The organism is Leclercia barmai (assembly GCF_049312895.1).
Classification (GTDB): Bacteria; Pseudomonadota; Gammaproteobacteria; order Enterobacterales; family Enterobacteriaceae; genus Enterobacter; species Enterobacter barmai.
The window spans coordinates 1-56606 of sequence record NZ_JBMNWZ010000007.1; the positions used below are offsets into that span (position 1 = coordinate 1).

General features: G+C 58.5%; 54 protein-coding genes and 2 pseudogenes (1 of these 56 running past the window's edge). 21 read left to right on the plus strand and 35 right to left on the minus strand.

What is annotated here, in order from left to right:
- Positions 1-134 precede the first annotated feature (134 nt).
- The 5 genes and pseudogenes from murB to ACOYA6_RS20340 all read left to right on the plus strand — a co-directional run.
- A complete protein-coding gene (gene murB, locus ACOYA6_RS20320; protein ID WP_039032450.1) occupies positions 135-1163 on the plus strand; it encodes a UDP-N-acetylmuramate dehydrogenase in 1029 nt (342 codons plus the stop codon).
- Positions 1160-2122 carry a bifunctional biotin--[acetyl-CoA-carboxylase] ligase/biotin operon repressor BirA gene (birA, locus tag ACOYA6_RS20325; RefSeq protein WP_039032451.1) on the plus strand — a complete coding sequence of 321 codons (963 nt, stop codon included), beginning with the start codon at positions 1160-1162 and terminating at the stop codon, positions 2120-2122. Before murB ends, birA begins: the two co-directional genes overlap by 4 nt.
- Positions 2123-2308: 186 nt before the next feature.
- On the plus strand, positions 2309-4315 hold the full coding sequence (gene hmsP, locus ACOYA6_RS20330) for a biofilm formation regulator HmsP (RefSeq protein ID WP_039032452.1): 2007 nt from the start codon (positions 2309-2311) through the stop codon (positions 4313-4315).
- A gap of 158 nt (positions 4316-4473) precedes the next feature.
- Positions 4474-5760, plus strand: coding sequence for a C4-dicarboxylate transporter DctC (dctA, locus tag ACOYA6_RS20335; protein WP_039032453.1), 1287 nt, complete (start codon positions 4474-4476; stop codon positions 5758-5760).
- A gap of 225 nt (positions 5761-5985) precedes the next feature.
- Positions 5986-7404, plus strand: a pseudogene (locus ACOYA6_RS20340) (M16 family metallopeptidase); the annotation flags it as partial.
- Between the two features lie 96 nt (positions 7405-7500).
- On the opposite strand, the gene kdgK reads toward ACOYA6_RS20340, so the two are convergent.
- Positions 7501-8430 carry a 2-dehydro-3-deoxygluconokinase gene (kdgK, locus tag ACOYA6_RS20345; RefSeq protein ID WP_039032454.1) on the minus strand — a complete coding sequence of 310 codons (930 nt, stop codon included), beginning with the start codon at positions 8428-8430 and terminating at the stop codon, positions 7501-7503.
- 232 nt (positions 8431-8662) lie between these two features.
- Here kdgK and pdeH point away from each other — a divergent pair, with 232 nt between their 5' ends.
- Positions 8663-9433 (plus strand): cyclic-guanylate-specific phosphodiesterase, encoded by a 771-nt coding sequence (gene pdeH / locus ACOYA6_RS20350; protein ID WP_039032455.1) that lies wholly within the window; start codon positions 8663-8665, stop codon positions 9431-9433.
- Between the two features lie 120 nt (positions 9434-9553).
- Positions 9554-11596, plus strand: coding sequence for an AsmA family protein (locus tag ACOYA6_RS20355; protein ID WP_039032456.1), 2043 nt, complete (start codon positions 9554-9556; stop codon positions 11594-11596).
- 90 nt (positions 11597-11686) lie between these two features.
- On the opposite strand, the gene ACOYA6_RS20360 is transcribed toward ACOYA6_RS20355, so the two are convergent.
- The 3 genes from ACOYA6_RS20360 to ACOYA6_RS20370 all read right to left on the minus strand — a co-directional run bounded on the left by ACOYA6_RS20360 (position 11687) and on the right by ACOYA6_RS20370 (position 15276).
- Entirely contained in the window at positions 11687-13009 is a 1323-nt protein-coding gene (locus ACOYA6_RS20360; protein WP_039032457.1) for an MFS transporter, read from the minus strand.
- 272 nt (positions 13010-13281) lie between these two features.
- The gene (gene yhjD, locus ACOYA6_RS20365) at positions 13282-14322 is read right to left on the minus strand and encodes an inner membrane protein YhjD (RefSeq protein ID WP_375540656.1); all 1041 of its coding nucleotides are present in this window, start codon (positions 14320-14322) and stop codon (positions 13282-13284) included.
- 54 nt (positions 14323-14376) lie between these two features.
- Complete coding sequence (locus ACOYA6_RS20370; RefSeq protein ID WP_039032459.1) at positions 14377-15276, minus strand: LysR family transcriptional regulator; 900 nt, start codon at positions 15274-15276, stop codon at positions 14377-14379.
- A gap of 119 nt (positions 15277-15395) precedes the next feature.
- On the opposite strand from ACOYA6_RS20370, the gene ACOYA6_RS20375 reads away from it, so the two are divergent.
- A complete protein-coding gene (locus ACOYA6_RS20375; protein WP_039032460.1) occupies positions 15396-16154 on the plus strand; it encodes an SDR family NAD(P)-dependent oxidoreductase in 759 nt (252 codons plus the stop codon).
- A 32-nt stretch (positions 16155-16186) separates the two neighbouring features.
- Here ACOYA6_RS20375 and ACOYA6_RS20380 read toward each other — a convergent pair whose 3' ends face one another.
- Positions 16187-16714: a GNAT family N-acetyltransferase gene (locus tag ACOYA6_RS20380; RefSeq protein ID WP_039032461.1), complete on the minus strand. Its 528-nt coding sequence runs from the start codon at positions 16712-16714 to the stop codon at positions 16187-16189.
- A 152-nt stretch (positions 16715-16866) separates the two neighbouring features.
- Between ACOYA6_RS20380 and ACOYA6_RS20385 the strand changes: the two genes are divergently transcribed.
- The gene (locus ACOYA6_RS20385) at positions 16867-18468 is read left to right on the plus strand and encodes an STY4199 family HEPN domain-containing protein (protein WP_039032462.1); all 1602 of its coding nucleotides are present in this window, start codon (positions 16867-16869) and stop codon (positions 18466-18468) included.
- A 12-nt stretch (positions 18469-18480) separates the two neighbouring features.
- Here ACOYA6_RS20385 and ACOYA6_RS20390 read toward each other — a convergent pair whose 3' ends face one another.
- Both ACOYA6_RS20390 and ACOYA6_RS20395 read right to left on the minus strand, forming a co-directional pair.
- Positions 18481-20130 carry an alpha,alpha-trehalase gene (locus ACOYA6_RS20390; protein ID WP_039032463.1) on the minus strand — a complete coding sequence of 550 codons (1650 nt, stop codon included), beginning with the start codon at positions 20128-20130 and terminating at the stop codon, positions 18481-18483.
- Between the two features lie 237 nt (positions 20131-20367).
- Positions 20368-21090: a hypothetical protein gene (locus ACOYA6_RS20395; protein WP_422655293.1), complete on the minus strand. Its 723-nt coding sequence runs from the start codon at positions 21088-21090 to the stop codon at positions 20368-20370.
- 191 nt (positions 21091-21281) lie between these two features.
- Here ACOYA6_RS20395 and ACOYA6_RS20400 point away from each other — a divergent pair, with 191 nt between their 5' ends.
- Complete coding sequence (locus tag ACOYA6_RS20400) at positions 21282-21686, plus strand: hypothetical protein (RefSeq protein ID WP_039032465.1); 405 nt, start codon at positions 21282-21284, stop codon at positions 21684-21686.
- A 19-nt stretch (positions 21687-21705) separates the two neighbouring features.
- Here ACOYA6_RS20400 and gorA read toward each other — a convergent pair whose 3' ends face one another.
- A complete protein-coding gene (gene gorA / locus ACOYA6_RS20405) occupies positions 21706-23058 on the minus strand; it encodes a glutathione-disulfide reductase (RefSeq protein ID WP_139563793.1) in 1353 nt (450 codons plus the stop codon).
- Positions 23059-23128: 70 nt separating this feature from the next.
- Positions 23129-23971: a 23S rRNA (adenine(2030)-N(6))-methyltransferase RlmJ gene (locus ACOYA6_RS20410; RefSeq protein ID WP_039032467.1), complete on the minus strand. Its 843-nt coding sequence runs from the start codon at positions 23969-23971 to the stop codon at positions 23129-23131.
- Positions 23972-24174: 203 nt separating this feature from the next.
- Between ACOYA6_RS20410 and prlC the strand changes: the two genes are divergently transcribed.
- Positions 24175-26217 carry an oligopeptidase A gene (prlC, locus tag ACOYA6_RS20415; protein ID WP_422655294.1) on the plus strand — a complete coding sequence of 681 codons (2043 nt, stop codon included), beginning with the start codon at positions 24175-24177 and terminating at the stop codon, positions 26215-26217.
- A 7-nt stretch (positions 26218-26224) separates the two neighbouring features.
- The gene (rsmJ, locus tag ACOYA6_RS20420; protein ID WP_422655295.1) at positions 26225-26989 is read left to right on the plus strand and encodes a 16S rRNA (guanine(1516)-N(2))-methyltransferase RsmJ; all 765 of its coding nucleotides are present in this window, start codon (positions 26225-26227) and stop codon (positions 26987-26989) included.
- A gap of 101 nt (positions 26990-27090) precedes the next feature.
- Here the strand turns inward: rsmJ and uspA are convergent, their stop codons facing one another.
- Positions 27091-27528 (minus strand): universal stress protein UspA, encoded by a 438-nt coding sequence (uspA, locus tag ACOYA6_RS20425; protein ID WP_032615029.1) that lies wholly within the window; start codon positions 27526-27528, stop codon positions 27091-27093.
- Between the two features lie 283 nt (positions 27529-27811).
- Here uspA and uspB point away from each other — a divergent pair, with 283 nt between their 5' ends.
- The gene (gene uspB, locus ACOYA6_RS20430; RefSeq protein WP_032615027.1) at positions 27812-28147 is read left to right on the plus strand and encodes a universal stress protein UspB; all 336 of its coding nucleotides are present in this window, start codon (positions 27812-27814) and stop codon (positions 28145-28147) included.
- 56 nt (positions 28148-28203) lie between these two features.
- Here the strand turns inward: uspB and pitA are convergent, their stop codons facing one another.
- A complete protein-coding gene (gene pitA / locus ACOYA6_RS20435) occupies positions 28204-29703 on the minus strand; it encodes an inorganic phosphate transporter PitA (RefSeq protein WP_039032469.1) in 1500 nt (499 codons plus the stop codon).
- 229 nt (positions 29704-29932) lie between these two features.
- Between pitA and ACOYA6_RS20440 the strand changes: the two genes are divergently transcribed.
- From ACOYA6_RS20440 to ACOYA6_RS20450, 3 genes are all read left to right on the plus strand, one after another.
- Positions 29933-31126, plus strand: a complete 1194-nt coding sequence (locus ACOYA6_RS20440) for a BaiN/RdsA family NAD(P)/FAD-dependent oxidoreductase (protein WP_139563791.1) — start codon at positions 29933-29935, stop codon at positions 31124-31126.
- 126 nt (positions 31127-31252) lie between these two features.
- Positions 31253-31651: an ion channel gene (locus ACOYA6_RS20445; RefSeq protein ID WP_422655296.1), complete on the plus strand. Its 399-nt coding sequence runs from the start codon at positions 31253-31255 to the stop codon at positions 31649-31651.
- Between the two features lie 156 nt (positions 31652-31807).
- Positions 31808-32833 carry a TerC/Alx family metal homeostasis membrane protein gene (locus ACOYA6_RS20450; protein WP_039032472.1) on the plus strand — a complete coding sequence of 342 codons (1026 nt, stop codon included), beginning with the start codon at positions 31808-31810 and terminating at the stop codon, positions 32831-32833.
- Positions 32834-32925: 92 nt separating this feature from the next.
- On the opposite strand, the gene ACOYA6_RS20455 is transcribed toward ACOYA6_RS20450, so the two are convergent.
- The 3 genes from ACOYA6_RS20455 to ACOYA6_RS20465 form a co-directional block, all read right to left on the minus strand.
- Positions 32926-33588 (minus strand): HAD family hydrolase, encoded by a 663-nt coding sequence (locus tag ACOYA6_RS20455; RefSeq protein WP_082019625.1) that lies wholly within the window; start codon positions 33586-33588, stop codon positions 32926-32928.
- Between the two features lie 93 nt (positions 33589-33681).
- A complete protein-coding gene (locus tag ACOYA6_RS20460; protein ID WP_223075708.1) occupies positions 33682-34476 on the minus strand; it encodes an SDR family NAD(P)-dependent oxidoreductase in 795 nt (264 codons plus the stop codon).
- A gap of 54 nt (positions 34477-34530) precedes the next feature.
- Positions 34531-35391: a LysR family transcriptional regulator gene (locus ACOYA6_RS20465; protein WP_422655297.1), complete on the minus strand. Its 861-nt coding sequence runs from the start codon at positions 35389-35391 to the stop codon at positions 34531-34533.
- Between the two features lie 99 nt (positions 35392-35490).
- On the opposite strand from ACOYA6_RS20465, the gene ACOYA6_RS20470 reads away from it, so the two are divergent.
- Positions 35491-35997: a phenolic acid decarboxylase gene (locus tag ACOYA6_RS20470; RefSeq protein ID WP_039032475.1), complete on the plus strand. Its 507-nt coding sequence runs from the start codon at positions 35491-35493 to the stop codon at positions 35995-35997.
- 5 nt (positions 35998-36002) lie between these two features.
- Here the strand turns inward: ACOYA6_RS20470 and acpT are convergent, their stop codons facing one another.
- From acpT to ACOYA6_RS20565, 19 genes are read right to left on the minus strand one after another with little or no spacing between them, the layout of a single operon-like run.
- Positions 36003-36584 carry a 4'-phosphopantetheinyl transferase AcpT gene (gene acpT, locus ACOYA6_RS20475; protein WP_422655298.1) on the minus strand — a complete coding sequence of 194 codons (582 nt, stop codon included), beginning with the start codon at positions 36582-36584 and terminating at the stop codon, positions 36003-36005.
- Positions 36585-36586: 2 nt separating this feature from the next.
- On the minus strand, positions 36587-37816 hold the full coding sequence (locus ACOYA6_RS20480; RefSeq protein WP_139563785.1) for a beta-ketoacyl-ACP synthase: 1230 nt from the start codon (positions 37814-37816) through the stop codon (positions 36587-36589).
- Complete coding sequence (locus tag ACOYA6_RS20485; protein ID WP_223075706.1) at positions 37813-38544, minus strand: 3-ketoacyl-ACP reductase FabG2; 732 nt, start codon at positions 38542-38544, stop codon at positions 37813-37815. The genes ACOYA6_RS20480 and ACOYA6_RS20485 overlap by 4 nt, the downstream gene beginning before the upstream one ends.
- Positions 38541-39014 carry a hotdog family protein gene (locus ACOYA6_RS20490; RefSeq protein WP_138370718.1) on the minus strand — a complete coding sequence of 158 codons (474 nt, stop codon included), beginning with the start codon at positions 39012-39014 and terminating at the stop codon, positions 38541-38543. Before ACOYA6_RS20490 ends, ACOYA6_RS20485 begins: the two co-directional genes overlap by 4 nt.
- Entirely contained in the window at positions 39011-40177 is a 1167-nt protein-coding gene (locus tag ACOYA6_RS20495) for a beta-ketoacyl-[acyl-carrier-protein] synthase family protein (protein WP_422655299.1), read from the minus strand. The genes ACOYA6_RS20490 and ACOYA6_RS20495 overlap by 4 nt, the downstream gene beginning before the upstream one ends.
- A 1-nt stretch (position 40178) precedes the next feature.
- Complete coding sequence (locus tag ACOYA6_RS20500) at positions 40179-40763, minus strand: DUF3261 domain-containing protein (protein WP_422655334.1); 585 nt, start codon at positions 40761-40763, stop codon at positions 40179-40181.
- Positions 40763-43078: an MMPL family transporter gene (locus ACOYA6_RS20505; protein ID WP_422655300.1), complete on the minus strand. Its 2316-nt coding sequence runs from the start codon at positions 43076-43078 to the stop codon at positions 40763-40765. The genes ACOYA6_RS20500 and ACOYA6_RS20505 overlap by 1 nt, the downstream gene beginning before the upstream one ends.
- Positions 43047-43652, minus strand: coding sequence for an outer membrane lipoprotein carrier protein LolA (locus ACOYA6_RS20510; RefSeq protein WP_422655301.1), 606 nt, complete (start codon positions 43650-43652; stop codon positions 43047-43049). The genes ACOYA6_RS20505 and ACOYA6_RS20510 overlap by 32 nt, the downstream gene beginning before the upstream one ends.
- Positions 43649-44071, minus strand: coding sequence for an acyl-CoA thioesterase (locus ACOYA6_RS20515; RefSeq protein ID WP_039032484.1), 423 nt, complete (start codon positions 44069-44071; stop codon positions 43649-43651). The genes ACOYA6_RS20510 and ACOYA6_RS20515 overlap by 4 nt, the downstream gene beginning before the upstream one ends.
- A gap of 3 nt (positions 44072-44074) precedes the next feature.
- Entirely contained in the window at positions 44075-45766 is a 1692-nt protein-coding gene (locus tag ACOYA6_RS20520) for a glycosyltransferase family 2 protein (protein WP_422655302.1), read from the minus strand.
- Complete coding sequence (locus tag ACOYA6_RS20525; RefSeq protein WP_422655303.1) at positions 45757-46110, minus strand: ApeI family dehydratase; 354 nt, start codon at positions 46108-46110, stop codon at positions 45757-45759. Before ACOYA6_RS20525 ends, ACOYA6_RS20520 begins: the two co-directional genes overlap by 10 nt.
- On the minus strand, positions 46097-47443 hold the full coding sequence (locus tag ACOYA6_RS20530; RefSeq protein ID WP_039032487.1) for a class I adenylate-forming enzyme family protein: 1347 nt from the start codon (positions 47441-47443) through the stop codon (positions 46097-46099). Before ACOYA6_RS20530 ends, ACOYA6_RS20525 begins: the two co-directional genes overlap by 14 nt.
- Entirely contained in the window at positions 47436-48011 is a 576-nt protein-coding gene (locus ACOYA6_RS20535; protein WP_039032488.1) for a COG4648 family protein, read from the minus strand. The genes ACOYA6_RS20530 and ACOYA6_RS20535 overlap by 8 nt, the downstream gene beginning before the upstream one ends.
- Before the next feature lie 6 nt (positions 48012-48017).
- Entirely contained in the window at positions 48018-48272 is a 255-nt protein-coding gene (locus ACOYA6_RS20540; protein WP_039032489.1) for an acyl carrier protein, read from the minus strand.
- Between the two features lie 13 nt (positions 48273-48285).
- A complete protein-coding gene (locus tag ACOYA6_RS20545) occupies positions 48286-48543 on the minus strand; it encodes a phosphopantetheine-binding protein (RefSeq protein WP_039032490.1) in 258 nt (85 codons plus the stop codon).
- The gene (locus ACOYA6_RS20550; protein ID WP_422655304.1) at positions 48518-49339 is read right to left on the minus strand and encodes a lysophospholipid acyltransferase family protein; all 822 of its coding nucleotides are present in this window, start codon (positions 49337-49339) and stop codon (positions 48518-48520) included. The genes ACOYA6_RS20545 and ACOYA6_RS20550 overlap by 26 nt, the downstream gene beginning before the upstream one ends.
- Positions 49336-50058 carry a beta-ketoacyl synthase chain length factor gene (locus ACOYA6_RS20555; protein WP_422655305.1) on the minus strand — a complete coding sequence of 241 codons (723 nt, stop codon included), beginning with the start codon at positions 50056-50058 and terminating at the stop codon, positions 49336-49338. The genes ACOYA6_RS20550 and ACOYA6_RS20555 overlap by 4 nt, the downstream gene beginning before the upstream one ends.
- A gap of 58 nt (positions 50059-50116) precedes the next feature.
- Complete coding sequence (locus ACOYA6_RS20560) at positions 50117-51178, minus strand: methyltransferase (RefSeq protein WP_138370727.1); 1062 nt, start codon at positions 51176-51178, stop codon at positions 50117-50119.
- 5 nt (positions 51179-51183) lie between these two features.
- Positions 51184-52257, minus strand: a complete 1074-nt coding sequence (locus ACOYA6_RS20565) for an AI-2E family transporter (RefSeq protein ID WP_139563775.1) — start codon at positions 52255-52257, stop codon at positions 51184-51186.
- A 108-nt stretch (positions 52258-52365) separates the two neighbouring features.
- Here ACOYA6_RS20565 and ACOYA6_RS20570 point away from each other — a divergent pair.
- A pseudogene (locus tag ACOYA6_RS20570) lies at positions 52366-53605 on the plus strand (MFS transporter).
- Positions 53606-53609: 4 nt separating this feature from the next.
- On the opposite strand, the gene ACOYA6_RS20575 reads toward ACOYA6_RS20570, so the two are convergent.
- Positions 53610-54167, minus strand: a complete 558-nt coding sequence (locus ACOYA6_RS20575) for a DcrB family lipoprotein (protein ID WP_039032494.1) — start codon at positions 54165-54167, stop codon at positions 53610-53612.
- A 72-nt stretch (positions 54168-54239) separates the two neighbouring features.
- Entirely contained in the window at positions 54240-54905 is a 666-nt protein-coding gene (locus ACOYA6_RS20580; protein WP_039032495.1) for a 7-cyano-7-deazaguanine/7-aminomethyl-7-deazaguanine transporter, read from the minus strand.
- A 170-nt stretch (positions 54906-55075) separates the two neighbouring features.
- Between ACOYA6_RS20580 and tusA the strand changes: the two genes are divergently transcribed.
- The 3 genes from tusA to ACOYA6_RS20595 form a co-directional block, all read left to right on the plus strand.
- Positions 55076-55318: a sulfurtransferase TusA gene (tusA, locus tag ACOYA6_RS20585; RefSeq protein ID WP_422655306.1), complete on the plus strand. Its 243-nt coding sequence runs from the start codon at positions 55076-55078 to the stop codon at positions 55316-55318.
- A gap of 238 nt (positions 55319-55556) precedes the next feature.
- Entirely contained in the window at positions 55557-56528 is a 972-nt protein-coding gene (locus tag ACOYA6_RS20590) for a TRAP transporter substrate-binding protein (protein WP_039032497.1), read from the plus strand.
- A 12-nt stretch (positions 56529-56540) separates the two neighbouring features.
- Positions 56541-56606 carry the 5' end (the start) of a TRAP transporter small permease gene (locus ACOYA6_RS20595; protein ID WP_039032498.1) on the plus strand. It continues 444 nt past the right edge of the window, so only the first 66 of its 510 coding nucleotides appear in the window; the start codon lies at positions 56541-56543; its stop codon lies off the right edge, out of view.

Below are 56606 nucleotides of genomic sequence, written 5' to 3' on the forward strand. Positions count from 1 at the left end.
ACGGGGTTTTTTGCCGTATGCGCCAAAAAGCCGGGTGGCGGCTCCGCCTTACCCGGCCTACATGTCCCGATTCCAGCCGACAAAGATCCCCCGATGGGGTAAACTATCCCGGTTTTTGCATCTGGATAGCCTCTATGAATCACTCCCTTAAGCCCTGGAATACCTTCGGTATTGACCGAAATGCCCGACAGATCGTGCGGGCCGACGATGCGCAGCAACTGCTGGCCGCATGGAATCACGCGACGCAACACCAACAGCCTGTTCTTATTCTGGGCGAAGGCAGCAACGTTCTTTTTCTGGAAGACTTTTCTGGCACAGTGATCGTTAACCGCATTAGCGGGATCGAGGTTGAAGAGACGCAGGATTGCTGGCGTCTGCACGTGGGCGCCGGAGAGAACTGGCATAACCTGGTGCAGTTTACCCTTGAAAACAACATGCCGGGGCTGGAAAACCTCGCCCTGATCCCCGGTTGCGCGGGTTCATCTCCTATTCAGAACATAGGTGCCTATGGCATCGAACTCAAACACGTCTGCGACTATGTCGATTGCATCGAGCTTGCAACGGGCAACGCGCTGCGTTTAAGCGCAGAACAGTGCCGTTTTGGCTATCGTGACAGCATTTTCAAACATGAGTATCAGGATAAATATGTCATCGTCGCGGTTGGCCTGCGCCTGACAAAAAACTGGCAGCCTGTTCTCACCTACGGCGATCTCACCCGGCTGGACCCTGCAACCGTCACTGCGAAAGACATTTTCGATTCGGTTTGCCACATGCGCATGAGTAAACTGCCCGACCCGAAAGTGAACGGCAATGCCGGGAGTTTCTTTAAAAACCCGGTGATCTCCGGCGAAAAAGCTGATGCCTTAATCGCACAGTGGCCGAATGCACCGCACTATCCCCAGGCCGACGGCAGCGTCAAGCTGGCTGCGGGCTGGCTGATCGATCAGTGTCAGCTTAAAGGCACAACCTGTGGCGGCGCGGCGGTACATCGCCAGCAGGCACTGGTACTGATCAATGAAAACAATGCGACCAGCGACGATGTCGTACAGCTGGCTCATCAGGTGCGTCAGCGCGTAGGTGATAAATTTGATGTCTGGCTGGAGCCAGAGGTGCGCTTTATCGGCCATCATGGCGAAGTGAATGCGGTGGAGGCCATTGCATGAAAGATCATACCGTCCCCCTGAAGCTGATCTCTATTCTGGCCGACGGCGATTTTCATTCCGGTGAACAGCTGGGTGAACAGCTCGGAATGAGCCGCGCTGCCATCAATAAACATATTCAGACCCTGCGTGACTGGGGAGTGGATGTCTTTACCGTGCCGGGCAAGGGCTACAGCCTGCCGGAGCCAATCCAGCTGCTGGATGAAGGCTTTATCCACAGTCAAATTACCGACAACAGCGTCGCCGTTCTGCCGGTAATTGACTCTACCAACCAGTATCTGCTCAACAGGCTCAACGAGCTAAAGTCCGGTGACTGCTGCGTAGCAGAGTACCAGCAGGCGGGTCGTGGCCGTCGGGGACGTAAATGGTTTTCGCCGTTTGGCGCTAACCTTTATCTCTCTATGTACTGGCGTCTTGAACAAGGGCCTGCCGCCGCTATCGGCCTGAGTCTGGTGATTGGCATTGTGCTGGCAGAAGTTCTGCAGTCGCTGGGCGCCGATAAAGTGCGCGTGAAGTGGCCAAACGATCTCTATCTGAACGATCGTAAACTGGCCGGTATCCTCGTAGAACTGACGGGGAAAACCGGTGATGCTGCGCAGATCGTCATGGGAGCCGGGATCAACCTGATGATGCGCAACGTGCAGGCCGAAGACATCAATCAGGGCTGGATCAACCTGCAGGAAGCGGGGATCGCTATCGATCGTAATGTCCTCGCCGTGCGTGTTATCAATGAGCTGCGCCACTCGCTGAAAATCTTCGAACAGGAGGGGTTAACGCCGTTCCTGCCTCGCTGGGAAAAGCTGGATAACTTTGCCCACCGTGCGGTAAAACTGATCATCGGCGACAAAGAGATTTACGGCACATCGCGCGGTATCAACGAGCAGGGCGCGTTGTTACTTGAGCAGGATGGGGTGATTAAACCCTGGGTCGGCGGCGAGATTTCGCTGCGCAGCGCCGAATAAATTACCGGGAGCCGCTGGCTCCCGCGTTCTGAAGCTATACCGCCGCCAGCCTCTGTGCGAAGCGGCAACCAGAATAATCCCTAAACACCTGGTTACACTCTCTTAATCAGTTCCCGATAAGGTATACTCTCAAAGCAGCAGGGCACTCGTAGATTAACCTGCCTTTCGCGTTTCTGGAGATACATTTTGCGTGTCAGCCGCTCTTTAACTATCAAACAAATGGCGATGGTCACTGCCGTCACCATGGTGTTTGTTTTCGTCTTTTGCGTCATTTTGCTGTTTCATGCCATTCAGCAGAATCGCTACAACACGGCTACACAACTCGAGAGCATCGCCCGCTCAATCCGTGAGCCCCTTTCTGCCGCCATTCTGAAGGGTGATATCCCCCAGGCGGAGTCCATTATTAAAAGCATCAAGCCGGCAGGCGTCGTCAGCCAGGCGGATGTCGTACTGCCGAACCAGTTTCAGGCGCTGCGCATGAACTTTATCCCGGAGCGTCCGGTACCGGTGATGATGAAACGCCTGTTTGAGATGCCGGTGCAAATCTCTTTGCCGGTCTATTCGCTGCAGCGGCCGGCCAACCCGCAGCCGCTGGCCTATCTGGTGCTGCAGTCTGACTCCTGGCGGATGTACAAATTCGTTATCAGTTGGGTCTCCACGTTGGTAACCACTTACTTATTATTGACGCTGATGCTGACCGTGGCGCTGACCTGGTGCATTAACCGGTTGATTGTCCACCCGTTACGTCGAATTGCCCGCGAGCTCGACTCCCTCTCGCCGCAGCAACAGATGGGGCACCAGCTACCCCTGCAGCGCCTGCACCATGATGACGAAATCGGCATGCTGGTACGCAGCTACAACCTCAATCAGCAGCGCATGATGCGCCAGAATGATGAGCTCAACCACAATGCCACCCGCTTCCCGGTGTCGGAGCTGCCCAACAAGGCGTTTCTGATGGTGTTGCTGGAGCAGGCGGTGAAGCGTCAGCACACCATGGCGCTGATGGTGGTGGCCTGCGAAACCCTGCAGGATACCGCTGGCGTGCTGAAAGAGAGCCAGCGGGAAATGGTGTTACTGACGCTGGTCGAAAAGCTGAAAACTGTGCTGGCGCCCCGCATGGTGCTGACCCAGGTAAGCGGCTATGACTTCGTCATTATCGCCAATGGCGTTAAGGAGCCGTGGCACGCCATCACATTAGGTCAGCAAGTGCTCACTGTTATTAATGAGCGGTTGCCGGTGCAGGGGATCCAGCTGCGTCCGAGCGCCAGTATTGGTATCGCGATGTTTTACGGCAATCTGACCGCAGAACAACTTTACCGCCGGGCGTTTTCCGCCGCGTTTACCGCTCGCCAGAAGGGTAAAAATCAGATTCAGTTCTTCGAGCCTGAGCAGATGGAGAAGGCTCAGCAGCGGCTGTCAGAAGAGAACGACATCCTCACCGCGCTGGACAGCAACCATTTCGCCATCTGGCTACAGCCGCAGGTCGATCTGCGTACCGGCAAGGTTCATAGCGCCGAAGCGCTGCTGCGGGTGCGGCAGGCCGATGGCAGCTGGGCGCTTCCGGAAGGGCTGATCGACCGTATTGAGAACTGTGGCCTGATTGTGACCGTGGGTCACTGGGTGCTGGAAGAATCCTGCCGATTGCTGTCAGCCTGGCAGTCGCGGGGGGTGATGATGCCGCTGTCGGTCAACCTGTCGGCACTGCAGCTGATGCATCCGAACATGGTCCCGGACCTGCTGGCGCTGATTCACCGCTACCAGATCAAGCCCGATACCCTGATTCTTGAGGTCACCGAGAGCCGCCGGATTGACGATCCTAACGAAGCCGTGGCCATTCTCCGCCCGCTGCGCAATGCCGGGGTGCGTATCGCACTGGATGACTTTGGCATGGGATACGCCGGGCTGCGTCAGCTGCAGCATATGAAAACCCTGCCGGTAGACGTGCTGAAGATTGATAAGGCCTTTGTGGAGGGGCTACCGGACGACAGCAGTATGGTCGAGGCGATTATCCAGCTGGCGCGTAGCCTGAAGCTGAGGATTATCGCGGAAGGTATCGAAACCGAAGCCCAGCGTCGCTGGCTGGCCGATGCCGGGGTTGAATGCGGACAAGGATACCTGTTCGACAAAGCCGTGCCGGGCGATATTTTTGAAAGTCGTTATCTGAAACAGGATGACAATAGCGCTGATGACTGAAATGTTGCTGGCTTGTGCGAGCCAGCTCAAAATTCTTAACATTTTCGTTTCAAATTCAGCCTGAACTCCTATCTGTCCTGTTTTATGGGTGGTATTTTAAGGCCGCAGGTGAGCAGCAACCCCACAAAACCTGTGGCTTTTCTTCCCAAGGACACCTTATGAAAACCTCTCTCTTCAAAAGTCTTTATTTTCAGGTCTTAACCGCGATTGCCATCGGTATTCTGCTTGGTCATTACTACCCTGAATTAGGCGCCCAGATGAAACCGCTTGGTGATGCCTTCGTTAAGCTGATTAAGATGGTTATCGCGCCGGTTATTTTCTGTACCGTTGTGACCGGCATCGCAGGCATGGAAAGCATGAAAGCCGTTGGCCGCACCGGTGCGGTAGCGCTGCTCTATTTCGAAGTGGTCAGTACCCTGGCGCTTATCATTGGTCTGGTGATTGTTAACGTCGTGCAGCCCGGCGCGGGCATGAACGTTGACCCCTCGACGCTGGATGCAAAAGCAGTCGCGGTCTACGCCGATCAGGCAAAAGATCAGGGCGTTGTCGCCTTCCTGCTGGATGTGATCCCCGGCAGCGTGATTGGTGCCTTCGCCAGCGGGAATATCCTGCAGGTGCTGCTGTTTGCCGTGATGTTTGGTTTTGCCCTGCATCGTCTCGGCAGCAAAGGCCAGCTGATTTTCAACGTCATTGAGAGCTTCTCGCAGGTGATCTTCGGCATCATCAATATGATCATGCGTCTGGCACCTATTGGCGCCTTCGGGGCGATGGCATTTACTATCGGTAAATATGGCGTTGGTACCCTGGTGCAGCTGGGCCAGCTGATTATCTGTTTCTACATCACCTGTATTCTGTTTGTGGTGGTGGTACTGGGAAGCATTGCGCGCGCGACCGGCTTCAGCATCTTCAAGTTTATCCGCTATATCCGTGAAGAGCTGCTGATTGTACTGGGTACCTCCTCGTCCGAGTCGGCGCTGCCGCGCATGCTCGACAAGATGGAGAAGCTGGGCTGCCGTAAATCGGTGGTGGGACTGGTTATTCCGACCGGGTACTCGTTTAACCTCGACGGGACGTCCATCTACCTGACGATGGCGGCGGTGTTTATTGCCCAGGCCACCAACAGCCATATGGATATCTTCCATCAAATCACGCTGCTGGTAGTGCTGCTGCTCTCCTCGAAAGGGGCGGCAGGGGTGACGGGAAGCGGCTTTATCGTGCTGGCGGCAACGATCTCCGCCGTCGGACACCTGCCGGTGGCCGGGCTGGCGCTGATCCTCGGTATCGACCGCTTTATGTCTGAAGCCCGTGCCCTGACTAACCTGGTCGGCAACGGTGTGGCGACGGTGGTTGTGGCGAAGTGGGTGAAAGAGCTGGACCACAAAAAGCTCGACGATACGCTGAATAATCGTGCGCCAGACGGCAAAACACACGGTTTGTCCTCCTAAAATCTTCCCTCTGGCCCGCATTCCCTTGTCGGGGTGCGGGCTCCTGCGCATAATGGCCCAGCATACTTGTCATAATTCGATAAGATTTATTTCGGGTAAATTTCACTTCATGCCGTGACGTTTCGCTTCATGCGCGGTCTAATCGGAGTGTTTTGAACATTATCTTTAGAGTGCGACAGGGCGTGTGGCACTCTTTGTAACCAGGAATGTTGATCAGGGGTTCACATGCAGGGCACAAAAATTCGACTCTTAACCGGCGGTTTGCTTATGATGGCAGCAGCCAGTTACGTGCAGGCTGACGCGCTCCAGCCGGACCCGGCCTGGCAACAGGGAACGCTGGCGAATGGGTTTCAGTGGCAGGTATTAGCCACCCCACAACGCCCCAGCGACCGCATTGAAATCCGCCTTTCCGTCAATACCGGCTCCCTGACCGAGAGCACGCAACAGAGCGGTTTCAGCCACTTTCTGCCCCGCCTGGCGCTGACGCAAAGCGGCAGCCTGCAGGCCGTGCAGGCCCGTTCATTATGGCAACAGGGCATCGATCCAAAGCGCCCGCTGCCGCCTGCAGTCGTCTCCTACGACTACACCATGTTTAACCTCAGCCTGCCAAACAACCGCAACGATCTGCTCAAAGAGGCGCTGACCTGGCTTTCCGATACCGCCGGTAGTGTCTCCATTACCCCTGAAACGGTGAATTACGCCCTGAGCAACAGCGATATGGTGGCGACCTGGCCGGCAGATACCAAAGAGGGCTGGTGGCGTTATCGCCTGAAAGGGTCTGCTCTGCTGGGCCATGACCCGGCAGAGCCGCTAAAGCAGCCGGTTGATATTGAGCAGGTGAAGTCCTTCTACCAGACCTGGTACACCCCGGATGCCATGACCCTGATTGTGGTCGGCAACGTAGATAGCCGCGCGGTGATTGAGCAAATCAGCAAAACCTTTGGCGAGCTGAAGGGCAAACGCAGTACGCCTGCACCGGTGCCAACGCTTTCGCCTCTGCGCGCAGAGCCGGTGAGCATCATGACCGATGCCGTGCGTCAGGATCGTCTCTCTATTATGTGGGACAGCCCGTGGCAGCCGATCCGTGAGTCTGCCGCGCTGCTGCGCTACTGGCGCGCCGATCTGGCCCGTGAAGCGCTGTTCTGGCATGTTCAGCAAACCCTGAGTAAGAACAACGCCAAAGACATTGGTCTGGGCTTTGATTGCCGGGTGCTGTTCCAGCGTGCCCAGTGCGCCATTAACGTTGAGTCGCCGGGCGACAAGCTGAACGCCAATATGGCGGTGGTGGCGAAAGAGCTGGCGAAAGTGCGCGACAACGGCCTGAGCGAAGAGGAGTTCAACGCGCTGGTGGCGCAGAAAAACCTCGAGCTGCAAAAACTGTTCGCCACCTACGCCCGCACCGATACCGATATCCTGATCAGCCAGCGTATTCGCTCCCTGCAAAATCAGGTGGTGGATATCGCGCCAGAACAGTATCAGAAACTGCGTCAGGATTTCCTTAACAGCCTGACCGCGGATATGCTGAGCCAGGATCTGCGTCAGCAGCTTTCTCAGGATATGTCGCTGATTCTAATGCAGCCGAAAGGTGAGCCGGAATATGACATGAAGGATCTGCAGGCGACGTGGGACGGAATTATGGCGCCAGCGAAATAAAAGCAAAAAGGCAACGTAAGTTGCCTTTTTTAGTGTTTGCTCCCTCTCCCTGTGGGAGAGGGCCGGGGTGAGGGCATCAGACCGCAGTTACTCCGGCATTGCTTCCCGTGGAATAATGGCCCCGCGATACTGGATCACCGTGCTGGCGGTGAGGTGGCCGCGCTGGGCTGCTGCCTGTGGCGTACCGCCCGTCAGACGCACTGCCAGATACCCGGCGCTGAAGGAGTCACCCGCCGCGGTGGTATCAATCACTTTCTCTTTCGCCAGCTTCACTGCAGGCACTTCGATAACCGCTTCACCGGTAATCGCCACCAGGCAGGAATCTGCGCCGCGCTTAATCACCACTTCGCTGACACCGGCGGCCTGCGTGCGGGCAATCACCTCATCAACCGGCTTCTCGCCCCACAGCGCATCTTCGTCGTCGAGGGTCAGGAAGGCGATGTCGGTGCACTCCAGCATCTGGCTATAGACCTGCTGCGTCTCTTCGCGGCTGGCCCACAGGCGTGGACGGTAGTTATTGTCAAAAATCACCTTCCCGCCGTTGGCGCGACATTCGCGCAGCAGGGAGAGCAGTTTTTCGCGGCTGCTCTGGCTGAGGATCGCCAGGCTGATGCCGCTCAGGTAGATATAGTCGAAGTGGGCCAGCGTTTCGCAGATCTGCGCCGCGCTGTCGCCCTCCAGCCAGAATTTGGCGGCAGCCTCGTTACGCCAGTAGTAGAAGGTACGCTCGCCGGTGCTGTCGGTTTCGATGTAATAGAGACCCGGCAGGCGGTTCTCCATCCGCTGGGTCAGCGAGGTATCGACGTTCTCACTCTGCCATGCGTCCAGCATCTGCTGGCTGAAGTTATCGGTGCCCAGGGCAGTAACATAGTTTACCGCCAGCGCGTCAGCATCGACCTGACGGGCAATATACACCGAGGTATTTAAGGTATCGCCGCCGAAACCGCGGCTGACTTCTGCCCCTTTCTGGGACAGTTCGATCATACATTCGCCGATCACGGCAATTTTCTTGGACATAGTCGTGAACCTGGATAATTAAACTGCGGTTAGTTTGCGCTGGAGGCCGGGAGCGGTCAACTGTATTAAAACGACGTTCCATTATTTTTTTGAACTCGGACAAGTTCCTGGCGGGTAAGAGATCCCAGATTTTCATTTTCGTCCGCAACCGGACATAAAGTTCTCTTGCCTGGGGCCGATAATCCTTTGACCAGTCCCGACAGGCTATTCCCCATTCAACAGGATATGTGAAATGAAGTTAAGGCAGGACATCCAGCTGCTGAGCATCCCTGAAGCGAGTATTGAGAACTTACAGGAACATCGCTACTGGCTGCAATGTGAGCGCGCTTACACTTATCAGCCGATCTACCGCACCGACGGTAAGCTGATGGCGATTGAGATCCTGACCGTCGTGACTCATCCTTCAAATCCGGCTCAGCGGATCGCCCCGGATCGCTACTTCGCGGAAGTACCCGTGCGCCATCGTCTGGATATTCTGGAAGAGCAGCTCACCATGCTGGCGGCCAGGCAGGCGTTTTTCGCCGACAATAACATTCTGGCTTCGGTTAACGTCGATGGTCCAACCCTGCTGGCGGTGCGTCAGGATGAGAGTCTGCAGAAGCTGATCCAGCGGCTGCCGTGGCTGCGCTTTGAGCTGGTGGAACATGTTCGTCTGCCGCAGGACTCCTCGTTTGCCACCATGTGCGAGTTTGGTCCACTGTGGCTGGACGATTTCGGCACCGGCATGGCTAACTTCTCCGCCCTGAGTGAAGTGCGTTACGACTACATCAAAGTGGCGCGTGACCTGTTCATCATGCTGCGCCAGACCCCGGAAGGCCGTAATCTGTTCACGCTCCTGCTGCAGCTGATGAACCGCTACTGCCAGGGCGTGATCGTCGAAGGCGTCGAGACGCTGGAAGAGTGGCGCGATGTTCAGAACTCACCAGCCGCCGCCGCGCAGGGCTATTTCCTCTCCCGTCCGGTGTCGATGGAGACGCTCGACAACGTTATCATCACCCTTTGAATTCCGGCAGCTTCCCATAATAGCGCGTGCTTAACGCGTTATTACCGGACGCTGCCGCCCCTTTCCCCTTGTCTGGACTATATTCATGAAAGGCAAGTGATTACTGAAAGGGAGAATGGAATGACAAAAACAACAAAGATTATCACCTGGATCCTGGGGGTCTTCTTGTTGTTGATTGTGGTGGCAATCGTCATCATTGCGACGTTTGACTGGAACCGCCTCAAACCGACCATCAACCAGAAAGTCTCAACCGAACTTAACCGACCTTTCGCCATTCGCGGCGATCTGGGCGTCGTGTGGGAGCGCCAGAAGGGCGAAACGGGCTGGCGCAGCTGGATCCCCTGGCCGCACGTTCATGCTAACGATGTCCTCCTCGGCAATCCGCCGGAGATACCCGATATCACGATGGTCCATCTGCCGCGCGTTGAAGCCACGCTGGCGCCGCTGGCGCTGCTCACCAAAACGGTCTATCTGCCGTGGATCAAACTGCAACAGCCCGATGCCCGGCTGATCCGCCTGTCGGAAAAAACCAACAACTGGACCTTTGATCTCGCTGATAGCAAAGACAAAGAGGAAAACGCGCAGCCTTCGGCCTGGTCGTTCCGGCTCGACAACATTATTTTCGATCGCGGCCGCGTCGCCATTGATGATGCGGTGAGCAAAGCCGACCTCGAGATCTTTGTCGATCCGCTCGGTAAACCGCTGCCGTTCAGCGAAGTGACCGGCGCGAAGGGGAAAGATGAGAAGGGCAAGGTGGGGGATTACGTCTTTGGCCTGAAGGCCGAAGGGCGCTATAACGATCAGCCGTTACGTGGCACCGGTAAAATTGGCGGCATGCTGGCGCTGCGCAGCGAAGGCACGCCGTTCCCGGTGCAGGCCGACTTCCGCTCCGGTAATACCCGGGTGGCCTTTGTCGGCACGGTGAACGACCCGATGAAAATGGGGGGCGTTGACCTGCGGCTTAAATTCGCCGGGGATTCACTGGGTGAACTCTATAAGCTGACCGGCGTTCTGCTGCCGGATACCCCGCCGTTTGAAACGGACGGCCATCTGGTGGCGAAAATCGATACGGAAAAATCCTCGGTCTACGATTACCGCGACTTTAATGGCCGGATCGGTGACAGCGATATTCACGGCTCGCTGACCTACAGCACCGGTAAACCGCGACCGAAGCTGGAAGGCGACGTGGAATCACGTCAGCTGCGCCTTGCCGATTTAGGGCCGCTGATTGGCGTCGATTCCGGTAAAGGCACGAAAGCGCAGAAGGTCAGAAAGGAGGCACCGCCGTCGGGCAAAGTGCTGCCGAATGACCGCTTCGAAACCGATAAGTGGGACGTGATGGATGCCGACGTGCGCTTCAAGGGGCGTCGAATCGAGCATGGCAGCAGCCTGCCCATCAGCAACCTCTCTACCCATATCATTCTGAAAAATGCCGATCTGCGCCTGGAGCCGCTGAAGTTCGGCCTGGCCGGGGGGACCATCTCGTCAAATATTCATCTGGAAGGGGATAAAAACCCGATGCGGGGTCAGGCGGATATTCAGGCGCGACGGCTGAAGCTGAAAGAGCTGATGCCGGATGTGGAACTGATGCAGAAAACCCTCGGCGAAATGAACGGCGATGCCAAAATTCGCGGCACCGGCAACTCGGTGGCGGCCCTGCTGGGTAACGGCAACGGCAACCTGAAGCTGCTGATGAATGACGGGCTGGTGAGCCGTAACCTGATGGAGATCCTCGGTCTGAACGTCGGCAACTTTATTATCGGGCAGATCTTTGGCGATGATGAAGTGCGGGTGAACTGTGCCGCCGCCAATATCGACCTGGTGAACGGCGTGGCGCGTCCGCAAATCTTTGCCTTTGATACCGAAAATGCGGTGATCAACATTACCGGCACGGCCAGTATGGCCTCGGAGCAGCTCGATCTCACCATCAACCCGGAAAGCAAGGGTATTCGCATCGTGACGCTGCGCTCGCCGCTGTACGTGCGCGGTAGCTTTAAAGATCCGGATGCGGGGGTGAAAGCAGGGCCGTTGATTGCTCGCGGCGCGGTGGCTGCGGCGCTGGCGACGCTGGTGACCCCGGCGGCGGCACTGCTGGCGCTGATCTCGCCGTCAGAGGGGCAGGCTAACCAGTGTCAGACCATTCTGTCGCAGATGAAGAAATAGTGCGGGAGTTGTTGCCCGGCGGCGCGATGCTTGCCGGGCCTTGAGTTTTACAGGCCGGGTAAGGCGTAGCTGCCACCCGGCCTTGTCATATTACAGCGACTGGTGACGGGTTTCGTGGGTCAGCAGCAGCGCAATCAGCGTCAGTGCCGCCATCGCTGCCAGGTAGAACCCCACATACTGCAGACCATAATTCGCCTGTAACCAGGTGGCGATATACGGCGCCACGGACGCGCCCAGAATCGAGGAGACGTTATAGGAGAAGGATGCTCCGGTATAACGCACTTCGGTCGGGAACAGCTCTGGCAGCAGCGCGCCCATCGGGCCGAACGTCAGCCCCATCAGGCTCAGACCAATCAGCAGATACGCCATCACCAGGGCCGGGTTACCGGAACCGAGCAGCGGCGGGAAAACGAACAGCGCAAACACGATAATCAGCGAGGTGATGACGATCATGCTCGGGCGACGGCCAAAGCGGTCGGCCAGCAGGCCCGCGATCGGCACCATCACACCAAAACCGATTACCGCCATCATCAGCATCCACAGCACTTCGTTACGCGGCAGACCCAGACCCACCGGCGCTGCCGTGGTGCTGAAGGTCATGGAGTAGACGGTCATGATGTAGAACAGCGTATAGGTCGCCAGCATGATGAAGGTGCCCAGCACGGTCACGCGAACGTGTTTGGTCAGCAGCGTGCCCAGCGGAACTTTTACCTGTTTCTTCGCAGCGGCCACTTTGGCAAACACCGGCGTTTCGTGCAGGGAGACGCGCACATACAGGCCGATCAGCACCAGCACCGCCGAGAAGATAAACGGAATACGCCAGCCCCAGGTCATGAACTGCTCGTCGGTCAGCAGCCAGGAGAGCAGCAGGAAGGTGCCGTTGGCAAAGAAGAAGCCAATCGGCGCGCCCAGCTGCGGGAAGGAGCCATACAGCGCACGCTTGCGCGGCGGCGCGTTTTCGGTGGCCAGCAGCGCCGCGCCACCCCATTCACCACCCAGCCCCAGACCCTGACCAAAACGGGCCAGCGCCAGCAGCAGCGGTGCCAGAATACCGATGGTTTCATAGGTCGGCAGCAGGCCGATGGCAACGGTGGAGATCCCCATGGTCAGCAGCGAGGCGACCAGGGTCACCTTACGTCCGACGCGATCGCCGAAGTGACCGAACAGCGCAGAGCCGATAGGACGCGCGACGAAGGCGATGGCGAAGGTCGCCAGCGACTGCAGCGTTGCCGCCGTCGGGTCGCCCTGCGGGAAGAAGATATGCGGGAAAACGATAACCGCAGCGGTAGCGTAAATATAGAAGTCGAAGAATTCGATGGCGGTGCCAATCAGTGACGCGACGACGACTTTATTGCGCGAGTTAACCGGGACGTTTTCCTGCTCTGAATTGAGTGTTGTGGCTGTGGCTTGCATAAACTTTTCTTATTTTTGGCGAACGAAAGGCCATATTACGCACAGCAAAAGCGACATTTCAATCTGTAACAAACGCAGCGGGCGGTGAAAAAGGCAGCAAAAAGCGGATAATTTTCAGACCAGGAAAATCACATCTATGAAATGCTTCACAGAAATTAAAAGTTAGAGGATAAAACTGGTTTTCGGTTAAATAAAAGTTACAGGCTGGATTTATATGCTGAAATGATGAATCGGGCTGATATATTTCATTCTTATTCAGCCCGATGGGGTATTTAACGGTGCGTTTTGCCGGGCATTCGCCGGTCATCCGGGTACTCGGCGGTGGCGATCCAGGCCGCGCAGAACAGGGTCAGTCTGGCGAAGAAGTAGAAGAAGGCCATCAGCCCTAGCACGGAGCCAAACGCCGCCCCGGACGGGGAGGTCATCAGCGATGGCAGGGTGTACGTCATCACGATTTTGATCACCTCAAAGCCGATAGCGGCAATGAACGTGCCGCGGATCAGCGCCTTGCGGCGAGGCCGGTGACGCGGCAGACGCCAGAAGATCCAGAAGAACAACAGATAGTTCGCCAGCATCGAGATACCTAACCCCACCAGATGCCAGACGGGTTTCAGCCACTCAATAGTGTCGAGATAGAGCGCGGAGATGATCATCTGCTGCGCCGAGCCCGCCACCGAGGTGATGGTGAGGGTGATAACCAGCGCCACCAGCAGCCCAATCAGCGAGACGAAGTCGCGGAAATATTTGGTCCAGATCTTCTCCTCATCCTGCGGCTTACGTTCCCAGACGTCGCGCGACTGGGCGCGGATCGCCTCCCGCAGGTTACCCATCCAGTTAACGCCGGAGTAGAGCGCCACAAACAGCCCGACAATCCCCACGGTAGTACGCTGCTGGACGGCGGTACTGATGGTGCTTTTCAGGGTGGTGGCCAGCGTCGGATCGCTGACGTTCTGCAGGATTTTAGTGAAGATGTCCTGCAGCAGCGTCGGATGCGACACCAGCACAAACCCTGCTGCGGCAAAGGAGAGCATCAGGATGGGGATCATCGACAGAAATGAGAAGTAGGTGATCGCCGCGCCAAACTGATTGCCCAGCCGATCGTTAAACCGCTCGGTCGCGCGCAGCAGGTGGGCAATCATCGGCCTTTGCTGAATCAGCTGAATGACGTCTTTCGCCTTGTCGAGCAGACTGCCCGTTTTACGCACGGCGGTAATTTTGGCTTCAGCTGGCTTCGGGGGCGGGCTGTTTTCCAGTTTCTTAATCGGCTCGTAATCCAGATCCTGGGTGGGACGTTGCGGGTTGCTATCCGGCATCAGTCACGTTTTCCTTATCGTTTAGCGAGTAGTCCCTGCAATTATAGCCTGCGCTCAGTCAACGTAGGTTTTCATGATTTCCGTGAGCCAGGCCATAAACAGATGCACCCGGCGGGAAAGATTGCGGCGATGGGGATAAATGAGCGACACCGGCATCGGTCTGGCGCGGTACTGCGGCAGGATCTCCAGCAGCTTTTTGGCGCGCAGCGCGTCACGCACGCCGACCCTTGGCACCTGAATAATCCCGAGTCCGGCGAGGGCCGAGGCGTGGTAGGTCTCGGTGCTGTTGACCGTCAGGACGCCGCCGGTCTTGATCCAGTGGCTAATGTCGCCATCAAAATATTCGAACCCCTGGGGGCGGGTGCCGAGATGCGTCGCGTAGTGCACCACCGCATGGGAGGCTAAATCATCCAGCCCGTCCGGATAGCCAAAACGCGACAGATAATCGGGGCTGGCGCAGTTAATCACCGACAGCCTGCCGAGCGGGCGGGCGATTAAGCCCGAGTCCTTCAGGGTGCCAACGCGCACCACGCAGTCAAACCCTTCGCGGATCACATCCACCAGCCGGTCGCTGCTGCTCAGCTCCAGTTCAATGCCGGGATACTGCTGTAAAAAAAGCGGCAGTTTGGGGATGACTAAATTTCGCGCAACGCCTGCCGGCATATCCACTCGGATCCTTCCGCTGACGCTGGCAGGGTCGTGCAAAAAAAGACCATCCAGTTCATCCATGTTTGCCAGCAGATCTTTGGCCCGCTCGTAATAGACCATGCCGTCCTGCGTCAGGCTGACGCGCCGCGTGGTGCGGTGCAGCAACTGCGTGCCAAGCCCGTTCTCCAGCGCCTGAATCTGGCGCGATACGCTACCTTTAGGAAGGCCCATTGAGTCCGCGGCGCGGGAAAAACTCTCCAGTTCAGCGACGCGAATGAACAGCTGCATTGCGTGAATTTTATCCATAGGGAGCGCTCATTGTTGTTAAGTTTGAAACAGTGAAGCGTTGCAGAGCGTATTTATTGATTTTCTATCACCTAATAAGCTCTTTCTCAATCACCACAACAGCCGAAACGAGGTTTCTTATGACTGAACGTATTGCAATAGTGACTGGCGGCAGCCGCGGGCTCGGTAAAAACGCGGCATTGAAGCTGGCAGCGAAAGGTGTCGGGATCCTGCTCACCTTCAACCGCAGCGAGCAGGAAGCGCTTGATGTTGTACGCGAAATTGAGCAAAAAGGGGTGAAAGCGGCAGCATTGCAGCTGAACGTCGGCGATGTCGCCAGCTTTGAGCGTTTCGTTACTCAGGTGACCGAAAAACTGCATTCGGTATGGCAGCGTAACACCTTCGATTATTTGTTGAACAACGCCGGCGTGGGTTTATACGCCCCTTATGTGGAGACCACGGAAGCCCAGTTTGATGAAGTGATGAACATCCATTTCAAAGGACCCTTCTTTCTGACCCAGGGCCTGTTACCGCTGATGAAAAACGGCGGGCGGATCCTCAACGTCTCATCCGGTCTGGCCCGTTTTGCCCTGCCGGGCTCCAGCACCTATGCGGCGATGAAAGGGGCGATGGAAGTGCTCACCCGCTATCAGGCCAAAGAGCTGGGCGCGCGTGGCATCACCGCCAATATTATCGCCCCCGGGGCCATCGAAACCGATTTTGGTGGCGGTCGCGTGCGTGATAATAAAGAGATCAATCAGCAGATTGCCTCCCAGACGGCGCTGGGACGCGTCGGGCTGCCGGACGATATCGGCGATGCGATTGCCGCGCTGCTCAGTGACGAACTCGGCTGGATGAATGCCCAGCGCATTGAAGTTTCCGGAGGGATGTTCCTGTAAGCAGGTGCCGGGGAGGGATCCCCGCGGCACGTTTAGTCGTACTCTTTTCTTAACAGCCCAAACAGCCAGTCGTTATGCCACTCGCCTGCCAGCCAGTAGCTTTCGCGCAGTTCACCTTCCAGCACAAACCCCACTTTTTCCAGCAGGCGTTTCGAGGCCACGTTGCCCGCCGTTACCGTGGCGGTTAAGCGGCGGATGCCCCCCTGAGTAAAGGCGTAATCGCACACTCCCTGTAAAGACTCAAAGCCGTAGCCTTTTCCCTGTGCCTGCGGAGCAAACAGAAAGCCCACTTCGGCGCAGTCATCATCATGATGGATATAGCCCGTGACCCCGAGCGGCGTCTGGCTGGCGTTATCGCGCACTACCAGGCACAACCAGTGGGCGCTGCCCGGCGTCCACGCGGGCAGACGCGCCGTAAAGGCTTGGCGGATGGCCTCTTCCGGGCGGGCTTCGGCGACGTAGCGCATCACATCGGGGTGTTGCTGCAGCGAGAGAAAAAAGGGCCAGTCTTCTTCCTGTAACGGGGAGCAAGTTAAACGCGGGGTGTGCAACACAGGCATGCCAGATCTCCGGGAGCTTTTGTAAATGATTTTAACATTATCACTGAAATAGTAGCGGTTATCGGTTATGTTTAATCTGGTATAACCACTTAAAAAATAAACACTCTCCGTTAGCTGCGCCTGAATCTTTGCGCGGCATTTAAAGGAAAATGATGACCCTCAGTAATTCGCACGTGATCCGCGAGCAGTTTGAACGCTGTCTGGGAATTATTCGTCAGGCCTCCGTGGAGATCCTGCTCCTGTTAAAGGTGCATGTTGCCGAAGGCAAAGATCCCCGTTGGTTCCTTGAGCAGCTGGATTCCGCCAGGCTGGCGTTGGGCGGCTGGGCGAGCGTGGCGAAACGGCTGAACCTCAACGATGCCGAGCTGTCGCAGTTCACCCTGCAGCTGCGGCTTTTACAGCAGCGGGTTCCGCAGTATGAGAGCGGGCAGGAGGTGAGCGATAACCAGCTGATTGCCGCGATGCGCTTCGTCACGGCGCTGGAACACCTGCGTTTGCAGCAGCCGCTGCTGACCTACAGTACGGAATTGAGCCCCGGCGATGAGCTTCGCCAGCAGCACGCCCAGAAACAGGTGCGGGCGCTGGAGCTGATGATGAAAGGGCTGATCGTGCAGGCCTGGCCGGACCCGACGCGCCTGAACAATCATCTGAAAACCTTGTTTGGTGCCGATCGGGTTCGTCGCTGGCTGCAGCAGGGCGAACGCAACGACGCCCTCGGCGGCATGATGTTTAGCGAGCTGGCGCTGATGCTGGTGGATAAAAAAGAGTATTCCCGCTCTTATTCGGCGCTGTTCAGCGATCCGGCCCTGCTGACGTTAATGGTGGAGCCGCGTAAAACGCTCCAGTCCTTTCTTGATGATATCCGGCTGATCCGCAATAACATTATTGCCCGGCAGCCGCTGACCTCCGCTCAACTCCTCCTGCTGGATAACTATTACGCCCAGATCGCCAGCCCCGTTCAGCGCGCCTTTAACGAGGGCCGCACCACCGTGAACCCGACGGGGCTGATGGCAGAGGGCACCCACGAGCTGGATCTCTTTTGGGAGAACGCGAGGAAAAAAAATCAGCTCACAGGCGACGACATCTTTGAGGTGCGCGACACCATCGATAAACCGAACCGTCGGCCTGCGCGTACCCCGGAGCAGCGCGATTACCTGATCTCGGTTGTTCTGTGGGGCGCGGTCGGGGTGATGGTGATGGGCATGCTGATGATGGGCACCTGGCTGTTAATAGAGAGCAGCGGCCCGACCCAGGCGGCCAGCACCGTGGCACCCCCTGTGAAGACGGTGGCAACGGAAGAGATGCGCGAGACGCCTTCCTCCCGCGAAACGCTGACGCGTATGGGCGTCACCTGGGATGAGAATAACTTCCGCGCGGCAATCGACAGAAACGACACCCGCGTGGCGAAGCTGTTCCTGAAGGCGGGAATGGAGTGGAAACTCTCCTGGACCGAGCATGCGCTCTCCATGAACCATCGCGAGGTGCTGGACCTGCTGATGCGCTACCGTCTGCAAATGGGGCAGGAGAAGCCCTGCCGGCAGTTTATCAATACCCTCGGGCACGCTATGGCAGGCGGAGAGCCGCTGACGGATCTGCGTAAAGAGTATCTCCAGGCCTTCTGCACCGTTCCGGCGGTGGTTGAGCGACAGCGGCATGATATGGACCAGGCGAAGCGGCGGGCGCAGGCCCAGCCGGACGCCAGCACCAAAAAATGGCAGACCATTCAGACGGCCATTTATGAGGTCATCCGCTGACACGGCGGGGAGTTACGGCTCCCCGTACAGGCCAATCAGTCTACGCACCACGCCGTTGGTCCAGCCAAACCCATCCTGCAGGGGATACTCACCCCCGCCGCCTTCCCGGGGCTGGCTGCTGGCGATGTGATACTTCTCAATCAGCTTGTGATGCGTTTTGTAGAAGTGGTTCACCGTGTGCAGCCAGCTCCAGGCAATTTCATCCCCCAGGGAGTCGTTACCGTATTGCTTGAACCCCTGGATCGCCATCCACTGCAGCGGTGCCCAGCCGTTGGGTTTATCCCACTGTTCGCCGGTTTCGTACTCGGTGGCAAGAATTCCGCCCGGCGTCAGGAGCCGCGCTTTTACCGCATCGGACAGGCGTTCAGCCTGTTCATGGGTGCACATGCCGACGTACAGCGGCACGATGCTGGCCGCGGAGAACAGCGCCAGCTGCTCCCGACGCCAGTCGTAATCGCGATAGCAGCCGTTCTCGTCATCCCACAGATAGCGGTTAACCGCCGCGCGGCGATCGCTCGCCTTCTGGCGGAAGAGTTCTGCGGTCTCTTTATCCCCTTTCGATGCCGAAATATTGGCGATGGCGCTCTCCAGCTTGAACAGGAAGGCGTTGAGATCGATAGGGATAAACTGGGTGGTGCGAATACTCGCCAGCCGGCTCGGATCCCGCAGCCAGCGGGAGGAGTAGTCCCAGCCGGAAGCGGCCCCGGCGCGCAGGTCGCGGTAGACCTCGTTAGGCGGACGACCGGAGTGGCGGGCGGTTTCGACGTCCTCTATCCAGGATTCGTCACGCGGCGTGTCACGGTCATCCCAGTAGCGGTTGAGCAGAGAGCCGTCCGGCATACGTACCGCGCTACGGTAGGCCTGGTTGAGCAGCAGCGACTCCGCGCCGTCCATCCAGAAGGCGTACTCCATTTTCAGGTGATCCAGATAGCGCTTGGCGCCGCGCACGCCATCCTCTTCAAACAGCTCCACCATCAGGGCAAACACCGGCGGCTGGGAGCGGCTCAGGTAGTAGGTGCGGTTCCCGTTAGGAATATGGCCGTACCTTTCGATCATCCACGCAAAGTTATCCGCCATGCATTTAAGCATGTCGTGGCGGCCGCTCTCGGCCAGCCCCAGCATGGTGAAGTAAGAGTCCCAGTAATAGGTTTCGCTGAATCGCCCGCCGGGCACAATGTAGGCCTGCGGCAGCGCCAGCAGCGATGACCAGGGGATGTGATCCTGCGGCTCGCGGGTCAGCACCGGCCACAGGGTGTCGATATGGTCTTTGAGCGAGAACGAAGGATCCGAAACATATTCGCTCGACATGACTTCCGGCAGCCAGAAGTGGTTTTCCACGAACTGGCGCAGGTCAAAGTCCCGGTGGCGTCTCACCTTCCGGTAACGGATGAGAATATCCAGCGGATCCATCTTGGGCGCGCAGTCGGGGAAAGTTTTGCTGTCGGCAAAGAGTCGCGACGACTGCACATGCTCGAAAAGCTCAAGGTAGCGATCGGCAGGGGTGAGCGCATCGGATGCGGGCAGCCCTTCAATCATTTCGGGTTCCGGTTCCGCCTCGAGCATTTCATCCAGTTTTAACTCGCAGGGATCGATTTCGTAGAGAAGTTCTTGTTCTATGTCGAACTCTACGGTCTCTACAGTGCGTATATTCTGGTTGAACATGGTGGTCAGGACCTCCGGTTTACGTTGTCTCAGGTCTGGTTTTATCCGGTTGCCTACTAATCTTAGACATTCGCTTCGGTCTGTGGTGAGGGAAATGTGCGGTAGATCACGTTTTGTGATTGAGGGAAATAGGAGGTTGCTGGAGCCATGTTGATGTTTTTAGGGCAGTAAACAGGGCATCCAGCAGTAAAAAGGGCAGATAAAATTCGGATCTTTCGCTATGCAGCAGAAAGGGGATCAGGCGACGACATCCTCTTCCTGACCAAAGCGATAGTCTTCAGCGCGTTCAAAAATATCATCAGATGAAAGACGGGCGCGGAAACCCCTGCCTTCCGGCTGAATCACGATCTGCAACGAGTCTGACAGTGCTACGGGTTCATCTTTACTGTCGGTGCCGATGACGCTATTCGGAGCGAACGGCGCAACGGCCTGAGCAAACGCCTCCTGCATCTCTTCATGGGTTTTATACGCCGCATCCTGGATGTTGAGAGCACTGTGAATCAGCGCGCAGTCAAGCATGGTGCCAGGCAGCCAGTCACAGGATGAGGAGTATGCCGCGCACCAGGTCAACTTGCTGTCCTCAGTGAGTGCTTCCAGCAGATAGGTTTTGCTTCCTGCAAAGCAGGAGCCCAGCATTAATCCCTTGATGTTAAATTTGCGGGAGTTTTCATTGATTCTCGTAAGAATGTGCTTGATGGAAACATCCCCGACATGGGTTTTACTGCCATGCGCCGCCACATAAACGATGGTGTTGTCGAACTTCTGACGACACAGGCACTCCAGCGCAACATCAAAGCTGCTTTTGTTGTAGAAGTTCAGGCAATAGACCTCGGTATTGCCATGCATCTTCGCGATCCCTTGTACAAACGGCAATACCGACGAGCGATGGGCATCGTGATCGTCGAGCTTCCACGGAGATTCCAGAACCAGAATGGCATTCTTATTGCTGTTAATTGGCATAAAATAGACACCTAAGTGAAATTAATTATTTATTGGATTAATAACGCTATGTATTTGAACTTTTATCTCATCGGCCAACTCTGCAAATAATTGTCCAAAATCGATATTGTTTCGCCACGCTGAAATAAGTAATTAAGAGATTCCACTCCGTCGTCATCGTTTCAGATGACAACTTCAAACCAGGGATCCTTATGAACCTTAACGCGAAGCGTCAGGGCGTTACGCCTTTTTCTTTTGAAAAACCTGAAGAATATAAATCCACTATAACAGAACTGGTAGGGCTGCTGGAAAGCCGCCATTTTGCGTGGCTGGATATTTGTGAAGGAGAGAACAAAGCGATTATTTTTCGCAGCAATCTGAAGAAAAGTGTATTCCGCAATATTCAGTTTGGTAGTTTAATAATTAACCGCTGTTATATCGACGGACTCTGTTTTGAGAATTGTGATTTGCGCAATATCTTTTTCTCAAATAGTACCGTGACGCAGCCCATTCATTTACGTCACTGTGATGTTGCGGGGATGCGTCTGTTAAATATGCCGTTAAGGATGTTTATTTTTGAGGAGTGTACCGGCGTCGGGCAGATTGTGATTGCCTGACACCGGTCGCTATGCGTGATTAACGCATGGTCACAAACTCTTCTGCCGCCGTCGGGTGAATAGCCACGGTATTATCAAAGTCTTTCTTAGTCGCACCCATTTTCAGCGCCACCGCAAAGCCCTGCAGGATCTCATCCATACCAAAGCCGATACCATGAATGCCGACGATCTTCTCGTCCGGGCCAACGCACACTAATTTCATGCGGCACGGCTGGCGGTGAGAGGTCACTGCGGTATACATGGCGGTGAAGGCGGATTTATACACTTTCACCTGGTCGTCGCCATAGTGCGCGCGCGCCTGCGGTTCGGTTAAACCGACGGTGCCGATTGGCGGATGGCTGAAGACCACGGTCGGGATGTTGCTGTAATCCAGGTGCTCTTCCGGTTTGTTGTTAAACAGACGCTCGGAAAGACGACGACCCGCGGCCACGGCCACCGGGGTCAGTTCGACTGCGCCGGTGTTATCGCCCACGGCGTAGATGCCTGATACGCTGGTGTTCTGGAACTTATCGACAACGATATAGCCTTTCTCGTTGGTTTCAACGCCCGTGACGGCCAGGTTGAAGTTGTCGTTTGCCGGTTCACGACCAATGGCCCAGATCAGGCAATCCACGGTCTGGCTGCGGCCATCTTCCAGCTCCAGGGTCAGGCTGCCGTCGGCGTTTTTCACTACTGCCTTCGGAATCGCTTCAGTGTGCAGATGCGGGCCTTCGGCATTCATCACTTCTACCAGCGTATCCACAATCAGCGGGTCGAAGTTGCGCAGCGGGGCGTGTTTACGCACAAACAGGTGCGCTTCAGCGCCCAGACCGTTAATCACACCCGCCAGCTCCACGGCGATATAACCTGCGCCCACGATAGCGACGCGTTTCGGCAGGGCAGGCAGTTCGAAGAAACCGTCAGAGTCGATGCCGTATTCCGCACCCGGAATAGCCGGGTGGCTCGGACGGCCACCGGTAGCGATCAGGATATGATCGGCGGTGATCGTCTCGCCGTTGACTTCGATCGTCTTCGCATCCACAAAGCGGGCAAAACCACGGATCACGTCGACGTTGTTCTTGCCCAGCACGTTATCGTAGGAGGTGTGAATACGATCGATGTAGGCGGTACGGCTGGCGATCAGGCGATCCCAGTCGAAGTTGTTGATGGTGGTGTCAAAACCGTAATCCGGGCCATAAAGATGGATAGCCTCGCGGATCTGCGCCGCATGCCACATCACCTTTTTCGGTACACAACCGACGTTGACGCAGGTGCCGCCGAGGTCTTTCGCTTCAATCAGCGCGCACTTCTGGCCATACATGGCCGCACGGTTAATCGAGGCGATGCCGCCGCTGCCGCCACCGATAGCGATGTAGTCATAATGCTTAGTCATGGTCTTATCCTTAATCGTTAATTGCCGCGATTGTATACCTGAAATCAATAGTTTCCATCGATGGCTGCGATTACTCTGGCACGATCCAGCTGACGGTCGTGTGGCCCGTTCCGGCCGGAACCAGCTTTTTGTGCAGCCACGGCAGAACGTTATTCATCTGCGCTTCGAGCTTCCACGGCGGGTTAACCACGATCATGCCGGAGGCAGTCATGCCGCGTCGATCGCTATCCGGAAGAACCGCCAGTTCAATTTGCAGGATCTTACGGATGCCGGTGGCTTCCAGGTCTTTGATCATGCGCTTGATCTGCGAACGCAGCACCACCGGATACCACAGGGCATAGGTGCCGGTGGCAAAGCGTTTATAACCCTCGTTGATGCCCGCAACCACCGCCTGATAGTCGCTTTTGATTTCGTAAGGCGGGTCGATCAGCACCAGGCCGCGACGGGAAACCGGCGGCAGCTTCGCTTTCAGCTGCTGGTAGCCGTCCGATTTCTCCACGCGCGCGCGGCTGTCTTTCTGGAATTCGGATCGCAGCAGCGGGTAGTCGCTCGGGTGCAGTTCGGTGAGCTGAATGCTGTCCTGCTCGCGCAGCAGCTGGCGGGCAATCAGCGGCGAGCCCGGGTAGTAGCGTAACTGGCCGCTGCGGTTGAAGTGGTTGATCACGCTGATGTAGGGCTCAAGCTCTGCCGGCAGGTCGTCCTGCTGCCAGATACGGGCGATACCTTCCAGATACTCCCCGGTGCGCTCGGCGTGTTCCCCGCTCAGCTGATAGCGGCCCGCGCCAGCATGGGTGTCCAGATAGAGAAACGGCTTATCTTTCTCTTTCAGCGCTTCGATAATCAGGCTCTGAACGGTATGTTTAAGGACGTCGGCGTGGTTGCCCGCGTGAAAGCTGTGGCGATAACTGAGCATGGGTAGATAAATTCCAGATAATGTCGATTGGCCACAGTTTACAGCAGAACGGCACAGATTACCCGCAGGCCCGGCACGCGGTGTCGCAGCGGCCGTTTTTCTGTCACCGCAGCCATTGAAATTCACTACACTTAACCCCATCCTGGAACAATATGCTCGCGCAGGATGCGCGCTTCATTCACTCATTTAACAGGACAGTGTTTATGACCAACCCATTACTGACGCCTTTTTCGTTGCCACCGTTCTCCTCCATTCTGCCTGAACATGTTGTCCCCGCGGTCACTAAAGCGCTGGACGATTGCCGTACCGCAGTCGAGAGCGTGGTTGCGCAAGGCGCGCCCTATAGCTGGGAAAACCTGTGTCAGCCGCTGGCGGAAGTGGATGATGTGCTTGGCCGCATCTTCTCCCCGGTCAGCCACCTGAACTCGGTGAAAAACAGCCCGGAACTGCGTGAAGCCTACGAACAAACCCTGCCGCTGCTGTCGGAATACAGCACCTGGGTCGGACAGCACGAGGGGCTGTACAAAGCGTACCGCGATCTGCGCGATGGCGATCACTATGCGACGCTGAACATCGCCCAGAAAAAGTCTGTCGATAACGCCCTGCGTGACTTTGAACTGTCGGGCATCGGCCTCGCGAAAGAGAAACAGCAGCGCTACGGCGAAATCGCCACCCGCCTGTCTGAGCTGGGCAACCAGTACAGCAATAATGTCCTGGATGCCACCATGGGCTGGACGAAGCTGATTACCGACGAAGCGGAGCTGGCGGGCATGCCGGAGAGCGCGCTGGCGGCAGCAAAAGCCCAGGCCGAAGCAAAAGAGCAGGAAGGCTACCTGTTGACCCTGGATATCCCGAGCTATCTGCCGGTGATGACCTACTGCGACAACCAGGCTCTGCGTGAAGAGATGTATCGTGCCTACAGCACCCGTGCCTCCGATCAGGGCCCGAACGCCGGTAAATGGGACAACAGCCCGGTAATGGCCGAAATCCTCGCCCTGCGTCACGAGCTGGCGCAGCTGCTGGGCTTTGACAGCTACGCGGATAAATCCCTCGCCACCAAAATGGCCGAGAACCCACAGCAGGTGCTCGATTTCTTAACCGATCTTGCAAAACGCGCCCGTCCACAGGGTGAGAAAGAGCTGGCCCAGCTGCGCGCCTTCGCGAAAGCGGAGTTCGGCGTGGATGAACTGCAGCCGTGGGATATCGCGTACTACAGCGAGAAGCAGAAACAGCATCTCTACAGCATCAGCGATGAGCAGCTGCGTCCGTACTTCCCGGAAAACAAAGCCGTTAACGGCCTGTTCGAAGTGGTCAAACGCATTTACGGCATCACCGCGAAAGAGCGTAACGATGTGGACGTATGGCACGACGACGTGCGTTTCTTCGAGCTGTATGACGACAAAAACGAACTGCGCGGCAGCTTCTATCTCGACCTGTACGCCCGCGAAAATAAACGCGGCGGCGCGTGGATGGACGACTGCGTGGGCCAGATGCGTAAAGCCGACGGCTCGCTGCAGAAGCCGGTGGCCTACCTGACCTGTAACTTCAACCGTCCGGTAAACGGCAAGCCTGCGCTGTTCACCCATGACGAAGTGATCACCCTGTTCCACGAGTTTGGTCACGGCCTGCACCATATGCTGACCCGCATTGAAGCGGCAGGCGTTGCCGGTATCAGCGGTGTGCCGTGGGATGCCGTCGAGCTGCCGAGCCAGTTTATGGAAAACTGGTGCTGGGAGCCGGACGCGCTGGCGTTTATCTCCGGCCACTATGAGACCGGCGAGCCGCTGCCAAAAGCGCTGCTGGATAAGATGCTGGAAGCGAAAAACTACCAGGCGGCGATGTTTATTCTGCGCCAGCTGGAGTTCGGCCTGTTCGATTTCCGCCTGCATGCCGAGTTCAGCCCGGAGCAGGGCGCGAAGGTGCTCGAAACCCTCGCGGAGATCAAAAAGCAGGTTGCCCTTATTCCAGGCCCGGCCTGGGGTCGCTTCCCACACGCGTTCAGCCACATCTTTGCTGGCGGTTATGCGGCAGGGTACTACAGCTACCTGTGGGCGGACGTGCTGGCGGCAGACGCTTACTCCCGCTTCGAAGAAGAGGGGATTTTCAACCGCGAAACCGGTCAGTCGTTCCTGGATAACATCCTGACCCGCGGCGGTTCCGAAGAGCCAATGGAGCTGTTCAAACGCTTCCGTGGCCGCGAACCACAGCTGGATGCGATGCTGGAGCATTACGGCATCAAGGGTTAATTGATTCGTGAAGATTCATTTAGTAGATGAAACAGGCGCCGGAGACGGCGCCTTATCTGTTCTGGCGGCCCGCTGGGGGCTGGAACACGATGAAGAGAACCTGATGGCGCTGGTGATGACTACAGCGCATCTGGAATTACGTAAACGCGACGAGCCCAAACTCGGCGGCATTTTTGTCGATTTCGTCGGCGGGGCGATGGCGCACCGGCGTAAGTTCGGCGGCGGCCGCGGTGAAGCGGTGGCGAAAGCCGTCGGGATCAAGGGCAGCTATCTGCCGGATGTGGTGGATGCCACGGCGGGACTCGGGCGCGATGCCTTTGTGCTGGCCTCGGTGGGCTGTCGGGTGCGGATGCTGGAGCGTAACCCGGTTGTGGCGGCGTTACTGGATGATGGCCTGGCGCGCGGCTATGCGGACCCGGAAATCGGCGGCTGGCTCCAGGAGCGGCTGCAGCTGATCCATGCCTCAAGCCTGACGGCGCTGACCGACATCACCCCGCGTCCGCAGGTGGTCTATCTCGACCCAATGTTCCCGCACAAGCAGAAAAGCGCGCTGGTGAAAAAGGAGATGCGGGTATTTCAGTCGCTGGTGGGGCCGGATCTGGATGCGGATGGCTTGCTGGAGCCTGCCCGTCTGCTGGCAACGAAGCGCGTGGTGGTGAAACGCCCGGATTACGCACCGCCCCTGGCGGAAGTTGCGACGACCAATGCGGTGGTGACCAAAGGCCACCGGTTTGATATTTACTCCGGCACGCCGGAGGAGGGTGCGGCCTGATGCCCCTCACCCCAACCCCTCTCCCCATAGGGGCTAGGGGCTCGATCGTTCCCTCTCCCCTATGGGGAGAGGGCCAGGGTGAGGGGCATTTCCCATCCCACTTACTCGTCGTCTTCGTCGCGCAGCGGCACAATCAACATATCAACGTGCACGGTGTTAATCAGCTGGCGGGCTGACGACATCAGCTTGCTCCAGAAGTCCTGGTGATGGCCGCAGACCACCAGATCCATATCGTATTTCTTGATGGCATCAACCAGCACCTGGCCCAGATCGCCGCTGCCGCTCAGGGTTTCGGTGATCGGATAGCCGGCATTGGTGGAGAGTTCGGTCAGCGCCTGGTGGGTCTCTTCGGAGATACGCTTCTGCATATCCCCCAGATTCACGTCAATCAGGCCGGTATAGAGATCGGAGTAATTTACGTCCACGTGAATCAAGGAAACTTTCGCATTGTACGGACGCGCCATGGATACCGCTTTATCAACCAGCACTTTGCTCTCCGGGGAGAGGTCAACAGCGATCAGAATATGTTTATAAGCCATAGTGTTACTCCTTCCTTAAGTTATCGATGACCAATGCGTGTAGCAGTCGTCTACCTGCTTTCATTACGGCCCAGTTAAACAAAATTTTCAAGCATTGGTGTTGATAACGATTAACCTTGTGGCAAAAAAATTAACGGATCTCCTACACTATTGAATAAGCCGTTCGGATAATAAAATGTGAAGCCGATCCGCTTTTGAGTCTCTCTTTCACTGAACCGTCTGTCAGGGCATGGGTGCGGTAGTCCCGAAGCGTTGCTTCGTGGGCGGACGCCGGGGAGGAAGTATGATTAGCACCGTCGCATTGTTTTGGGCGTTATGTGTGGTTTGCATTGTGAATATGGCGCGTTATTTCTCATCCTTGCGCGCGCTGTTAGTGGTACTGCGTGGCTGCGATCCGTTGCTTTATCAATATGTGGACGGCGGGGGCTTCTTCACCTCGCACGGGCAGCCCAGCAAACAGATGCGCCTGGTGTGGTATATCTACGCCCAGCGCTATCGCGATCATCATGATGATGAGTTTATCCGTCGCTGTGAACGCCTGCGTCGTCAGTTTATTCTGACCAGCGCGCTGTGCGGCCTGGTGGTGGTGAGCATGATTGCTCTCCTCATCTGGCATTGAGCGCAAAAAAAAGCGGGCCAGTTACCTGACCCGCTCTTATCGTTATCTGCCTGCGATTAGATGAATTGCAGGGAGATCCAGTACAGACCGCCAGACAGCAGAATCGATGCCGGCAGGGTAAATACCCAGGCCATCAGAATGCTGGTCACGGTTTTGCGTTGCAGACCGCCGCCATCAACCAGCATGGTACCCGCCACGGATGAAGAGAGAACGTGGGTTGTGGATACCGGCATACCGGTGTAGCTGGCGAGACCGATAGAGACTGCCGCCGTCATCTGAGCGGACATCCCCTGGGCATAGGTCATGCCTTTCTTACCGATCTTCTCGCCAATGGTTGTCGCCACGCGACGCCAGCCAACCATCGTACCCAGACCCAGCGCCAGTGCGACCGCCATGATGATCCAGATAGGTGCGTACTCGATGGTGTTCAGCATGTCCACTTTCAGTTTCTTCAGCAGACGTTGGTCGTCAGAAGAGACTTCAGGCAGCTTAGACACTTTATCAGTCACGTCGGAGATGCACAGCATGATGCGACGCATCTGGCCACGCTGCTCTGGAGTGAGCTTGTCGTAGCTTTCGACGTCCGTCAGCATGCCTTTAGCGCGCTCCAGGGCATTGATCGCATTAGCCGGGTGGCAGTGGAACTCGCCTGGGGCGGTGGTTGCACCTGCTTCCGGAGAAGGGATCAGTTGGTCAACGCCGGTCGCTTTTTTCAACAGATCAGGACGCTGCTGGAAATAGGTTTCAACGTTGTTAATGGCGTCACGGGTACGGGTAATTTCGTAACCGGTAGCATTCATATTCACCACGAAGCCAGCAGGTGCCACGCCAATCAGCACCAGCATCACCAGACCGATGCCTTTCTGACCGTCGTTAGCGCCGTGAGAGAAGGCCACGCCGATAGCAGAGATGATCAGGGCGATACGCGTCCAGAATGGCGGCTTTTTCTTACCGTCTTTCTTTTCACGCTCGGCTGGCGTCAGGTGGATACGGGCACGTTTTTTAGTGCCGCTCCAGTAACGACGCAGCAGGAAGATTAAACCACCCGCCACAACCAGACCGACAATCGGGGAGATAATCAGTGAACCGAAAATACCCAGAACTTTAGGGATGTTCAGCGCGTCCACCACAGACGTACCGGTCATCAGCGCGTTGGTTAAACCAATCCCGATGATAGCGCCGATCAGCGTGTGAGAACTGGATGCTGGCAGGCCGAAATACCAGGTACCGAGGTTCCAGATAATTGCAGCAAACAGCAGAGAGAACACCATAGCAAGGCCATGGCCGGAGCTGACATTCAACAGCAGATCCGTTGGCAGCATATGCACAATCGCGTAGGCTACGCTCAGACCCCCCAGAAGAACGCCAAAGAAGTTAAACACCGCAGCCATCACTACCGCAACCTGCGATCGTAATGCCCGAGTGTAGATAACCGTTGCGACTGCGTTCGCAGTGTCATGGAAGCCGTTAATCGCTTCGTAGAACAATACAAAGGCCAGAGCAAGCAAGAGTAAAAGCCCGGTATGTAAATCCAGGCCGGCAAACAAATGTAGCATAGGACGTTACGCCATCTTGAGGACATGAACGCGGCGCATTATCCAGGACAAATGCGCAACGGGCAAAGTGAAATATAGCTTTTTTTTGATTTGCCTACTGACATAAGCGTAGCAGTAAAAGAATTATTTTTTAGATTTCAATTAAATGAATGAAATTGCAGATCTTTGCGCTGGTGCGTTTCTTGAGGAAACTTTACAATTCGCGCCCCCAAAACAGGAGGATCGATACGTGGAAAAGTATGATGCCATCATTATTGGCGCCGGTGCGGCAGGTTTATTCTGTGCGGCGATGGCCGGACAGGCAGGGCGCCGGGTTCTGCTGCTCGATAACGGCAAAAAACCAGGCCGAAAAATCCTGATGTCGGGCGGCGGGCGCTGCAACTTTACTAACCTTTATATCGAGCCTGCGGCTTATCTGAGCCAGAACCGTCATTTTTGCAAATCTGCGCTGGCACGTTATACCCAGTGGGACTTCATCGACCTCGTAGGGAAACACGGCATCGCCTGGCATGAGAAAACGCTGGGGCAACTTTTTTGCGACGATTCTGCGCAACAAATCGTCGATATGCTGGTGGCGGAGTGTGAAAAAGGCGAGGTTACCTTACGACTGCGCAGCGAAGTGCTGGAAGTGGCGCGAGACGATGCGGGATATACCCTGCAACTAAACGGTGAAACCGTGAGCGCCGAAAAGCTGGTGATCGCCAGCGGCGGGCTCTCGATGCCGGGACTGGGGGCGACGCCGTTTGGCTATAAAATTGCCGAACAGTTTGGCCTGAAGGTTTTGCCCACCCGCGCCGGACTGGTACCCTTCACCCTGCACAAACCGCTGCTGGAACAGCTGCAGACGCTGTCCGGGGTCTCTGTACCTTCGGTTATCACTGCCGAAGACGGGACGGTGTTCCGTGAGAATCTGCTGTTCACCCATCGCGGCCTCTCCGGTCCGGCGGTGCTGCAAATCTCCAGCTACTGGCAGCCGGGCGAGTTCGTCACCATCAATTTAGTACCGGATTGCGATCTCGAGAGTTTCCTCGACGAGCAGCGCGCGGCACACCCTAATCAGAGCCTGAAAAACACCCTGGCGATGCAGCTGCCGAAGCGGCTGGTGGAGTGTCTGCAACTGCTGGGGCAGATCCCTGACGTATCCCTGAAGCAGCTCAACACCCGCGAGCAGCAGGCGCTGGTCGACACCTTAACCGCCTGGCGCGTACAGCCGAACGGCACCGAAGGCTACCGCACCGCGGAAGTGACGCTGGGCGGGGTGGACACCAACGAGCTCTCCTCGCGCACCATGGAGGCCCGCAACGTGCCGGGACTCTACTTTATTGGCGAAGTGATGGACGTCACCGGCTGGCTGGGCGGCTATAACTTCCAGTGGGCGTGGGCCAGCGCCTGGGCCTGCGCAGAAGCGCTGGCGGAGAAGTAGTCCCCCAGCGCAACTATTGCCCCTTTTGTTTCATCCACATCCGCTACACTGCATCTCAAACGTGCCTCTATCCTGCGCCCTGTTCTGCTGAACAGGGCGTATTTCGTTGCCAGCAGAGAGTGTGATATGCAGCTTGTCAGCATCATTATCCTGATTAACCTGACGGTAATCATTCATTCCATATGGATGTTTTTTGTCCTGAAAGTCATCAACCTGAATGTGGAATCGGTTATCCGCATTGTGTTTCGCAATATCGCCATCATCATGACCGCGCTATTCGCCCATTTGCTTGAAGCCGGCCTGTTTGCCGTCTTTTATCGCTATGTGGAGGCGTTTTCTGACTGGAATACCAGCCTCTATTTCTCGCTGGTCAGCTACGCTACGGTGGGGTACGGCGACGTCACCTTGCCGGAGCATTGGCGGCTGATCGGCGGGATAGAAGGACTGACTGGCGCGCTGATGGTTGGCTGGTCGGTGGCGGTGCTGGTGGCCGTCCTGCAGCGGCTGCGCGGTATGAGCCAGTAAAGCGCCGATGGCAGAACCTCCGCATTGTGAGGTAAAGTACACTCCCTCACGCAGGGTTATGCGTTTTAAGGGAGAAGCCGGTAAACGGTCCCCCTTTTTCTTCACTGGCCTCGCCAGTCTGCATGGTGTGTATTTTGTCTTCAAAAAGGGTTGTCTATGTCATCTGCTCATCTCGGTTTCCCGACGGAAACCGTTGTTGTTTTTGTGGTGATGGCTGTCGGGGCGATGTTTATCGACCTCTTCATGCATCGCCATGACAAACCAATTTCACTAAAAAGTGCCTCGTTGTGGTCCCTGTTCTGGGTGATGATGGCGATGGCGTTCGCCGGGTTCCTCTACGTTCATCACGGTGCCGAAGTGGCGAGCCTGTTCCTCACCGGTTATGCGCTGGAAGAGGTGCTCTCCGTTGATAACCTGTTCGTGATGATGGCGATCTTCGCCTGGTTTGGCGTGCCGGATCAGTATCGTCACCGGGTGCTTTACTGGGGGGTGATCGGCGCTATCGTCTTCCGCGGTATTTTCGTTGCCATCGGTACCAGCCTGCTGAGTCTCGGGCCTTACGTTGAAGTGGTCTTCGCCCTGATTGTGGCCTGGACGGCGGTGATGATGCTCAAGCGCGGCGAAGAGCAGGACGAGATCGAGGATTACTCCCAGCATCTGGCCTATCGCGCGGTAAAACGCTTCTATCCGATCTGGCCAAAAATCACCGGTAATGCCTTCCTGCTGAGCCAGAAAGAGGTGGACGCCGAGCTGGAAAAACCCGAGAACCAGGACGTGATGGTTGGACGGGTAAAGAAGGCGAAGCGCTACGCCACGCCGCTGCTGCTCTGTGTGGCGGTGGTTGAGCTTTCAGACGTGATGTTCGCCTTTGACTCCGTACCGGCGATCATCGCCGTCAGCCGCGAGCCGCTGATTATCTACAGCGCCATGATGTTCGCCATCCTCGGCCTGCGTACCCTCTATTTCGTGCTGGAAGCGCTGAAGCAGTATCTGGTGCATCTGGAGAAAGCGGTGATCGCGCTGCTGTTCTTCGTGGCCTTTAAGCTCGGCCTGAACGCGACGGATCACTTCTGGCATCACGGCTACGGCATCGGTGCCACGGCGAGTCTGCTGGTGGTGTTGGGCGTACTGGCGGCGGGGATCGTGGCGAGCCTGCTGTTCCCGGGGAAACGGGAAGCCTGAGTCGTTTTTGCCCGGCGGCGCTGCGCTTGCCGGGCCTACGACGGGATATGCAGTTGTAGGCCGGGTAAGGCGAAGCCGCCACCCGGCATGTTTTACGGCTTGATGGGCGAATTACGACGCGCGCGCGGCGGATGGAAATGACGCCAGTGCGGATCCTGCGCCGCCGCCAGCAGCTCGTGATCGCCACGGGTGTCGCCCCAGGCGCGCACGTGATAGTTGGTCAGGCTGCCGTAGACGTGCTCCAGCCGCGCCACCTTCTGCGCACAGCGGCAGTTATGGCCGGTGATCCGCCCGGTCAGCTTGCCGTTTTTCACTTCCAGCTGGGTGCCAATCAGTTTAATGCCGAGCTTGTCGGCCCACGGCTGCAGCACCAGCGCCGGGGAAGCGGAACAGATCGTCACTTCCGCACCGGAGTTCACCTCCGCCGCGACCGCCAGCACGCCCTGCGGGCGCATCAGTCTGTCCCAGTACTTTTCGCAGAACCGCTCGGCCTGCTCGCGCAGCCAGTGCTCATCCACGCCGGTCAGGAAGGTTTTGATCAGCACCTCTTTCAGCTCGTCGCGGGTCAGCTTGCGGCGCACGCAGTGAATGGTCGGCAGGGCCATCCGCACCAGGCGACCGGCAAAATAGCGTTTACCGAACGCAAAGCGTAAAAACGGAATAAAGCTGTCGTGATGGGTCAGCGTACCATCAAAGTCGAACACGGAGAGGACGCGGGATTTCGCCACGGCCTCATCGGCAATCATATTGGTCATAACAGGGTCTTAGCGTAAAGAGACATTCTGCCCTCAGTTTACCTGCTTTAGCGGCAGATGCCACCCGCCAGCGGACGGGCGGCCTCTGGCGGGCTAGATGATGTCGTCCACCACGCCGCCATCCACGCGCAGCGCCGCGCCGGAGGTGGCGGATGCCTGCTGGGAACAGACGTAAACCACCATGTTCGCCACTTCGTCCACCGTGGCGGCCCGCTGGATCACCGAGCTTGGGCGGTTGGCCATCACGAACTCTTTCGCCAGCGTCTCCAGCGACTTGCCGGTTTTCTCTATCTCTTCTTTCATCATCTCCGCAAAGCCGTCCGACATCGTCGGGCCAGGCAGGACACTGTTGACGGTGACGCCGCTGCCGGCGACAAATTTTGCCAGCCCGCGCGCCAGCGACAGCTGCGCGGTTTTGGTCACGCCGTAGTGGATCATGTCTGCGGGAATATTGCAGGCCGACTCTGAGGAGATAAACACCACCCGGCCCCAGCCTTTTTGCACCATGCCGGGCAGCAGGGCGCGTGAGAGGCGCACGCCGGACATCACGTTGGTTTGCCAGTAGTTATTCCAGGTCTCATCGTCGGTGGCATAGAAATCCTGGGGTCCGTAGATCCCGGCATTATTGACGAGAATATCTACGCCAGAGGCGACCTTCAGCAGCGCGTCCACCCCCTCAGCCGTACTGAGATCGGCAATCGCCGCCCGCACCTGAACGCCGGGGATCTGCTGTTGCAGCTGCTGGATGCCCCGGTTGACCGAGTCGATGCTGCGTCCGTTAACAATCACCTCTGCGCCGCTTTCCGCCAGCCCTCTGGCGATGGCGAAGCCAATGCCGCCGGTGGAGGCGGTCACTAACGCCACTTTCCCCGTAAGATCGATTTTCACGGTCTGCTCCTTGTCATATTTGAAGTTCAGACCGTTAAGCGTAGCAGTTCACCTCTACGACGGCTGTCTGAAGAGGTGCAGTAAGGTTTCAACCTGTTCGTCGAGCGGGGCGAGCGTGCGCTTTACAATCAGATGCAGCGGTGTCGCACGGCGCGTGCCATGGGTCAGGGGCACTGTTTTCAGCACACCGCTTTCCAGCTGTTGCTGAATTCGCTCTTCCGGTAGCCAGCCATACCCCACCTGATACATCACCGCATCGATAGCGGCATCGATGGTGGAGAAGGTCCAGGCTTCACCGCCGGGAGGCGCGGCGTAACCCTGCCCGGCGATCTGGATGAGTGGCCAGGGGCGTAGCATTTCATCAGTGAGCGGCCTGTCGTGTTCAAACAGTGGATGCTCCCGATGCGCCACGGCGACAAAATCGATATTCATCAGCCATTCGCCGCGCCCGGTCACATCCTGGCGGCGGGTTAGCACCATCACGTCGGCTTCGCTCTGGTTCAGCGCCTCACCGGTGTTCTCAAGTATTTCAGTCAGATGCACCTCGGTTTGCGGATAGCGCTGTTGAAACTGGCGCAGAATGGCAAACAGATGACGGCGAGGGAAAATGCTGTCCACCACCACATCCAGTCGGGTACGCATCCCGTTGCGCAGCGTCGCGGCGCGCGTCTCCAGCAGGGTAAAGGCGTTTAGCAGCGGTTTAACCTGATTTAACAGCAGCTCCCCTTCCGGGGTCAGCACCGCCTTACGCCCCGCCTGAACCAGCAGCGCCACGCCCAGCCGCTCCTGTAACAACGCCAGGTTATAACTGACGGAGGACTGGCTGCGATGCGTCTCCTCTGCGGCGCGGGCAAAGCTGCCCAACTCAACGACGCGTTCAAGCAGTGACCACTGCTCAAGGGTAGTTTTGTGCATAACTCATCTAATTTTTGAATGAATTTGATTAAATCATAGCGTTATTCATCCATTTTTTGCAGGCGTAAGATAGGCTCATTGAAACAGAGGAGAAAAACTATGAGCCATTTTGATAAACATGATTTGAGCGGTTTCGTCGGCAAACATCTGGTCTATACCTACGACAACGGCTGGAACTACGAGATTTATGTCAAAAACGAGCAGACCCTCGACTACCGTATCCACAGCGGGATCGTGGCAAACCGTTGGGTAAAAGATCAGCAGGCTTATATCGTTCGCGTGGGCGAGAGTATTTATAAAATTTCGTGGACTGAACCGACCGGTACCGATGTGAGCCTGATTGTGAACCTCGGCGACAGACTGTTCCACGGCACTATCTTCTTCCCGCGCTGGGTGATGAATAACCCGGAAAAAACCGTCTGCTTCCAGAACGATCATATTCCGCTGATGGTCTCTTATCGCGAGGCGGGCCCGGCCTACCCAACCGAGGTCATTGATGAGTTCGCCACCATTACTTTTGTGCGCGACTGCGGTGCCAATAACGATGCTGTCATTGACTGTGCTGCCAGCGAACTGCCGGCAGACTTTCCGAATAATTTGAAATAAGCAGGTTACATAACCTGAAGCGCACCGTTATGCAGGGTGAAGGGGGTAGGGGTACAGACCGCGAGACTCAGTTCGCCGTACTGAAAATGGCTGACGCTGAGCGCTGAAGGAAAGGTGCTGTCGATACTGACAATCTGCCAGGCGCTGCCGCCGCGCTGTTTGACGATAGCCTCTTTGCGCGTCCAGATGCGCCAGAAGGCCGACAGTTTTGCCTCAGGCAACTCCCGCTCCAGCTCGTCATGTTCGGCGACGCTAAAGACGGCATTGGCCAGCGCCTGCCAGTTATCCCGCGGGCGGATCACTTCGATATCGCAGCCCACTTCGCCCTCGTCGCTTAGCAGCAGGGCAATATCATCCCCGCTGTGGCTCAGGTTGAACCAGTATGGCCTGGCATCGACAAACGCCGGTTTGCCCTGTTCACCAAAGACAATTTCCGGTACCGGGGCGGGGGATAAGGCCCGGGCGAGCAGCGTCCGCCCGGCCAGCCAGGGGATGCGGCGCGCGCCTTCCGGCGCCTGCTCAGAAAGCGCTGACGCCAGAGGGTCAGCGCTGAGGGTAGAAATCTTTCCCAGAAGGAACTGGTACATAGTCACGCCCAGCGTTTAATGATGATGGATGTATTAATGCCGCCGAACGCGAAGTTGTTGCTTTGAAGGTATTCGCAGTCAAGGTGACGGACTTCCCCCATAATATAATCTAACGCGCCGCATTGCTCATCCGGTTGTCTTAAATTGACGGTGGGCGCGAACCAGCCCTCGCGCATCATCTGCAGACTCATCCACGCCTCCAGCGCGCCGCAGGCCCCCAGGGTATGGCCGAAATAGCTCTTTAATGACGAGATCGGCACGCTGTCGCCAAACACCGCGGCGGTGGCCTGGCTTTCGGCGATATCTCCCCGGTCGGTAGCGGTGCCGTGCGCCGAAATATAGCCGATATCCTGCGGGCTTAGCCCGGCTGACGTCAGCGACTTCTCCATGCAGATCTGCATGGTTTCCCGCTGCGGCTGGGTGATATGCGCCGCGTCGCAGTTGGTGGCGAAGCCCACTATCTCGCCGTAGATGGTGGCACCACGCGCCTTCGCATGCTCCAGCTCCTCCAGGATCAGGGTGCCCGCCCCCTCGCCAATCACCAGCCCGTCGCGCTGGATATCGAAGGGCGACGGCGTGGATTGCGGGGCATCGTTACGCTGGCTGGTGGCGAACAGGGTATCGAATACCGCCGCTTCCGACGGGCAGAGCTCTTCGGCCCCGCCTGCCACCATCACCGTCTGATAGCCGTGGCGGATGGCCTCCCACGCATAGCCAATCGCCTGGCTGCCGGAGGTACAGGCGCTGGAGGTGGGGATCACCCGCCCGCGCAGGCCGAAGAACAGGCCGGTATTCACCGCCGTGGTATGCGGCATCATCTGCACGTAGGTGGTGCCGGTGATGTTGTTGGTGTGCTTCTCGGTGAGCATGGTGGCAAATTCGCTGACCGGGCCGGTACTGCCGGTGGACGAACCGTAGGCAATGCCGGTTTCGCCCTGGGTGAGGATCGGATCGTCAATCAGCCCCGCCTGCTCCAGGGCCAGTTCGGTGGCGCGGGTCGACAGCAAAGAGACGCGGCCCATGGCGCGGATGCGCTTGCGGGTGTAGTGATCCGGCAGGGTAAAATCATCGATCGGTGCGGCCAGCAGGGTGTGCAGACCCTCATAGATCGTCCACTCCGGCATCCTGCGTACCGCGTTTTTATACTCCCGTAAGCGGGCCGCCACCGACCCCCACGACTCCCCGAAGGCGGTAACACCGCCCATGCCCGTGATCACCACCCGACGCGTCATAACATTCCCCCGTTAATGGAGATAACCTGGCGGGTCACATAGCCCGCGATATCCGACATCAGGTAGCTGGCAAGGCCGGCCACCTCGTCCGCCTGACCCATCCGTTTCATGGGGATGCTGGCCATCGCCTCTTTCAGCGCGGCCTCTTCCATCTCGATCATCCCGGTATCAATCAGACCGGGCGCGATGCAGTTTACGGTGATTTTGCGCTTCGCCAGCTCAACCGCCAGGGCTTTGGTGGCCCCGATAATGCCCGCTTTTGCCGCGCTGTAGTTCACCTGGCCGCGATTGCCCATCACCCCGGACACCGACGACAGGGTGATGATCCGCCCGCCCTGACGCGCGCCAATCATCGGCATCATGCAGGGGTGAATGACGTTGTAAAAGCTGTCGAGGTTGGTATGGATCACGCTGTCCCAGTCATCTTCGCTGAGCGCCGGGAAAGCACCGTCCCGGGCGATCCCGGCGTTGCTCACCACGCCATACCAGGGGCCGTTGGCCGCCATATCCTGCTCCAGCACCTCGCGACACTGCGCCCGGTTGCCCACGTCAAACGCCAGCAGACGCCCGCTGCCGCCAGCCTGCTTGATGGCCTCAAGGGTGGCCTCTGCGCCTTCAGCGTCGCGGTGGTAGTGCACCCCGAGGGTAAACCCGTCCGCGGCAAGTTTCAGGGCGATCGCCCGGCCAATGCCTTTGCTGGCGCCGGTAACCAGAACGGAACGACTCATTGACTCACTCCCGTCTTAAACAGTGAAGCTAACTCCTGCTGGCTGGGCTGGAAGGTGTTCACCCGCCCGGTGGCCAGGGTGGAATCATCAAGGGTGATGGCGCACTCGAAGCTGCTGAAGCGCTCATCCTCCATCAGCAGTGTGGCGGTGACGGTTAACGCGCTGTTGGCCGGAAAAAGCCCGGCGGCGCAGACCAGTTCCCGCGCCCCCAGCACCATGCCGAGCGTGCTGCTCTGCAGGCCCTTCTGCTCACGGTGCCAGCCAGACCAGATGCCCACCGTCTGGGCCATCAGCTCAAGGGCGTACCAGCCGGGCAGATCGCCTGCGGTATTTAAAAACGGCGCCAGTACCCCCTGCGGGCTGACGGTAACGCGGCAGACGGCGGATTCAGCGGTGACGCTCTCGACCGACTCCAGCAGCAGCATGGGGGCATCGTGGGGCAGGTACGCTGCCGGGGCTAAATAACTCATGACACTCTCCCCAGCAGGATGCTGGCGTTATTGCCGCCAAAGGCGAACGAATTAGACAAAATCACCCCTTTTTTCAGCGCGGTGGGTTGATGCAGCACGCCGCACGCGGCGAGGGTCGGGTCCGGCGCATAGCGGCCGAAATCCTGGGCGGGCAGGGGGAGATCGTGGGTCAGGATCAGCCAGCTCAGCGCCGCCTCGGTGATCCCCGCCGCCCCCAGGGTATGTCCGGTTAAATGCTTGGTGGAACTGCAGGGCACCGCCTCGCCAAACAGGTCGTGGATCACCTGAGATTCAATCTGATCGTTGAGCGGCGTCGCCGTGCCGTGCAGATTGATATAGCCCACGTCATCCGGCTTCAGCCCGGCTTCGTTCAGCGCCTGGCGGATAGCGCTGATGGCCCCTTCGCCCTGGGGATGCGGGGCAGAGATATGGTACGCATCGCTCGACTCGCCGCTGCCCAGCAGCGCCACCCGCTGCGGCTCCCGGCTGAGCAGCATCAGGGCCGCCGCTTCGCCAATGGTGATCCCCCGGCGCTCAAGGCCAAAGGGCTCGCACAGCGTGGTGGAGAGCGATTCGAGGCTGTTAAAACCGTTCACCGGCATCCGGCTCAGCGTATCCGCCCCGCCCACGATAGCGACATCCACCAGCCCGGCGTCAATTAGCCGACGCCCGCTGATGATGGCCCGCGCGCTGGAGGAGCAGGCGGTGGACAGGGTAAAGGCCGGGCCGTCCAGATTGAGCCAGTTCGCCAGAAAGCGCGACGGATCGCCCAGCTCCTGCTGCGCGTACCGCCAGTGGCTACTCTCTTCGCCGCTGTGCGACATGCGCACGTGCGCGTCGCCCTCGTCGAGCCCGGATGTGCTGGTGCCCATCACCACCGCCACCCGGTCGCGACCGTAGCGGGCAATGGCCTCGTCAACGGCAGGCTGGATCTGCGCCAGCGCCGCCAGCAGCAGCTGATTGTTACGCGAGCGATGGGTGGCAAAGCTGTCCGGGATCGCGGGCAGCTCGCCGTCGACGCCCCCCAGCACCGCATCCTGCCCCTGCAGCCAGCCGCTGCGCGGGCGCATGCCGGGGGCGACGCCGCGCGTCAGGTTAGCGGCAATCTCGTCGGGAGAGTTGCCCAGGGCGTTGACCAGGCCAACGGCAGAAATGTAGATCATCTCAGTCATCCAGATATTGAATGGTGATGTGGTAGTGGAACACGTGCTGTTCGATGCTGATCGGCTCGCGCTTGCCTTTGCGCTGCAGGTAGACAATCTCCGTCACCAGCCTGCCGTCGGCATTGCGCAGCTCACGCCGGTCGCCTTGATCCTTTAACGTCCAGCCTTGCGGCAGCTGCGGCAGCCAGGCGCTGACCGGCCAGTGGCTCAGCATCACGTCCGCCAGCACCTGGCTGGCCGGAGGCAGTTCTGGCGCAACAATCGACTGTTCAGTATGGATGCCCGTTTCATTATAGGTGGCGAGGAACAGACGGATACCCACCGACGACAGCCCGGCCAGCGTGACCTTCTGCGCGTCGGCATTCAGCATCACCAGCAGCGACTGGGTTTTGCCATTAACGCTGGCGGTCAGCAGCTGCTGGGAGCTCAGCGCCGGGGAAATGCCCGGCGGCGGCAGCGTGACCCGGGTGCCCGGCTGGAGCCAGGCCTGCGGGCGGGTATCGTCACGCTCTTGCGAATTATGGCTGCAACCGGCCAGCAGCAGCGCGCCGATCAGTACGGCGGCGCGGTAAAAAGGGGTGATCATCATGTTCTCTCTTTTTTGTCTGGCATCGCCAGCGGGGCCAGCAGAAAGGCGGTGAAAATCCCGCTGACCAGCACGATCCCGAAACTGCTGATGGCCTGCGTGGCGCTGAAGACCAGCATGCCGAGGGTCAACAGGGTGGTCATCATCGCCAGGCTGATGGCCAGCATCGAGGTCAACGGCGTACCGCGCGGGTTGTTGAAGAATAGCGTGTAGTTGATGCCGATGCCGAGGACCAGCACCAGCGCCAGAAGCGAAAACAGGTTAACCGGATGGCCCGTTACCGCCAGCGCGGCCAGGCCGCAGCCCAGCGACAGCAGGGAGGGCACCAGAGTGATCAGCCCCTTGCGCCAGCCGAGTCGCAGCATCGCGCCACAGGCAATCACTCCCAGCGCGACGGCCAGCAGGCCGGTCAGCACGTTGCGGTAGAGGGCAAACAGGCTGTCGAAACTCGCCTTGCGATCCACCCACACCACCCCCGGATGCTGCTCTGCCAGCTTGCCCAGCGCCGGGCTGTTTTTCACCCCATCCACCGGCACCAGCACGCCGCTTTCGCCGTTGGGCAGGGTGAGCCACAGCAGACGCCAGCCTTCACTGGCGGGGCTGGCAAGCCAGGTTTTGACGTCCACCGGCATCGGGCGCAGATCCGGCGACACGGCGGTCAGCCCGGCGCTTTGCAGCACCTTAATCACCGCCGGGGCCGCCTGACGCAGCAGGGCCAGATCGCGCGCCTGCTGCGCCCGCGAGTTCAGCGGCAGGCTGCGCCAGGATTTAAGCTCACCCGCCTGCTGCGCCCGGGCCAGCGCCGGGGTAAAGGCCTCCAGCCGCTCCAGCGTCTGCTGGGCCGAGTCGCCATGCACCACGAACCATTTTTGATCGACACCCTGGCCGGTAAGCGCCGTGATGGCTTTCTCCTGGGCGAGGATATCCTGCGGCAGGGCCTGGAGCTGGGCGATATCATCATCGATGCGCAGCGTGGCGATCCCTGCGGCAGCGACAAGCGTAAGCGCTACCGGCAGCCCCACCGACAGACGTCGGTCGCGCCATGCCGCCAGCCAGCGCCGCATCGGGGTTTTCAGCGGCACCGGGCGCACCGGTAAGCCGCGACAGAGCCACGGATGCCAGAAGATCGCCGTCAGGCATGAGGCACTCAGCCCCGCGGCGGCAAACACCGCCATCTGGCGAATGCCCGGGAACGGCGCCAGCATCATAATGAGATAGGCCGCCACGGTGGTAAGCAGCGCCAGCACCAGGGCGTTGCGCACCTTTACCAGGCTCTGCCAGGGTGAATGCTGATCCCCGTGAACCATCCGCTCGGTCAGGTAATAAAGGGTGTAATCCGCCGAGATGCCGATGATGCTCATGCTCATCACCAGGGTCATCAGATGCAGCTCGCCAGAGAGCAGCAGGGTCGCCACCGTCCCCGCCAGCGCGCCAATCGCGATGGAGAGCAGGCACAGCAGGAGCGGGCGCAGGGAGCGGAATACCGCCACAATCAGCAGGATCACCCCGAGGATAGTGGCCACGCCGAGCGTGGAGATGTCCCGTTTCGCCTGCTGGCTGGCGTAGTCGCTGTAAAACGCCGTCCCGCGCGACAGCAGCTGCGCCTGCGGGTAGTGCGTTTTGAGCTGGCCTTCAAGGTCGTGGAGAGTGGTCACCAGCCGGTGGGTTTGCTGCATATCGAACGACGAACCGGACAGCTCGCCGTGCAGCAGATACCAGTAATTTCCGGCCTCGTCTTTGGTCACCAGCCAGCCGTCCATCAGCCGCAGCTTCTGGCTGTTTTGCGCCAGTGAAAGCTGCGAGCCGCGCATCAGCATCAGCGGGTCGTTTTGCAGCTCTTTGCCGCTCACCCCGGAGAAAGCCGAATACAGCTGGGACAAAATCCACTGGGCCTGCGCCTCGCCGCCGTTTTGCAGCCGCGCGCGGGTGGCGGGGTCGATCAGGCCGTTACGGTGCTGCCAGAAGAACTCGCCCCAGGCCTTCTGCCCGGCGACGTCCATCGGCCCTTTCACCTCGCGCAGGGAACCCGACTGCTGCAACAGGCTCAGCCAGTGCTGCGCCACCTGCGGGTCGGGCCGTTTGCCGGGGCTGACCAGCCACACCAGCTGCCTGTCGAGGCGTTCGATAAAGCCGTCGTTCAGCGCCGGGGGGATCGCCCCGAGGCTCTGTTTGGGCAGCATCGCCAGCACGCTACTGTTGAGTCGCGCCCCGGGCAACAGCGTGAGCAGCACCCCCAGCAGTGCCAGGCAGATCAGCGCCCACGCCAGCGCCGGGCGACGGGGATTACGGTGCGGCAAAGCGTTGGCGTTCGGCATCGGTCAGGCTGGCGGGCGTAAGCTGGTGGCGGGAGAGGGTAATATCGGTGCGGTCGCCCTGCTTGTCGTTCAGCACAATGGACTCCAGGTAGGTCGCGCCACCCAGATCCATCGAGGCGAAAATCTTGTCCAGCGGCGTGGTGGTGGGGGTCAGCACCAGCGACCAGCGACCGTTGCCAGCGTCTTTAAAGTCGATGCGGAAGTTCTCCTCCAGCACCTTGCGATCGGCCTGGAACAGGGCGCGCAGCAGGTGGTTGAACTGGAACATCTGCGGATTATTGTCGGCGGTGATGGTCTGCGGCGGCTGGCCGTTGATGGTCTGCACCATCCGCTTGTCGTCCAGCAGCAGCGTCATTGGAAAGGGCGCTTTTTGATCCCACAGCAGGCCGTTATCCCGGGCAATCAGCATCTCGCCGCTGGAGCGCAGCGGCTGGGGCAGATCCTTGATGGTGCGGGTCTGCTCAAAGTGGGCGCGCACCACCGGCTGTTCGGTAAAGCGCTGCTGCAGTTCATCCAGCGTCACGGCGCTGACCCACGGGCTGACCAGCAGGGCAAGCAGGGGTAACCACTTCATGGCGTCACTCCCATGCGCTCGAACAGCACGGCCGGGCTGACAAAGCAGAGCTCGCGGCTCTTCTCCTCCACCGCCACCTGAATGGTGTAGCCGGTGGTGGTCCGCTTGCCGCTGGCGGCGTCAAAAATCTGATAGACAATGCGCAGGCGGTTCTCGAACTCGTCGATATGGGCCCGGACGCGAATACGTTGCTCAAAGGTCAGGACATCGCGGTATTTCACCCGGGTATCCACCACCGGCCAGAGATAGCCGGACGCTTTCATCTGGCGATAGCCATAATCGAACTGGTTGAGCAGGGCCTCGCGGGCGACCTCAAAATAGCGGAAATAGTTGCCGTGCCACACCACGCCCATCATATCGACGTCGTGAAACGGTATGGTCAGCTCTACTTCAGTGGTAAAGCGGGGATCGGTCAGCACCCTTTACTCCTTCTCTTTGGCATCCGGCAGACGCCAGAAATCGAAAAAATTAAACCAGTCGAGCGGGGCCTGCAGGGCATAGTGCTCCAGCCGCTTAGCATAGCGGTCGACGGTCTGCTGTAGCGCCTGCTGGCGCTCGCCGCGCGGTAACAGCAGCGGATCGGCAAAGTCTTCGCAGTGGATATGCAGCTTCTGCTGCTGGCGCAGGGCGAAGATCAGCACCACCGGGCAGCGCATCAGCGAGGCGAGGATAAACGGCCCCTCGGGGAACGGCGCGGGCTGGCCCATAAAATCGCTCCACACCACGCGCCAGTTGCCGCCGCGCTGCGGATCGACGGCGATCCGATCCCCGACGATCGTTACCCACTCCCCGCGATCGATCTTCTCTTTCAGCAGGATAGCGGTTTCCGGGCCGATGTCGGTCACCGGGATCAGGTTCAGTCCGGCCTGGGGGGCCATCTCCTGCATGATCTGTTTGAAACGCTGGGCGTTATCGCTGAACACCAGCGCATTGACGGTTTTGCCCCCTTTGATCTGGGCCAGGGCGCGGCACGCCTCGACATCCCCGAGATGGGAGGCCAGCAGCAGCTTGCCCTGCGGCACGCTGAGATCGAGCTTTTCCCGGGCGCCCGGCGCAAAAAGTATGTCCCGGTCCAGTTTGAGTTCGCCCTGCCAGCTGGCGACTTTGTCCAGCATCGCATTGCCAAAGCGCATGAAGTGGAAAAAGCTGTTCAGCCGCGCGGGCTTCGGCTGCTGGCGCTGGGCCAGCGTCTCGCTCACCCGGGCGATCCACTGCTGCGAGGCCTCGCGCGCCGGACGGGCGGTAAGCCAGTAGACGGCAATCACCGGCCACAGCAGAAGGGTAAAGGCCCGGCGGCCCAGCAGCTGCCAGACCCGCAGCATCAGGCGCATGCCGTACAGCCCTTTCACCTCCTGCTGCTTCGCCCAGTGCTGAGTGCGGCGGCGGAACAGCAGGGAAGGGATGCGCGGCAGCATGCCGAAGAACAGCCGGGTGTGCATCCACGAGATACGCAGGTTGTCGTGCAGGGCATCGAAATGGGAGACGCCATTCTCGGGGTAGGTCACCCGGGTGGGCAGGAAATGGCTGGTATTGCCCTGCCAGTAGAGGCGGACCATCACTTCGGTGTCAAAATCCATCCGCTTGCCAAGGGGCACGCTGTTTACCAGCCGTAGCGTGGGGGCCACCGGGTAGACCCGAAAGCCGCACATGCTGTCCTTAAGCTGTAATGACAGGGTTTCGATCCACACCCAGACGTGGGTGACCCAGCGGCCATACAGGCGCGAGCGGGGGATCGAGTCATCAAAGATTGGCTGGCCGGAGATCAGCGCCGTCGGGTGGCGTTCGGCCAGCGCCAGCAGCCGGGGAATGTCCTCCAGCGCGTGCTGGCCGTCGGCATCCACCTGCACCGCATGGGTAAAACCGGCCCCGGCGCAGACCTTCAGGCCGCGGATCACCGCCGCGCCTTTGCCGCTGTTGTGCGTCAGTCGCACCAGCGTCATCTGCGGATTATCGGCGGCCAGCCTGTCCAGTTCCTGACGGGTGCTGAGGTCGCTGCCGTCATCCACCACAATCACCGGCAGCTGATAGGGCGCCAGGCAGGCCAGCACGCTCGCCATTGTCGCCCCGTGGTTGTAGCAGGGGATCAGGATGCAGGGGCGGAAGGTTAACGGCACAGGCGAATCTTCCCGCTGCTGGCCGTGTGGCGCGCGTCGCCGTCATGGCGCTGATAGCAGAAGGTGAGCATCTGGCGCTCCGCGTTCCAGTCGAGGAGCAGCGTCACGGTGGCGTCAGGCAGCAGCGGTGCCTGGAACTTCACGTTCTGAATGCTGTGAAAACGGTACTCCGGGGCCAGCAGCGTGGTGGCGTAGTGCATCACCCAGTCGAGCTGGGCCACGCCCGGCAGCAGCGGCTGCACGGCAAAATGGCCCTGGAACCAGAACAGCGCCGGGTCGAGGTGCAGGACGATCTCAAGATGCTGAGGTTGTGCCTGATGGCGCCCGATTTCATGGATCTTCATGAAATAACTCCTGTAACTGCGCATAGACACGCTTGTTCATACTGTTCACCGGCATCTCATCAACAATGCGCCAGTAGCGGGGGATGGCGACCGGCTCAAGCCACGGCCGCAGGGCGCGTCGCCAGGCGAGGATCTGCGTTTTACTGCTGCGCTGGCGAGCGGCGTCGCTCAGGACCAGCAGCACGCCAATCCCCTGTCGTCCGCCGCGGGTCACCGGCAGCGCCGCCGCCTCGCGAATGCCGTCCAGCGCCAGCAGACGCTGCTCGATCTCATTGAGCGAAATGCGCTTCTCTTCGATTTTCACCACCCGGCCCCGGCGGCCGACAATGCTGAACTGGCCATTATCGGCAAACTGCAACCTGTCGTCGAGCAGCACGCCGTCCGCATCAATCAGCGGGGAGGTGACGCGCAGGGCGTCATTATCGCGGGTAAATATGACACCCGGAAAAGGCTGCCAGAGATCCGCCTCCGCCTGACGATAGCGCCAGGCGAGCACCCCGGTTTCGCTACTGCCGTAAATTTCATCCGGCCACAGCCCCAGCCAGCGCTGGGTTTCGCAGGCCGCTGCCCATTCCAGCACGCCCCCGGCCGAAACCAGCACCGCGACGGGCGGCGAAGCAAGCTGTGGATCAAGCCGCTTCAGAAACGCCGGACTGCTGATGAACAGGTAGCGCTTATCGCCCTCCAGCGCCGCCAGCTGCTCGGCGTAGGCGAGCATCCCTGTGTGCAGCACCAGCCCCAGCGCCATCGGCAGCACAATACGAAACGTCAGGCCGTAAAGATGCTGCGGCACCACCGAGGAGACGACGGAGCAACCCTCAATTCGCTCCCCGAAGCGGGCCGCCAGCAGGCGGGCTTCCTGGTCAAGCTGGGCGATGGTTTTGCCGATCCGCTCGGGCACCCCGGTCGAGCCAGAGGTGAACAGTTCGATAACGCGGGCGTCATCAATAAGCGGCAGCGGCGTGAAGGTGGTGGCACGGCGACAGGCAGAGCTGACAACCAGCAGGGGACCACTGACGTTAAGCGTTCTGTCGCTCAGCACGCCGCTGAACAGCGCCTTTTGTTCGTCGAGCTGCGATTCGCGGCTGTGGCCGGGCAGCACCGGGGTTTTGCCCGCGTGCAGGGTCGCCAGCAGGGCGACGATAAACAGATAGCTGTCGTCAAAGCAGAGCGCCCAGCGCTCGCCTTCCTGCTGCTGTAAACGAGCCATCAGGGCGTGGACGTCGTAGCGCAGCTCCCCCAGCGTCCAGCGACGCTCGCCGGACCAGGCGACAGGGGTGTCGTCCGGGCGGGGGGCGTTCAGCCACTGGCTCAGAGGCAGGGGGTTATGCATCTTTTTTGATCCGCTGACGTACCAGCCACTCGCATGCCATTAAGGTTCCCATCAGGATGTAGGCGATCATGCCGTTCCACAGCGTCCAGAGCCGCATATCCCCGTGCAATACGGTGAACAGCGCCACGCTGCCGTTAAAGATGAAAAAGCCGCACCATACCCGGGTCACAACGCGGGTATAGCGCACCCCGGCAGGGGGTATGTTGGGTTCACGCAGGCGCGCCAGCCGCTCGACCAGCGGCATCGCCGTCCACAGCGAGCCGCCAAACACCGCCAGCATCGCGAGGTTCACCACCACCGGATAGAGCAGCAGCCAGTGGTGCGCCTTCAGCAGGTAACTGGCCGCGCACAGGGCGATGCCCACCAGCGCCACGCTCTGGATCACATAGCGCAGCGGCCCGGCGTTGCGCCGCGCCTGGTAAAAACGGCACAGCAGCAGGATGGCCATCAGCGGCAACAGCCAGTGCAGGTTGTTGTGCGTCAGCCCAAAGCCCACCAGAAAAGGCCAGCCGAGCAGCATCAGCCCCGTCAGCAGCGGGATCGCCGGAAATGACTTGCCGCCACGCATGAGGTATCAGGCTTCGCGCAACAGTTTTTCTACCGCATCCACCACGTCCTGCACGGTACGCACCGACTTGAAGGTTTCCGGTTTGATGCGGGCACCGGTTCGCTTCTGCAGATGCACCACCATGTCGACGGCGTCGATGCTGTCCAGCTCCAGATCTTCGTACAGACGCGCCTCAGGGGTGATGTCATCGGGCGCAACTTCAAACAGGGTGATCAGCAGGGAGGTCACTTCCTGATAAACGGATTTTTGTTCAGTCGTCATGTTCAGTTCAATCTCAGGCGCGTTGGGCAGTAATGAAAGAGGCCAGGGTGGCAACGGAATAGAAGTGCTGACGCATCTCTTCGCTTTCGGCAGATAACACCACGCCGTACTGGTTTTTTACCGCCAGACCCAGCTCAAGGGCATCGATTGAGTCGAGGCCCAACCCATCGCCAAACAACGGGGCATCCGTATCGATATCCTCTGCGGTCAATTCGTCCAGATTCAGGGTCGTAATAATAAGATTTTTAATTTCCAGGTAGAGCGCTTGCATCATTAATTCCTGACAAAGATTGAAGACCGGCTGTTAAGCGATGCTGCAGGTGCCGGTTGAGCTGTCTGGCCGCCAGAGCGGGCTCCTGAACTGCTGCATCGTAAAAATCATTAATATTCACCCGCTCACGGACATCGACCGTGAAAAAGGGTTTGTTCGGCGGTATGTCATACCACCGGCTCTGTTTATCGAGCAGATGCTCGCTGCAGTGGATCAGCACCAGCCGCAGGTCGCTGGCGCACCGCACCGCAATGTTCGCCGCGCCGCGCTGCAGGGTAATGGCTTTTCCCGCCTGCGTGCGCGTCCCTTCCGGGAAGATCAGCAGGGTGTCGCCCTGGCTCAGCCGCTGCTGACAGGCGCTTAAGAGCGTGTCGGCCTCGCTGTTGATCAGGTAATCCGCCGCCCGGATCGCCCCGCTGAGAAAGGGGTTGCGCAGCAGGGCGCCTTTCACTAGGCAGTCGGTTTCCGGCATCACCGAGGCGATAAGCACGTAGTCGATCAGCGTCGGATGGTTCGCCACCACCAGACAGCCGCGCTCCTGGCGCAGCACGTCGAGATTGTCGAAGCGGTAATCCAGCACGCCGAGCGCGCGCGCCACGGTTAAAAAAGCCCGGAAGCTGGCGGCAATGCTGCGCCGTGCAAGGCGACGACGACGGGCGCGATCCCGCTGGACCAGGTTCAGCAGGTTGAACCACACCAGGGACAGCAGCAGCCCGCCCACGCCAAACAGCACGAAGCACAGACCGGTCATCACCAGCCGCCAGCCGCGGCTCAGCGCCGCCCGGACAGCGTTCATGCCCGCGTCCACTGCCACCGCAGGCGCTCGCCGGGCACTGCAAACTGCGCATCGTCGCCCAGGTAGTGGCGCAGGAACAGCAGGCTCTGCGGCAGGGGGAGCTCTTCGTCGCAGCGGGCAGGGCGGGTTTCGCAGCACAGGTCGTTACCGGCCTCGATAACCAGCGCCAGGGCATAGGGCCAGGCGGGCATCTGCTCTGGAAGCGAAGGGCGGTAAAAGTCGGGCAGGGCACCGTCGAAATCCACCATCAGCACTCGCTTATACCCGGCATGCAGCAGGCTCAGCACCTCGCACAGCCCCTGCTGGAAGGTGTCCATCCCGGCGGAGAGCGACGACGAGACAATTGGCTGATGCGCGGCAATGGTGAGATTGCCCACCGCGGAGTTGTGCACTGACATGGCGAAGTCGGTGGGGGAGACATCCTGCCCGGTCGCCAGGGCGTGCAGGAGACGATAGTTACGCTCCAGCTCCCCATGACGGCTGGTGTAGACCACGGCGTCGATAGCGTGCTTTCGCACCATCGCCATCCCGCACTCCACCGCCAGCTTGCTGCCTGAACTCAGGCGGCGGGCGGTCATCATCGGCAGTTCGGACAGTTTGGCCTGCGGCGCAGCAGGATCGATGGCGTGCAGACCCTGTGACCATGCCTGCCACTGACTGGCATCACAAAGGCCTGGCGCTCTGGCTTGCCAGTCGAGAATGTTAAGTGCAAATTTCATCTGCGCGCGTCCGCGAAAACCCGTCATCCGGTAGCGCCGCCAGGATCAGGCGGCGTTATTAGTCATTTTTCTGGCAAATCAACAGGGTGTGGCCCACCCCGAGATTGTCATGCCGCTCTTCTACCCGGAATCCTGCTTGTTCCAGATAGTGATAAAATTTCTCTGCGCTGTAAAAACGGCTGTTGCCGTTCGCCATACAGGTGAAATAGAGCGAGGTGGCGTTCAGGCTGAAGGCGGCCGCTTCGAATCGCTGGACATCCCAGAACAGTTCCAGAATGCACAGGCGGGCACCCGGCTTCATCACCTTCGCCACGTTGCTCAGCAGGGTCACAATCCGATCGGGAGAGAAGCAGTCCAGAAACTGGCTCATCCACCAGACATCAGCGTCATCCGGCAGAGCAGCGTCGCTAAGCATATCGACAGGATGGAACCCAATACGATGAGATAATCCTGCTTTTGCGATATTTTCCTGGGCCAGTGCAATTTGCTGCGGCAGATCGAGCAGCGTAACGGCGACATTTTCATCGTATCTACAGCAGCGTAGCGCCCATTTACCCGTATTGCCGCCGACATCGTACAATTTTGTCGGCTTGCTTGCGAATATAAGGGGCAATGCGGCGTCGAATGCGCCGTCGGAATAGAAGTGATCGAACGCAAACCAGCTCCGCCGCGCCTGGTCGGGCAGGGCAGAGAGCGCCGGATAAATGGTCGGCCAGTCGCCAAAGACCGCAAGCCCCGCCGGTCTCTCCGCTTTCAGGGAATCGGCAAGGTGAAACAGCCCCTGGTAGCAAACGTCCTGGGTGAAATCCATGTTTACGCGGGTCATGCTGTCGTGCAGCAGATAGTGGCCGATTTTCGCCAGATAGTAGCGGCCGTCGCTGTGGGTCACTATCCGCCCGCTTAATCCCATATCCAGCAGAACCCCGACGCCATAGTCGCCGAGGGTGCTGTTGGCCACGATCTCCTCAAGCGTCGCACCGCGCTGGCCCTGTTGGTCCAGCCAGGCGAGTACCCCGGAGTTACGCAGGCAGAGCGCGGTCTGGAACAGCATCGGGGCAAAGGCGATACGTTGCGCTTCGGTGATAGCCTCAAGCGCGCTGAGGCTGTCCTTTTCGTACATGAATGTTATCCCGGTAGCCTGCTTTTCGGTCTGCCTGGCCCGAGCAGGATCGCCAGTTTGCTCCCGCCCTTGGTGGTCTCCATCCAGATCTTACAGACGCTGGTGAGCGGCACGGACAGTAACATTCCTACCGGGCCAAGTAACCAGCCCCAGATCAATAACGACAGAAATACCACCAGGGTGGACATCCCCAGCCGGTGGCCCATCATGCGCGGCTCGACGATATTGCCCAGCACCATGTGGACCACCAGGAACAGCGCGCCCACCATCATGCATTCGTAAAAACCGTTAAACAGAAACGCCTGGATCATCGGCGGCACGGCGGAAATCACCGCCCCGATGTTGGGAACATAGTTCAGCAGGAAGGCCAGCACGCCCCACATCAGGGCAAACTGTACCCCCAGCAGCGCCAGCCCCAGCCAGACGATGGCCCCGGTCCACAGGCTTAACAGCGTTTTCAGCGCCAGATAGTGGGAAACGCCCTTCAGCGCGCGGTGTAAACCGGCGATATGGATCTGCGGATTATTGAGGGCGAAACGCATTTTGTACGGCACGTGGCGCACTTCAAACAGCATAAACACCACGGTCATCACCAGCAGCAGGATGCTGGCCATCGCCCCGGACAGCTGGGTCATCAGCGCCGTGGCAAAGGTCATCACCTTTTCCGAGTCCATCCGTCTCAGCATGCGCTCCGGGGAGATATGCAGGTTGAGGAACGGGAACATCTGCTGCAGATCGACAATCTTGCGCGTCAGCTCTTTGTTGTATTTCGGCAGCATGGCGGCAAATTCATTGAGCGAGGCCGCCAGCACCCCAAACAGCGCCGTCAGGCCAATCAGCATCACCAGCACCACAATGGTGATGGCGACAGGGCGGCTCACCCCCCGGCGCAAAAACCAGGTGACGAGAGGGTTAAGGACGATGGCGAAAAAGAGCGCCAGCAAGAGCTGTACGAGAATATCTGCTGCGGCGTGAATGCCTGCCAGGATGATGACCAGACAGGCCAGCTTCATCAAAATATGGAGACCCGCTTTATCAGTGGGCGGAAGACCCGTTTTATCGGGTGGTGTGATGATCATGGTTTTTCCTCTTATAAGATGCTCATAAGTGTAGTGCGCGCGCGGCGCTTCGGCTGACGCTGTTATTCTTAAAGTCACTGCTGCATTTCTGCCCCTGGCATGGTAATAGTGAAACACTGTTGTAAAAATTCTGGTGAACCTGATGCCCGAACCTGCCGCCGAACCGGCACTGAGTGGATTACGCCTCAACCTGCGTATTGTTTCCGTCGTTATTTTCAACTTTGCCAGCTACCTGACCATCGGCCTGCCGCTGGCCGTCCTGCCGGGCTATGTGCATGACATCATGGGCTTTAGCGCCTTCTGGGCGGGCCTGGTAATCAGCCTGCAATACTTCGCGACCCTGCTAAGCCGCCCCTATGCCGGGCGCTATGCCGACCTGTTCGGGCCAAAAAGCATCGTGGTGCTGGGGCTGTGCGGTTGCTTCCTCAGTGGGGTGAGCTATTTTCTCGCCGGACTCACCAGCGGCTGGCCGGTGGTGAGCCTTGCGTTGCTCTGTTTTGGTCGGGTGATTTTAGGCGTCGGGCAGAGCCTTGCCGGCACCGGCTCCACCCTGTGGGGCGTGGGCGTGGTGGGAGCCTCGCACATCGGGCGGGTGATCTCCTGGAACGGGATTGTCACCTACGGGGCGATGGCGATGGGGGCCCCGCTGGGCGTACTTTGCTATCGCTACACCGGCCTGAACGGGCTGGCGCTGACCATCATGGGGGTGGCGCTGCTGGCGATTTTGTTCGCCCTGCCGCGCCCGAAAGTCAAAGCCAGCAAGGGCAAGCCGATGCCGTTTCGCGCGGTGCTGGGGCGCGTCTGGCCCTACGGCATGGCGCTGGCCCTCGGCTCGGCGGGCTTTGGGGTGATCGCCACCTTCATTACGCTGTTCTACGCCGATAAAGGCTGGGACGGGGCAGCCTTTGCGCTGACCCTGTTTAGCTGCGCCTTCGTCGGTACGCGTCTGCTGTTCCCGAACGGCATCAACCGGCTGGGCGGGCTGAATGTGGCGATGATCTGCTTTGGCGTCGAGATTATCGGCCTGCTGCTGACCGGCATCGCCGGGGAGCCGTGGGTGGCGCGGATCGGGGTGTTCCTCGCCGGGGCAGGCTTCTCGCTGGTCTTCCCGGCGCTGGGCGTGGTGGCGGTAAAGGCCGTGCCGCAGCAGAATCAGGGCGCGGCGCTGGCGACCTACACGGTGTTTATGGATATGTCGCTGGGGATCACCGGGCCGCTGGCCGGGCTGGTGATGGCGTGGGCCGGCGTGCCGGTTATCTATCTGGCAGCGGCGGGGCTGGTGGCGGTGGCGTTACTGCTGACGTGGCGGCTAAAAAAATGGCCTCCGGAGGAGGCCATTGCATCGTGATAACTTACTGAATCACGAGGGTATTGATGATGTTCTCTGCGGCGGTCTGCGCTTTCTGCTGATCGTCAGCAGGCAGCGTGATCTGCAGGGTCAGCAGCTTGTTGTCCACTTTTCCCAGCACCACGGAAGAGTAGGCGGTCTGGCCTTTGGCAGAGATGATGCTGTCCAGCTGCTGCAGGTTGTGGCCTTTCAGCTCGATGGTTTTGTTGGTGACCACCTGCAGCTGCGGGTCGCGGCTGCGCTGCTGATCTTCCAGACGTTTCGCCAGCACGCCCAGGTCTTCGCTGGTGTCGTCGCCGACGATCACAATCACCGCTTTTTGCCCGGTGGCGTCGGAGTAGACGTGCATGTTATTCGACTGGGTGCCCAGCTTGCCGCTCTGATCGGTCATATCCGCAGGCAGCGAGAAGCTAAGTTTGCCATCCATCAGGCTGACCGGCTGACCCGTGGCATTGCTTTCAGCAGACGCACCCTGAGCAGGCGTTTTGGTGTCGCTGTTGTCACAAGCAGCAAGCCCCATCACCAGCAGGCCAATCCCGACATATTTAACCAGATTGCGCATTGAATTCTTCCTTTCGATAAACGGCCATAACGGCGCATCTGCTCATCTTAACACAACTGTTCAGGGGAACCCTTAACCTGCCCGCAATGCTGAGATTTCAGATTTATCCGCGAATCTTTTCAGCAACATATTCAGCAGCACGCCGTACATCGGCAGGAAGAAGACCAGGCTGATAAGCACCTTGAAGGCGTAATCCACCAGCGCGATTTCCATCCAGTGTTCGGCCATAAAGGCATCCGGGCTGCGCCAGAAAGCGATAAAGAAGAAGGCCAGCGTATCGCTGACGTTGCCAAACAGCGTGGAGGCGGTCGGTGCCATCCACCAGCGATGGTTCTGGCGCAGGCGGTTAAACACATGCACGTCGAGGATCTGCCCCAGCGCGTAGGCCATAAAGCTGGCGGCGGCGATACGGGCGACAAACAGGTTAAAGTGCGCCAGCGCCCCGAAGCCCTGCCAGCTTCCCATGTAGAACAGCGAGGAGATCACGTACGAGACAAACAGCGCCGGCAGCATGACGGCAAAAATAATGCGTCGGGCCAGCGGTGCGCCAAAGATACGGACGGTGAGGTCGGTCGCGAGGAAGATAAACGGGAAACTGAACGCGCCCCAGGTGGTATGAAAACCAAAAATGGAGATCGGGAGCTGCACAAGGTAGTTACTGGAGGTGATCACCAGCAGATGAAAAAGCGAAAGCCAGAACAACGCTTTTACGCGCTGCGATTGAGTAAAGGAGTTCATATTGTACCTTTTTGATTAAAAATTTGGGGTGAGGGAACCCAATAAAACCGCCGCATCATACTGCTTTCACTATGCTTTGCAACGGCTAATTTTTACGCAATCGTTAACCTGGTTTGCATTGCCCGGTCCGGGGCGTAAACTACTGCCGTTTTTATCTGGACGAGACGACGATGACCGATCTGTTTACCCACCCGGACCACACCCTTGATGCCCAGGGCCTGCGCTGCCCGGAACCCGTCATGATGGTGCGCAAAACCGTGCGCACGATGCAAACCGGCGAAACGCTGTTAATTATTGCCGACGATCCGGCTACCACCCGCGATATTCCCGGCTTCTGTACCTTTATGGAACATGAGCTGCTGGCGCAGGATACTGACGCCTTGCCTTACCGTTACCTGTTACGTAAAGGCTAGCTTTTGTAGGCCGGGTAAGGCGTAGCCGCCACCCGGCGTGCCCGGCGGCGCTACGCTTGCACGGGCCTACGATTGCCATTTCGTTTGACCTCCATCACCAAAATAAACCACCATTTCATTTTTTAGCGCTTTTTGTGAAGTGCTTCACCCACGTTTTCCAGGCAGTAGGCTAGTTTTGAAGCGTTAATAATTAAAACAACGTTCCGATACTCACCCTCACTACCCTGGAGTTGACTCAATGAAAACGACCCTCAAGCCGTTGCTGGCTGCTCTGTGCCTGTCAGCTTTTGCTGCCTCCGTCTCTGCGCAAACCATTAAAGCCGCTGATGTGCATCCCGAAGGCTACCCCAACGTGGTGGCGGTACAGCATATGGGTGAAAAACTCAAACAACAAACCGACGGCAAGCTGGATATCAAAGTCTTCCCGGGCGGCGTGCTGGGTGATGAGAAGCAGATGATCGAGCAGGCGCAGATGGGCGCCATCGACATGATCCGCGTCTCTATGGCGCCGGTTGCGGCGATTCTGCCGGATATCGAAGTCTTTACCCTGCCCTACGTTTTCCGCGATGAAGACCATATGCACAAAGTGATCGACGGCGATATCGGCAAATCCATCGGCGAGAAGCTCACGAATAACCCGAAATCCCGTCTCGTCTTCCTCGGCTGGATGGACTCCGGCACCCGTAACCTGATCACCAAGAACCCGGTGGTGAAACCTGAAGATCTGAAAGGGATGAAGATCCGCGTTCAGGGTAGCCCGGTGGCGCTGGCCACGCTGAAAGATATGGGCGCCAACTCGGTCGCGATGGGGGTCAGTGAAGTGTACAGCGGCATGCAGACCGGCGTTATCGACGGCGCAGAGAATAACCCACCGACCTTTATCGCCCACAACTACATGCCGGTTGCCAAAAACTACACCCTCAGCGGCCACTTTATCACCCCGGAAATGCTGCTCTACTCCAAAGTGAAGTGGGACAAGCTGAGCGCCGACGAGCAGGAGAAGATTAAGACTCTGGCCCGTGAAGCCCAGATGGAGCAACGCAAACTGTGGCAGGAATACAACGCCCAGGCGCTGGAAAAAATGAAGGCCGGCGGCGTGCAGTTCCATGACATCGACAAGGCCGTCTTTATCAAAGCGACAGAGCCGGTGCGCGCCCAGTATGGCGAGAAGCATCAGGATCTGATGAAAGCGATCGCTGACGTTCAGTAAGCCGGAGTCTCTATGTCCGAACTTTATCTAAAGTGGATGGACCGTCTCTACCTGCTGGCGATGGGCATAGCCGGGCTG

Coding starts and splice junctions, on each gene's coding strand:
- ACOYA6_RS20370 (WP_039032459.1), bottom strand. CDS start 15,276: ATGGATAAAATTCACGCAATGCAGCTGTTCATTCGCGTCGCTGAACTG.
- ACOYA6_RS20535 (WP_039032488.1), bottom strand. CDS start 48,011: ATGCGTGGCGGCAAGTCATTTCCGGCGATCCCGCTGCTGACGGGGCTG.
- ACOYA6_RS20455 (WP_082019625.1), bottom strand. CDS start 33,588: ATGACCAATATGATTGCCGATGAGGCCGTGGCGAAATCCCGCGTCCTC.
- ACOYA6_RS20445 (WP_422655296.1), top strand. CDS start 31,253: ATGCAGCTTGTCAGCATCATTATCCTGATTAACCTGACGGTAATCATT.
- ACOYA6_RS20525 (WP_422655303.1), bottom strand. CDS start 46,110: ATGAAGATCCATGAAATCGGGCGCCATCAGGCACAACCTCAGCATCTT.
- ACOYA6_RS20380 (WP_039032461.1), bottom strand. CDS start 16,714: ATGCCTGTGTTGCACACCCCGCGTTTAACTTGCTCCCCGTTACAGGAA.
- ACOYA6_RS20505 (WP_422655300.1), bottom strand. CDS start 43,078: ATGCCGAACGCCAACGCTTTGCCGCACCGTAATCCCCGTCGCCCGGCG.
- gorA (WP_139563793.1), bottom strand. CDS start 23,058: ATGACTAAGCATTATGACTACATCGCTATCGGTGGCGGCAGCGGCGGC.
- ACOYA6_RS20575 (WP_039032494.1), bottom strand. CDS start 54,167: ATGCGCAATCTGGTTAAATATGTCGGGATTGGCCTGCTGGTGATGGGG.
- prlC (WP_422655294.1), top strand. CDS start 24,175: ATGACCAACCCATTACTGACGCCTTTTTCGTTGCCACCGTTCTCCTCC.
- ACOYA6_RS20510 (WP_422655301.1), bottom strand. CDS start 43,652: ATGAAGTGGTTACCCCTGCTTGCCCTGCTGGTCAGCCCGTGGGTCAGC.
- acpT (WP_422655298.1), bottom strand. CDS start 36,584: ATGTACCAGTTCCTTCTGGGAAAGATTTCTACCCTCAGCGCTGACCCT.
- ACOYA6_RS20530 (WP_039032487.1), bottom strand. CDS start 47,443: ATGCATAACCCCCTGCCTCTGAGCCAGTGGCTGAACGCCCCCCGCCCG.
- uspB (WP_032615027.1), top strand. CDS start 27,812: ATGATTAGCACCGTCGCATTGTTTTGGGCGTTATGTGTGGTTTGCATT.
- kdgK (WP_039032454.1), bottom strand. CDS start 8,430: ATGTCCAAGAAAATTGCCGTGATCGGCGAATGTATGATCGAACTGTCC.
- ACOYA6_RS20410 (WP_039032467.1), bottom strand. CDS start 23,971: ATGCTCAGTTATCGCCACAGCTTTCACGCGGGCAACCACGCCGACGTC.
- pitA (WP_039032469.1), bottom strand. CDS start 29,703: ATGCTACATTTGTTTGCCGGCCTGGATTTACATACCGGGCTTTTACTC.
- ACOYA6_RS20560 (WP_138370727.1), bottom strand. CDS start 51,178: ATGTACGAAAAGGACAGCCTCAGCGCGCTTGAGGCTATCACCGAAGCG.
- ACOYA6_RS20545 (WP_039032490.1), bottom strand. CDS start 48,543: ATGCAAGCGCTCTACCTGGAAATTAAAAATCTTATTATTACGACCCTG.
- ACOYA6_RS20495 (WP_422655299.1), bottom strand. CDS start 40,177: ATGATCTACATTTCTGCCGTTGGCCTGGTCAACGCCCTGGGCAACTCT.
- ACOYA6_RS20555 (WP_422655305.1), bottom strand. CDS start 50,058: ATGAAATTTGCACTTAACATTCTCGACTGGCAAGCCAGAGCGCCAGGC.
- birA (WP_039032451.1), top strand. CDS start 1,160: ATGAAAGATCATACCGTCCCCCTGAAGCTGATCTCTATTCTGGCCGAC.
- tusA (WP_422655306.1), top strand. CDS start 55,076: ATGACCGATCTGTTTACCCACCCGGACCACACCCTTGATGCCCAGGGC.
- ACOYA6_RS20360 (WP_039032457.1), bottom strand. CDS start 13,009: ATGCAAGCCACAGCCACAACACTCAATTCAGAGCAGGAAAACGTCCCG.
- ACOYA6_RS20390 (WP_039032463.1), bottom strand. CDS start 20,130: ATGTTCAACCAGAATATACGCACTGTAGAGACCGTAGAGTTCGACATA.
- yhjD (WP_375540656.1), bottom strand. CDS start 14,322: ATGCCGGATAGCAACCCGCAACGTCCCACCCAGGATCTGGATTACGAG.
- ACOYA6_RS20355 (WP_039032456.1), top strand. CDS start 9,554: ATGACAAAAACAACAAAGATTATCACCTGGATCCTGGGGGTCTTCTTG.
- ACOYA6_RS20490 (WP_138370718.1), bottom strand. CDS start 39,014: ATGAGTTATTTAGCCCCGGCAGCGTACCTGCCCCACGATGCCCCCATG.
- ACOYA6_RS20470 (WP_039032475.1), top strand. CDS start 35,491: ATGAGCCATTTTGATAAACATGATTTGAGCGGTTTCGTCGGCAAACAT.
- murB (WP_039032450.1), top strand. CDS start 135: ATGAATCACTCCCTTAAGCCCTGGAATACCTTCGGTATTGACCGAAAT.
- ACOYA6_RS20395 (WP_422655293.1), bottom strand. CDS start 21,090: ATGCCAATTAACAGCAATAAGAATGCCATTCTGGTTCTGGAATCTCCG.
- ACOYA6_RS20550 (WP_422655304.1), bottom strand. CDS start 49,339: ATGAACGCTGTCCGGGCGGCGCTGAGCCGCGGCTGGCGGCTGGTGATG.
- ACOYA6_RS20565 (WP_139563775.1), bottom strand. CDS start 52,257: ATGATCATCACACCACCCGATAAAACGGGTCTTCCGCCCACTGATAAA.
- uspA (WP_032615029.1), bottom strand. CDS start 27,528: ATGGCTTATAAACATATTCTGATCGCTGTTGACCTCTCCCCGGAGAGC.
- ACOYA6_RS20590 (WP_039032497.1), top strand. CDS start 55,557: ATGAAAACGACCCTCAAGCCGTTGCTGGCTGCTCTGTGCCTGTCAGCT.
- dctA (WP_039032453.1), top strand. CDS start 4,474: ATGAAAACCTCTCTCTTCAAAAGTCTTTATTTTCAGGTCTTAACCGCG.
- ACOYA6_RS20450 (WP_039032472.1), top strand. CDS start 31,808: ATGTCATCTGCTCATCTCGGTTTCCCGACGGAAACCGTTGTTGTTTTT.
- ACOYA6_RS20375 (WP_039032460.1), top strand. CDS start 15,396: ATGACTGAACGTATTGCAATAGTGACTGGCGGCAGCCGCGGGCTCGGT.
- ACOYA6_RS20385 (WP_039032462.1), top strand. CDS start 16,867: ATGACCCTCAGTAATTCGCACGTGATCCGCGAGCAGTTTGAACGCTGT.
- ACOYA6_RS20485 (WP_223075706.1), bottom strand. CDS start 38,544: ATGAGTCGTTCCGTTCTGGTTACCGGCGCCAGCAAAGGCATTGGCCGG.
- ACOYA6_RS20465 (WP_422655297.1), bottom strand. CDS start 35,391: ATGCACAAAACTACCCTTGAGCAGTGGTCACTGCTTGAACGCGTCGTT.
- ACOYA6_RS20480 (WP_139563785.1), bottom strand. CDS start 37,816: ATGACGCGTCGGGTGGTGATCACGGGCATGGGCGGTGTTACCGCCTTC.
- ACOYA6_RS20540 (WP_039032489.1), bottom strand. CDS start 48,272: ATGACGACTGAACAAAAATCCGTTTATCAGGAAGTGACCTCCCTGCTG.
- pdeH (WP_039032455.1), top strand. CDS start 8,663: ATGAAGTTAAGGCAGGACATCCAGCTGCTGAGCATCCCTGAAGCGAGT.
- ACOYA6_RS20500 (WP_422655334.1), bottom strand. CDS start 40,763: ATGATCACCCCTTTTTACCGCGCCGCCGTACTGATCGGCGCGCTGCTG.
- ACOYA6_RS20580 (WP_039032495.1), bottom strand. CDS start 54,905: ATGAACTCCTTTACTCAATCGCAGCGCGTAAAAGCGTTGTTCTGGCTT.
- ACOYA6_RS20400 (WP_039032465.1), top strand. CDS start 21,282: ATGAACCTTAACGCGAAGCGTCAGGGCGTTACGCCTTTTTCTTTTGAA.